At 65.4% G+C, this 55,680-nt stretch carries 57 protein-coding genes (2 of these 57 only partly in view); 30 read left to right on the plus strand and 27 right to left on the minus strand.

Annotation, left to right across the window (positions count from 1 at the left end):
- The 6 genes from narJ to AB0N05_RS12200 all read left to right on the plus strand — a co-directional run.
- Window positions 1-198, plus strand: the 3' end of a protein-coding gene (gene narJ / locus AB0N05_RS12175; RefSeq protein WP_364691398.1) for a nitrate reductase molybdenum cofactor assembly chaperone. It extends 405 nt beyond the left edge of the window; the window shows 198 of its 603 coding nt (coding positions 406-603); its start codon lies off the left edge, out of view; its stop codon occupies window positions 196-198.
- On the plus strand, window positions 198-923 hold the full coding sequence (gene narI / locus AB0N05_RS12180) for a respiratory nitrate reductase subunit gamma (protein WP_364691401.1): 726 nt from the start codon (window positions 198-200) through the stop codon (window positions 921-923). The genes narJ and narI overlap by 1 nt, the downstream gene beginning before the upstream one ends.
- A 21-nt stretch (window positions 924-944) precedes the next feature.
- A complete protein-coding gene (locus tag AB0N05_RS12185; RefSeq protein ID WP_364691404.1) occupies window positions 945-1,880 on the plus strand; it encodes a tellurite resistance/C4-dicarboxylate transporter family protein in 936 nt (311 codons plus the stop codon).
- Between the two features lie 27 nt (window positions 1,881-1,907).
- On the plus strand, window positions 1,908-2,675 hold the full coding sequence (gene ppgK / locus AB0N05_RS12190) for a polyphosphate--glucose phosphotransferase (protein ID WP_364691407.1): 768 nt from the start codon (window positions 1,908-1,910) through the stop codon (window positions 2,673-2,675).
- 104 nt (window positions 2,676-2,779) lie between these two features.
- Window positions 2,780-4,207, plus strand: a complete 1,428-nt coding sequence (locus AB0N05_RS12195) for a sugar porter family MFS transporter (RefSeq protein ID WP_364691410.1) — start codon at window positions 2,780-2,782, stop codon at window positions 4,205-4,207.
- 21 nt (window positions 4,208-4,228) lie between these two features.
- Complete coding sequence (locus AB0N05_RS12200) at window positions 4,229-5,389, plus strand: AI-2E family transporter (protein ID WP_364691413.1); 1,161 nt, start codon at window positions 4,229-4,231, stop codon at window positions 5,387-5,389.
- On the opposite strand, the gene AB0N05_RS12205 is transcribed toward AB0N05_RS12200, so the two are convergent.
- Window positions 5,356-6,246 (minus strand): STAS domain-containing protein, encoded by an 891-nt coding sequence (locus AB0N05_RS12205; RefSeq protein ID WP_364691415.1) that lies wholly within the window; start codon window positions 6,244-6,246, stop codon window positions 5,356-5,358. The genes AB0N05_RS12200 and AB0N05_RS12205 overlap by 34 nt on opposite strands.
- Before the next feature lie 164 nt (window positions 6,247-6,410).
- Between AB0N05_RS12205 and AB0N05_RS12210 the strand changes: the two genes are divergently transcribed.
- Both AB0N05_RS12210 and AB0N05_RS12215 read left to right on the plus strand, forming a co-directional pair.
- The gene (locus tag AB0N05_RS12210; protein ID WP_364692320.1) at window positions 6,411-7,073 is read left to right on the plus strand and encodes a PAS and ANTAR domain-containing protein; all 663 of its coding nucleotides are present in this window, start codon (window positions 6,411-6,413) and stop codon (window positions 7,071-7,073) included.
- A gap of 452 nt (window positions 7,074-7,525) precedes the next feature.
- Window positions 7,526-10,945: a DNA-directed RNA polymerase subunit beta gene (locus AB0N05_RS12215; protein WP_364692323.1), complete on the plus strand. Its 3,420-nt coding sequence runs from the start codon at window positions 7,526-7,528 to the stop codon at window positions 10,943-10,945.
- Window positions 10,946-11,056: 111 nt separating this feature from the next.
- Here the strand turns inward: AB0N05_RS12215 and AB0N05_RS12220 are convergent, their stop codons facing one another.
- The 4 genes from AB0N05_RS12220 to AB0N05_RS12235 form a co-directional block, all read right to left on the minus strand.
- Window positions 11,057-11,545, minus strand: coding sequence for a gluconokinase (locus AB0N05_RS12220; protein ID WP_364691417.1), 489 nt, complete (start codon window positions 11,543-11,545; stop codon window positions 11,057-11,059).
- A 67-nt stretch (window positions 11,546-11,612) separates the two neighbouring features.
- Window positions 11,613-12,371 (minus strand): hypothetical protein, encoded by a 759-nt coding sequence (locus AB0N05_RS12225; RefSeq protein WP_364691420.1) that lies wholly within the window; start codon window positions 12,369-12,371, stop codon window positions 11,613-11,615.
- A complete protein-coding gene (locus tag AB0N05_RS12230) occupies window positions 12,364-13,284 on the minus strand; it encodes a hypothetical protein (protein ID WP_364691423.1) in 921 nt (306 codons plus the stop codon). The genes AB0N05_RS12225 and AB0N05_RS12230 overlap by 8 nt, the downstream gene beginning before the upstream one ends.
- A 4-nt stretch (window positions 13,285-13,288) precedes the next feature.
- Window positions 13,289-13,711, minus strand: a complete 423-nt coding sequence (locus AB0N05_RS12235; protein WP_364691426.1) for a hypothetical protein — start codon at window positions 13,709-13,711, stop codon at window positions 13,289-13,291.
- 206 nt (window positions 13,712-13,917) lie between these two features.
- On the opposite strand from AB0N05_RS12235, the gene AB0N05_RS12240 reads away from it, so the two are divergent.
- Window positions 13,918-15,510, plus strand: a complete 1,593-nt coding sequence (locus AB0N05_RS12240; protein WP_364691429.1) for an FMN-binding glutamate synthase family protein — start codon at window positions 13,918-13,920, stop codon at window positions 15,508-15,510.
- Between the two features lie 75 nt (window positions 15,511-15,585).
- On the plus strand, window positions 15,586-16,425 hold the full coding sequence (locus AB0N05_RS12245) for a patatin-like phospholipase family protein (protein ID WP_364691432.1): 840 nt from the start codon (window positions 15,586-15,588) through the stop codon (window positions 16,423-16,425).
- 3 nt (window positions 16,426-16,428) lie between these two features.
- Here the strand turns inward: AB0N05_RS12245 and AB0N05_RS12250 are convergent, their stop codons facing one another.
- From AB0N05_RS12250 to AB0N05_RS12270, 5 genes are all read right to left on the minus strand, one after another.
- Entirely contained in the window at window positions 16,429-16,893 is a 465-nt protein-coding gene (locus AB0N05_RS12250) for a cupin domain-containing protein (protein ID WP_364691435.1), read from the minus strand.
- Between the two features lie 128 nt (window positions 16,894-17,021).
- On the minus strand, window positions 17,022-17,294 hold the full coding sequence (locus AB0N05_RS12255) for a hypothetical protein (RefSeq protein ID WP_364691437.1): 273 nt from the start codon (window positions 17,292-17,294) through the stop codon (window positions 17,022-17,024).
- 188 nt (window positions 17,295-17,482) lie between these two features.
- Window positions 17,483-18,184, minus strand: coding sequence for a hypothetical protein (locus tag AB0N05_RS12260; protein WP_364691440.1), 702 nt, complete (start codon window positions 18,182-18,184; stop codon window positions 17,483-17,485).
- Window positions 18,185-18,213: 29 nt separating this feature from the next.
- Complete coding sequence (tnpB, locus tag AB0N05_RS12265; RefSeq protein ID WP_364691443.1) at window positions 18,214-19,635, minus strand: IS607 family element RNA-guided endonuclease TnpB; 1,422 nt, start codon at window positions 19,633-19,635, stop codon at window positions 18,214-18,216.
- 218 nt (window positions 19,636-19,853) lie between these two features.
- The gene (locus AB0N05_RS12270) at window positions 19,854-20,306 is read right to left on the minus strand and encodes a flavodoxin domain-containing protein (protein ID WP_364691446.1); all 453 of its coding nucleotides are present in this window, start codon (window positions 20,304-20,306) and stop codon (window positions 19,854-19,856) included.
- A 306-nt stretch (window positions 20,307-20,612) separates the two neighbouring features.
- Here AB0N05_RS12270 and AB0N05_RS12275 point away from each other — a divergent pair, with 306 nt between their 5' ends.
- The 5 genes from AB0N05_RS12275 to AB0N05_RS12295 all read left to right on the plus strand — a co-directional run bounded on the left by AB0N05_RS12275 (window position 20,613) and on the right by AB0N05_RS12295 (window position 24,288).
- Entirely contained in the window at window positions 20,613-21,056 is a 444-nt protein-coding gene (locus AB0N05_RS12275; RefSeq protein ID WP_364691449.1) for a hypothetical protein, read from the plus strand.
- A gap of 45 nt (window positions 21,057-21,101) precedes the next feature.
- Complete coding sequence (locus tag AB0N05_RS12280; RefSeq protein WP_364691452.1) at window positions 21,102-21,536, plus strand: MarR family transcriptional regulator; 435 nt, start codon at window positions 21,102-21,104, stop codon at window positions 21,534-21,536.
- The gene (locus AB0N05_RS12285; protein ID WP_364691455.1) at window positions 21,533-21,955 is read left to right on the plus strand and encodes a hypothetical protein; all 423 of its coding nucleotides are present in this window, start codon (window positions 21,533-21,535) and stop codon (window positions 21,953-21,955) included. Before AB0N05_RS12280 ends, AB0N05_RS12285 begins: the two co-directional genes overlap by 4 nt.
- 176 nt (window positions 21,956-22,131) lie before the next feature.
- The gene (locus tag AB0N05_RS12290) at window positions 22,132-23,874 is read left to right on the plus strand and encodes a DUF6461 domain-containing protein (RefSeq protein ID WP_364691458.1); all 1,743 of its coding nucleotides are present in this window, start codon (window positions 22,132-22,134) and stop codon (window positions 23,872-23,874) included.
- Window positions 23,875-23,952: 78 nt separating this feature from the next.
- On the plus strand, window positions 23,953-24,288 hold the full coding sequence (locus AB0N05_RS12295; RefSeq protein ID WP_364691461.1) for a YrdB family protein: 336 nt from the start codon (window positions 23,953-23,955) through the stop codon (window positions 24,286-24,288).
- A 108-nt stretch (window positions 24,289-24,396) separates the two neighbouring features.
- Here AB0N05_RS12295 and AB0N05_RS12300 read toward each other — a convergent pair whose 3' ends face one another.
- Complete coding sequence (locus AB0N05_RS12300) at window positions 24,397-24,615, minus strand: hypothetical protein (RefSeq protein WP_364691464.1); 219 nt, start codon at window positions 24,613-24,615, stop codon at window positions 24,397-24,399.
- A 219-nt stretch (window positions 24,616-24,834) separates the two neighbouring features.
- Here AB0N05_RS12300 and AB0N05_RS12305 point away from each other — a divergent pair, with 219 nt between their 5' ends.
- Entirely contained in the window at window positions 24,835-25,665 is an 831-nt protein-coding gene (locus AB0N05_RS12305; RefSeq protein WP_364691467.1) for an aldo/keto reductase, read from the plus strand.
- A 40-nt stretch (window positions 25,666-25,705) separates the two neighbouring features.
- Here the strand turns inward: AB0N05_RS12305 and AB0N05_RS12310 are convergent, their stop codons facing one another.
- Window positions 25,706-26,347 (minus strand): MspA family porin, encoded by a 642-nt coding sequence (locus AB0N05_RS12310; RefSeq protein WP_364691470.1) that lies wholly within the window; start codon window positions 26,345-26,347, stop codon window positions 25,706-25,708.
- Between the two features lie 268 nt (window positions 26,348-26,615).
- Between AB0N05_RS12310 and AB0N05_RS12315 the strand changes: the two genes are divergently transcribed.
- The 3 genes from AB0N05_RS12315 (at window position 26,616) to AB0N05_RS12325 (ending at window position 29,605) form a co-directional block, all read left to right on the plus strand.
- Window positions 26,616-27,407, plus strand: coding sequence for a DUF3658 domain-containing protein (locus AB0N05_RS12315; RefSeq protein WP_364691473.1), 792 nt, complete (start codon window positions 26,616-26,618; stop codon window positions 27,405-27,407).
- A gap of 235 nt (window positions 27,408-27,642) precedes the next feature.
- The gene (locus AB0N05_RS12320; protein WP_364691476.1) at window positions 27,643-29,274 is read left to right on the plus strand and encodes an ABC-F family ATP-binding cassette domain-containing protein; all 1,632 of its coding nucleotides are present in this window, start codon (window positions 27,643-27,645) and stop codon (window positions 29,272-29,274) included.
- 82 nt (window positions 29,275-29,356) lie between these two features.
- Window positions 29,357-29,605: a helix-turn-helix domain-containing protein gene (locus tag AB0N05_RS12325; RefSeq protein ID WP_364691479.1), complete on the plus strand. Its 249-nt coding sequence runs from the start codon at window positions 29,357-29,359 to the stop codon at window positions 29,603-29,605.
- Between the two features lie 137 nt (window positions 29,606-29,742).
- Here the strand turns inward: AB0N05_RS12325 and AB0N05_RS12330 are convergent, their stop codons facing one another.
- From AB0N05_RS12330 to AB0N05_RS12345, 4 genes are all read right to left on the minus strand, one after another.
- Window positions 29,743-30,702: a hypothetical protein gene (locus AB0N05_RS12330; protein ID WP_364691482.1), complete on the minus strand. Its 960-nt coding sequence runs from the start codon at window positions 30,700-30,702 to the stop codon at window positions 29,743-29,745.
- An 11-nt stretch (window positions 30,703-30,713) separates the two neighbouring features.
- Complete coding sequence (locus AB0N05_RS12335; protein ID WP_364691485.1) at window positions 30,714-31,175, minus strand: hypothetical protein; 462 nt, start codon at window positions 31,173-31,175, stop codon at window positions 30,714-30,716.
- Between the two features lie 191 nt (window positions 31,176-31,366).
- Window positions 31,367-31,783 (minus strand): acyl-CoA thioesterase, encoded by a 417-nt coding sequence (locus AB0N05_RS12340; protein WP_364691488.1) that lies wholly within the window; start codon window positions 31,781-31,783, stop codon window positions 31,367-31,369.
- A gap of 154 nt (window positions 31,784-31,937) precedes the next feature.
- Entirely contained in the window at window positions 31,938-32,360 is a 423-nt protein-coding gene (locus AB0N05_RS12345; RefSeq protein WP_364692326.1) for a cupin domain-containing protein, read from the minus strand.
- Window positions 32,361-32,506: 146 nt separating this feature from the next.
- On the opposite strand from AB0N05_RS12345, the gene AB0N05_RS12350 reads away from it, so the two are divergent.
- Window positions 32,507-33,013: a MarR family transcriptional regulator gene (locus tag AB0N05_RS12350; protein ID WP_364691491.1), complete on the plus strand. Its 507-nt coding sequence runs from the start codon at window positions 32,507-32,509 to the stop codon at window positions 33,011-33,013.
- 15 nt (window positions 33,014-33,028) lie between these two features.
- Here the strand turns inward: AB0N05_RS12350 and AB0N05_RS12355 are convergent, their stop codons facing one another.
- The gene (locus AB0N05_RS12355) at window positions 33,029-33,691 is read right to left on the minus strand and encodes a TetR/AcrR family transcriptional regulator C-terminal domain-containing protein (RefSeq protein WP_364691494.1); all 663 of its coding nucleotides are present in this window, start codon (window positions 33,689-33,691) and stop codon (window positions 33,029-33,031) included.
- 89 nt (window positions 33,692-33,780) lie between these two features.
- Between AB0N05_RS12355 and AB0N05_RS12360 the strand changes: the two genes are divergently transcribed.
- The 3 genes from AB0N05_RS12360 to AB0N05_RS12370 all read left to right on the plus strand — a co-directional run bounded on the left by AB0N05_RS12360 (window position 33,781) and on the right by AB0N05_RS12370 (window position 37,271).
- On the plus strand, window positions 33,781-35,274 hold the full coding sequence (locus AB0N05_RS12360; protein WP_364691497.1) for an FAD-dependent monooxygenase: 1,494 nt from the start codon (window positions 33,781-33,783) through the stop codon (window positions 35,272-35,274).
- A gap of 116 nt (window positions 35,275-35,390) precedes the next feature.
- Window positions 35,391-35,597: a cold-shock protein gene (locus AB0N05_RS12365; protein WP_364691500.1), complete on the plus strand. Its 207-nt coding sequence runs from the start codon at window positions 35,391-35,393 to the stop codon at window positions 35,595-35,597.
- A 153-nt stretch (window positions 35,598-35,750) separates the two neighbouring features.
- A complete protein-coding gene (locus AB0N05_RS12370) occupies window positions 35,751-37,271 on the plus strand; it encodes a phosphatase PAP2 family protein (protein WP_364691503.1) in 1,521 nt (506 codons plus the stop codon).
- Here the strand turns inward: AB0N05_RS12370 and AB0N05_RS12375 are convergent.
- From AB0N05_RS12375 to AB0N05_RS12405, 7 genes are all read right to left on the minus strand, one after another.
- Window positions 37,268-37,702 carry a pyridoxamine 5'-phosphate oxidase family protein gene (locus tag AB0N05_RS12375; RefSeq protein ID WP_364691505.1) on the minus strand — a complete coding sequence of 145 codons (435 nt, stop codon included), beginning with the start codon at window positions 37,700-37,702 and terminating at the stop codon, window positions 37,268-37,270. The two genes, AB0N05_RS12370 and AB0N05_RS12375, sit on opposite strands and share 4 nt — an antisense overlap.
- A gap of 106 nt (window positions 37,703-37,808) precedes the next feature.
- On the minus strand, window positions 37,809-39,197 hold the full coding sequence (locus tag AB0N05_RS12380; protein WP_364691508.1) for an amino acid permease: 1,389 nt from the start codon (window positions 39,195-39,197) through the stop codon (window positions 37,809-37,811).
- 118 nt (window positions 39,198-39,315) lie between these two features.
- Window positions 39,316-40,317, minus strand: coding sequence for a proline racemase family protein (locus AB0N05_RS12385; protein WP_364691510.1), 1,002 nt, complete (start codon window positions 40,315-40,317; stop codon window positions 39,316-39,318).
- The gene (locus tag AB0N05_RS12390; RefSeq protein ID WP_364691513.1) at window positions 40,317-41,951 is read right to left on the minus strand and encodes an FAD-dependent oxidoreductase; all 1,635 of its coding nucleotides are present in this window, start codon (window positions 41,949-41,951) and stop codon (window positions 40,317-40,319) included. Before AB0N05_RS12390 ends, AB0N05_RS12385 begins: the two co-directional genes overlap by 1 nt.
- The gene (locus tag AB0N05_RS12395; protein ID WP_364691516.1) at window positions 41,948-42,382 is read right to left on the minus strand and encodes a (2Fe-2S)-binding protein; all 435 of its coding nucleotides are present in this window, start codon (window positions 42,380-42,382) and stop codon (window positions 41,948-41,950) included. The genes AB0N05_RS12390 and AB0N05_RS12395 overlap by 4 nt, the downstream gene beginning before the upstream one ends.
- A 107-nt stretch (window positions 42,383-42,489) precedes the next feature.
- Complete coding sequence (locus tag AB0N05_RS12400) at window positions 42,490-43,950, minus strand: aldehyde dehydrogenase (NADP(+)) (protein WP_364691519.1); 1,461 nt, start codon at window positions 43,948-43,950, stop codon at window positions 42,490-42,492.
- Window positions 43,951-43,995: 45 nt separating this feature from the next.
- The gene (locus AB0N05_RS12405; protein ID WP_364691522.1) at window positions 43,996-44,907 is read right to left on the minus strand and encodes a dihydrodipicolinate synthase family protein; all 912 of its coding nucleotides are present in this window, start codon (window positions 44,905-44,907) and stop codon (window positions 43,996-43,998) included.
- A 130-nt stretch (window positions 44,908-45,037) separates the two neighbouring features.
- On the opposite strand from AB0N05_RS12405, the gene AB0N05_RS12410 reads away from it, so the two are divergent.
- Window positions 45,038-45,244 carry a hypothetical protein gene (locus AB0N05_RS12410; protein WP_364691525.1) on the plus strand — a complete coding sequence of 69 codons (207 nt, stop codon included), beginning with the start codon at window positions 45,038-45,040 and terminating at the stop codon, window positions 45,242-45,244.
- Window position 45,245: 1 nt separating this feature from the next.
- Complete coding sequence (locus AB0N05_RS12415; protein ID WP_364691527.1) at window positions 45,246-45,917, plus strand: GntR family transcriptional regulator; 672 nt, start codon at window positions 45,246-45,248, stop codon at window positions 45,915-45,917.
- Between the two features lie 16 nt (window positions 45,918-45,933).
- Here AB0N05_RS12415 and AB0N05_RS12420 read toward each other — a convergent pair whose 3' ends face one another.
- A complete protein-coding gene (locus tag AB0N05_RS12420; RefSeq protein ID WP_364691530.1) occupies window positions 45,934-46,500 on the minus strand; it encodes a helix-turn-helix domain-containing protein in 567 nt (188 codons plus the stop codon).
- A 248-nt stretch (window positions 46,501-46,748) separates the two neighbouring features.
- Window positions 46,749-49,565, minus strand: a complete 2,817-nt coding sequence (locus AB0N05_RS12425) for an aconitate hydratase (RefSeq protein WP_364691534.1) — start codon at window positions 49,563-49,565, stop codon at window positions 46,749-46,751.
- 246 nt (window positions 49,566-49,811) lie between these two features.
- Here AB0N05_RS12425 and AB0N05_RS12430 point away from each other — a divergent pair, with 246 nt between their 5' ends.
- Window positions 49,812-50,366, plus strand: coding sequence for a DUF6676 family protein (locus AB0N05_RS12430; protein WP_364691537.1), 555 nt, complete (start codon window positions 49,812-49,814; stop codon window positions 50,364-50,366).
- A gap of 56 nt (window positions 50,367-50,422) precedes the next feature.
- Here AB0N05_RS12430 and AB0N05_RS12435 read toward each other — a convergent pair whose 3' ends face one another.
- Window positions 50,423-50,926, minus strand: coding sequence for a MarR family winged helix-turn-helix transcriptional regulator (locus tag AB0N05_RS12435; RefSeq protein ID WP_364691540.1), 504 nt, complete (start codon window positions 50,924-50,926; stop codon window positions 50,423-50,425).
- A 58-nt stretch (window positions 50,927-50,984) separates the two neighbouring features.
- Between AB0N05_RS12435 and AB0N05_RS12440 the strand changes: the two genes are divergently transcribed.
- The 4 genes from AB0N05_RS12440 to AB0N05_RS12455 form a co-directional block, all read left to right on the plus strand.
- A complete protein-coding gene (locus AB0N05_RS12440; protein ID WP_364691543.1) occupies window positions 50,985-51,587 on the plus strand; it encodes a hypothetical protein in 603 nt (200 codons plus the stop codon).
- A 281-nt stretch (window positions 51,588-51,868) separates the two neighbouring features.
- Entirely contained in the window at window positions 51,869-53,230 is a 1,362-nt protein-coding gene (locus tag AB0N05_RS12445; RefSeq protein WP_364691546.1) for an NlpC/P60 family protein, read from the plus strand.
- Between the two features lie 50 nt (window positions 53,231-53,280).
- Complete coding sequence (locus AB0N05_RS12450) at window positions 53,281-54,510, plus strand: hypothetical protein (RefSeq protein WP_364691549.1); 1,230 nt, start codon at window positions 53,281-53,283, stop codon at window positions 54,508-54,510.
- A 251-nt stretch (window positions 54,511-54,761) separates the two neighbouring features.
- A protein-coding gene (locus tag AB0N05_RS12455; RefSeq protein WP_364691552.1) for a lipase family protein crosses the window boundary here: on the plus strand, window positions 54,762-55,680 show its 5' portion. 149 nt of this gene lie beyond the right edge of the window; 919 of the gene's 1,068 nt are visible here — the first part of the coding sequence; it begins with the start codon at window positions 54,762-54,764; its stop codon lies off the right edge, out of view.

Here is a 55,680-nt window from a genome sequence, read left to right on the forward strand (position 1 = left end):
CGCCTGGCGCTGAGTGATGTGGACACCCCGTACGCCCAGGTGGTGACGGCCCTGTGCGCCACTCTGCCAGGACCCTCCCCGCGCGATCGCGCCACCGCGCGTGCGCTTGCCCGGTCGGGTCCGCGCACCGAAGACGTCGGCCTGGTTCCCTACGGCCACCTCGACCTGCTGCCCCTGCTCACGTCCGGAGAACGCTGATGCACGTATTCCTGTGGGGCGCACTGCCATACATCACGCTGATCTCGCTGATCGGCGGCCTGTTCTGGCGGCATCGCTACGACAAGTTCGGCTGGACCACCCGCTCCTCGGAGTCCTACGAGTCGAGGTTGCTGAATATCGCCTCGCCGATGTTCCACTACGGCATCCTGTTCGTCTTCGTGGGCCATCTCATGGGCTTGTTCATTCCCGAATCCTGGACCGACGCACTGGGATTGAAGGAACACCAATACCACCTGCTGTCGCTGTTCGGCGGCACCATCGCCGGGGCCCTGGCGATCGTCGGCATCCTCATACTCATCTACCGCCGCCGCACCCGCGCGCCGATCATGCGGGCCACCACCCGCAATGACAAGGTCATGTACATCTTTCTGCTGTCGGCGATCGTCATGGGGTTGTGGGCAAAACTCACGAACTCCACGATCAGCCACGGTTACGACTACCGGACCACCATCGCCCCGTGGGCGCGCGGCATTTTCGTGCTCGATCCGCAGCCTTCGCTCATGGAGGGTGTGCCGCTCACCTTCCAGATCCACGCCGTCATCGGCATGCTGCTCATCGCGCTGGTCCCGTTCACCCGCCTTGTGCACATGTTCAGCGCGCCCGTTCAGTACCTCTTCCGCCCGTACATCGTCTATCGATTCCGCGATCCGAAGCAGTTGGGCGAACGCCGCCCGCGTCCCGGGTGGGAACCGGTCGATCTGTGAACAGCCGATAGGGGATACGTGATGACCGATCGATCATGGCGGGAATTGCCGCCTGCGGCAGGCGCTTTCGTCATGGCGACCGGCATTGTGTCGATCGGTCTGCATCTCGTGAGATGGGAGTTGCTCTCCAGGATCCTGCTGGTGATCGCGGCTGCGGTATGGGTAGTGCTGACAATCGATTTCACGGCTCGGATGCTGTTCGAACGGTCGCGCTGGTTGCAGGAGGCCGAGACCCCGCCCGCATTGACGGCCGTCGCGGCCACCACCGTGCTCGGCACCCGCCTGGCGTTGCTGGGGTGGCAGGACGTGGCGGACATCGCGCTGGTTCTGGCCGTCGTGGTGTGGCCGGGGTTGCTGTTCACGGTGGTCCGGCACTGGAATCGGCGGATGCCGGGCGCGGCCTTCCTGGTCTGTGTCGCGACGCAAGGCCTGGCGGTCCTGTCGGGGACACTGTCGGCGGCTCATTCGAGCAAGGCGCTGGCCATCGCCGCGCTGATCTGGTTCTGCCTGGGCGTGGTCCTGTACGTCGTGGCGTGCACCCACTTCGACTTCCGTCAGATCCGCACCGGAGCGGGCGATCAGTGGGTGGCCACCGGTGCGCTCGCCATTTCGGCCTTGGCCGCCTCGAAACTGCTTGCCACTCACCGGTTCACGGGATGGCTGGACACCGCCCTGCATGCCGCGGTGCTGACTCTTCTGGTGCTCAACTGGGTGATCTACATGGTCCTGCTGATCGCCGAAGTGGTCGAGCCCCGGCCCGGCTACAACATTCGCCGGTGGGCGACCGTCTTCCCGCTCGGCATGACGGCCGTCGCGACGCTGTCCACCGGCACCGTGGTGCATCTGGCACCGCTGTCCGTTGTCGGCCGAGTGCTCTTGGTTGTCGCGGTAGCGGTCTGGCTGCTTACCTGTATGGAATGGCTGGGCACGGTGCAACTCTATTCGAGAGCCCGGTAACTCTGTGATCGAGCCGCGAGGAGCGTCATGTCCCATAAAGCGCACAAGTCACACGCATTCGGCGTCGATATCGGCGGCAGTGGAATCAAGGGTGGCATCGTCCACCTGGAGACGGGTTTGCTGAAAGGCAAGCGGATCCGGCTACCCACGCCGCAGCCGTCGACACCGCAGGTCGTGGCCGAGACCGTCGCGAAGATCGTGGAGTCGGCGGGCTGGGACGGACCGGTCGGGATCACCCTGCCGAGCGTGATCACCGAGGGGACCGTGCGGACCGCGGCCAATATCGATCCGTCCTGGATCGGCGTGCACGCGGTCGACCTGTTTTCCGGTGTGCTCGACGGGCGTGAGGTGACGGTGCTCAATGACGCGGACGCGGCCGGTCTGGCCGAGGACAAGTTCGGCGCGGCCAAGGATCACGCGGGCGTGGTGCTGCTGCTGACCTTCGGCACCGGCATCGGGTCGGCGCTCATCTACCGCGGCACCCTCGTCCCGAATACCGAATTCGGGCATATGGAAGTCGGCGGAGTCGAAGCCGAACACCGCGCCGCATCGTCGGTGAAGGACCGCGACAACCTGACCTACGAACAGTGGGCCGTCGAAGTCAGCCGGGTGCTCGAACAGTTCGAAAAACTGCTGTGGCCGGAGGTGATCGTGGCCGGTGGCGGTGTCAGCCGGGAGGCCGAGCAGTGGGTGCCGCTGCTGACCAATGCCACGCCCGTCGTGGCCGCGACGCTGCACAACACCGCGGGGATCGTCGGTGCGGCGATGGCCGTCCGCGACCACCTGAAGCCGTAATCGGGACACACCTGCCGGGCGCGAATAGGTCTCCGAGCCATGGCGATGCGGCATGATCAGCTGGCAGGCACCTCGACGGCAACGGTCATCGGTAGGGAGTTTTCGTGAACGCAACCCCAGCATCGCGGACATCCGAAGCCGGACGGCCGCCGGGCGCGGACAACCTGGTGCACGTCATCTTCATTGCCGCCGCCGCGGCCATGGGCGGGTTCCTGTTCGGCTATGACAGCTCGGTCATCAATGGCGCCGTCGAGGCGATTCGCGACCGGTACGACATCGGGTCGGCGGCATTGGCGCAGGTGGTCGCCATCGCATTGATCGGGTGTGCCATCGGTGCGGCGATCGCCGGGCGCATTGCCGATCGAATCGGGCGCATCCATGTCATGCGGATCGCCGCCGGACTGTTCACCGTCAGCGCCCTGGGATCGGCCTTGCCGTTCGCGCTGTGGGATCTGGCCATGTGGCGCGTGCTGGGCGGTATCGGGATCGGCATGGCCTCGGTGATCGGGCCCGCCTATATCGCCGAGGTTTCCCCGCCCGCGTACCGGGGGCGTCTGGCTTCCTTCCAGCAGGCCGCCATCGTGACCGGTATCGCGACCTCGCAGTTGGTGAACTTCGGGATCCTGAAGTTCGCGGGCGGGGAGCAGCGCGGCAAGATCGCGGGGATCGAGGCCTGGCAGTGGATGCTCGGCGTGATGGTGGTGCCCGCCGCGCTGTATGGGCTGTTCTCGTTCGTGATTCCGGAGTCGCCGCGATTCCTGATTTCGGTGGGGAAGATCGACAAGGCGAAGCAGGTCCTGGCCGAGGTGGAGGGGGACAGCACGGATCTCGATGCCAGGGTGGGGGAGATCGAGGTGGCCATGCGGAGTGAGCATCGGTCCACATTCCGGGATTTGCTGGGGCGGTTCGGATTCCTGCCGGTGGTGTGGATCGGGATCGGGCTGTCGGTGTTTCAGCAGTTGGTGGGCATCAATGTGGTGTTCTACTACTCCTCGACGCTGTGGCAGTCGGTCGGGATCGACCCGTCGAGTTCGTTCTTCTATTCGTTCACCACCTCGATCATCAATATCGTGGGTACCGCCATCGCGATGGTGCTCGTGGACCGGATCGGGCGAAAACCGCTGGCGCTGATCGGTTCCGCGGGCATGGCGATAGCGCTGGCACTGGAGGCCTGGGCGTTCTCCGCCAAGACCGGGTCCGGGGACAGCGTGCAGCTGCCGACCACTCAGGGGACGGTCGCACTGATCTCGGCGCACGTCTTCGTATTGTTCTTCGCCCTGTCCTGGGGCGTGGTGGTGTGGGTGCTGCTGGGCGAGATGTTCCCCAATAGGCTGCGCGCCGCCGCGCTGGGCGTCGCGGCCTCGGCGCAGTGGATCGCCAACTGGGTCATCACCGCCAGCTTCCCGAGCCTGTCGGACTGGAACCTGTCCGGCACCTACGTCATCTACGCGACCTTCGCCGTGTTGTCGATTCCCTTTGTCCTCAAATGGGTTCCCGAGACGAAGGGAAAGTCGCTCGAGGAGATGGGCTGAACCTCATGCAAAACTGGGGTCGTGACCGAGCCATCGAATGAGACCGAGGCCGAACCGACGCGCGCCGCTCCGCCGGACCGGGAGACGGTCATCGGCCACGGAATGCTGTGGCTCGCAAAGTGGTCCGTGTGTGTAGTCGCCATCGCGGCGGGTGCGTGGGTGCTCGGGTTCGTGCTCGCCAAGCTGTGGGTGGCCGTGCTGCCGCTGGCGCTGGCCCTGGTCGTCGCCACCGTGCTGTGGCCGCCCACCAAGTGGCTCACCGACCGCGGCCTGCGGCCCGCGCTGGCGGCGTCGATCACCACCTTGGGCCTGGTCGGAATACTGGCCGGGGTCATCGCGCTCATCGTGCCCTCGGTGGTGGATCAAGCTCCGCAACTGGCCGATCGGTCGACCGAGGGCATCAATCGGGTGCGCGACTGGTTGCAGGGTCCGCCGCTGAATATCGGTGAGGAGCAACTGAGTTCCGCGGTCAATGCGATTGTCGACAAGGTGCAGTCCAGCGCCGAGCGGATCGCGACCGGCGTATTCACCGGTGTCAGTACGGCGACTTCGGCGATCGTCACCCTTTTCCTGGTGCTCATGCTGACGTTCTTCTTCGTCAAGGACGGCCCGAAGCTCTTGCCGTGGCTGCACTCGATTCTCGGCAGCCGCAGCGGCCGCCATGTCGAGGAGGTGCTGAGCCGGGTATGGGTCACCCTCGGCGGATTCATTCGAACCCAGGCGCTGGTGAGCCTCATCGACGCGGTGCTGATCGGCGGCGGCCTGGTGATCATGGGCATTCCGTTGGCGGCGGTGCTGACCGTCTTGACCTTCCTCGGCGGTTTCGTGCCGATCGTGGGTGCGTTCGTCGCCGGTGCGCTGGCCGTGCTGGTCGCGCTGGTGGCCAAGGGCCTGACGCAGGCGCTCATCGTGCTGGCCATCATCGTGGTGGTGCAGCAGCTGGAAGGCAATGTGCTGCAACCGGTTCTGCAGAGCCGCAGCATGCAACTGCACGCCGTGGTCGTCTTGCTCGCGATCACCGTCGGCGGTTCGCTCTACGGCATTGTCGGTGCGTTCCTCGCGGTGCCGGTCGCGGCGGTGGCCGCGGTGACCTTCCGCTACCTCGGCGAGCAGATCGACGCGCAGACCTCCCCGCCGAGTACGAGCGATCAGCCGGGGTCGGAGCCGCGGGTGACCTCGTAGCCGAGATGGCGTTCGGCCTCTTCGATACCGCCCTGCAGGTCGCCGACGGCATTCATCTTGGACAGGTCCAGGCCGATGGTGACCAGGGTCAGCGCGATTTCGGAGGACAGGCCGGTAATGATGACATTCGCGCCCATGAGCCCCGAAGCGTCGACGGTCTGTACCAGGTGATTGGCGACGGTGGAGTCGATGGTGGGCACACCGGTGATATCGATGACCACCACCTTGGCACGGTTATTGCGAATCGCGCCGAGGAGTTGTTCGGTGAGCTGGGTGGCCCGCTGACTGTCCAGCACGCCGATGATCGGCAGGATCAGCAGCTGCTCTCGCACCTGCAGCACAGGCGTCGACAGCTCCCGAATCGCTTCCTGCTGTTGACGAATGATGCGTTCGCGCTCTTGGACGAAGCTCACGCCGACGGTATTGGCAATGCGGTTCGCGGCCGGTTCGTACGCGTCGAGCACCCGGTTGAGCAGCTCGAAGTCATGCTGGTATTTCTCGAACAGCGAGCGCGCCAGCACATCTCGCAGCAGCAGCACGATGCCGAGCACCTCGTCGGTTTCCACGCCGCGGGGAATGATCCGCTCGGACAGGTCGCGAGCGTAGTTCTGCAGGGCTTCCACACTGCCGGTCTCGAGCACCTCGACGTAGTTGTCGTAGACCGCGGTGACTTCGGTGAACATCTCCTCGGGAGACATCGCCGTCAGCAATTGCGCTTCGGCAATGCGACGCGCCCATTCCTTGCGCAGTACCGTCCGATTCTGCCGGAGGTGCTCGACCAACTCCGGTAGCAAACCCGTGCTGCTCGAACCCGCTGATATCGGATCAGACTTCAGCTCGAACGAAACTTTCGACACCAGGACCCTCCCGGTCGCGCCATTGCCCCTCGAAGCGAAGCTTCACACTGAAGGGCGGGGGTAGCTTATCCGGCTTCGGGTTTCCGGGGAGCAAATCCGCAACGACGCGCTCGAAACGGGCGTCGGCGGCCCATAATCTGGCGGTGACCGAAAAGGCGGGCTCCGTGCCGGATCCGACGGACGCCATCGAGCTGGTGATCGGCTCCGGCCGGCCATTGGTGACCGGCAGCTTCCGTTTCTGGTTCGCCGATCAACGCTGGGAGTGGTCCGACGAGGTCGCGGCCATCCATGGATACGAGCCGGGCGAGGCCCACCCCACCACCGATCTGCTGCTCTCGCACAAACATCCGGAGGATCGCGACGAGGTGGCCGATTCGATCGCCGAGGCGATCGCCCACGCGCAGCCCTTCTCCAGCAGGCATCGGATCCTCGATTGCGAGGGGAACATCCACCATGTGATCGTGGTGGCCGATCACATGATCGACGAGCTGGGCGCGGTGGTCGGCACCACCGGGTACTTCGTCGACGTCACCATCGCGCTCGATCAGCAGCGGCGGGAAATCCTGGACGAGACCATCCCCGGGATCTATGAGGCGCGGGCGATGATCGAACAGGCCAAGGGCGCATTGATGCTCGCCTACCGGATCAACGCCGATCAAGCCTTCGGCGTGCTGAAATGGCGCTCCCAGGAATCCAATGTCAAAGTGCGCGAGCTGTCCCGGCAGCTGGTGTCGGAGCTGCCATCCCTGCCGAAGACGATGGGGCGTGCGCAGACTCAGTTCGATCATCTGCTGCTGACCGTCCATGAACGGATCGTGCCTTGCTGAGCGCGAACGGGCGAAGCAGATCCTCCAGCGTTGGCTGGACGCCCTCACCCGTTCACTCGTCGATGCCGGGCTCGCGCCGGAGCGGGCCGCGGCACGCGCGACCATGGTGTTCGGCCGTCGAAGGTGCGGTGATCCTGTGCCGCACTACGCGTTCCACGGAGCCGCTGGACATCGTGGCCGCGGAGCTCGAGCATCTGATGTCGAATACCGCCAATTGACTTGACGAATGGCATTCTGAGATGTCATTATTAAAAGGGGAAGGCACGAGAATTCAAGTGCCTCTTTCTTTCTGCCCTCGACATCTGTCGGTATCGGGTGTAATTTGAGACTTCGCGCTGTGGGGGCGCGTGCTGTCCAACTACTCACAATGTTGAATTACATCCGACGTTGAATTACACCCGACAGATAAGCAGATGCCGCGACGACCACGCGATACGTGTGGGCGGCGCGAGGTGCTGGAAGGACGCATCTTGGCAGTCTCGAGTCAGACCAAGCGGGTCTCGTTCGCCAAACTCCGTGAGCCCCTGGAGGTTCCGGGGTTATTGCAGGTCCAGACCGATTCGTTCGAGTGGTTGACCGGTGCGGGATTGGAGGAGATGCTCGCGGAGATCAGCCCGATCGAGGACTTCGCCGGAACCATGTCGCTGACCCTCTCCGAAGCCCGATTCGAGGAGGTCAAAGCCTCGGTCGAGGAATGCAAAGACAAGGATATGACCTACGCGGCGCCACTGTTCGTCACCGCGGAGTTCATGAACAACAACACCGGCGAGATCAAATCGCAGACGGTCTTCATGGGTGATTTCCCGATGATGACCGACAAGGGCACCTTCGTCGTCAATGGCACCGAGCGGGTCATCATCTCGCAGCTGGTGCGCTCGCCCGGCGTCTACTTCGGCGACAGCATCGACAAGACCACCGAGAAGACGCTGCACGATGTGCGGGTCATCCCGTCGCGCGGTGCGTGGCTGGAATTCGATATCGACAAGCGCGACACCATCGGCGTCCGCATCGACCGCAAACGCCGCCAACCGGTGACGGTCCTGCTCAAGGCGCTCGGCTGGACCAGTGAGCGGATCACCGAGCGATTCGGGTTCTCGGGGATCATGACCACCTCCCTGGAGAAGGACGGCACCCCCGGCCAGGACGAGGCGCTGCTCGATATCCACCGCAAGCTGCGGCCGGGCGAGCCGCCCACCAAGGAGTCCGCGCAGGCGCTGCTGGAGAACCTGTTCTTCAATGAGAAGCGCTACGACCTGGCGCGCGTCGGCCGGCACAAGGTGAACAAGAAGTTCGGTCTTCACACCGGGGAGGCCGTCGAAACCCGGGTGCTCACCGAGGAAGACATCGTCACCATCATCGATTACCTGCTGCGGCTGCACGCGGGTGAGGCGACCATGACCGCGCCCGGCGGCATCGAGGTGCCGGTCGAGGTCGATGACATCGATCATTTCGGTAATCGGCGGCTGCGCACCGTCGGTGAGCTGATCCAGAATCAGATGCGGCTGGGGCTTTCGCGCATGGAGCGGGTGGTTCGCGAGCGCATGACGACCCAGGACGTGGAGGCCATCACCCCGCAGTCGCTGATGAATATCCGTCCGGTGGTGGCGGGGATCCGGGAGTTCTTCGGCACCTCGCAGCTGTCGCAGTTCATGGATCAGCGCAATCCGCTGGCGAGCCTGACCCATAAGCGCCGCCTGTCCGCGCTCGGGCCGGGTGGATTGAGCCGCGAACGGGCCAGTCTGGAAGTGCGCGATGTGCACTACAGCCATTACGGCCGGATGTGCCCGATCGAGACGCCCGAAGGCCCGAGCATCGGGTTGATGGGCTATCTGTCGGTGTACGCGCGCGTCAATCCGTTCGGGTTCATCGAGACGCCGTACCGGAAAGTGGTGGACGGCATCGTGACCGACGAGGTCGAGTACCTCTCGGCCGACCAGGAAGACCTGCATGTGGTGGCGCAGGCCAATGAGCCGCTGGATGCGCAGGGGCGCTTCGTGAATGCGCGAACGGTGGTGCGGCGCAAGAATTCCGAGGTCGAGATGCTCGATTCCGCCGAGATCGAGTATATGGATGTGTCGCCGCGGCAGATGGTTTCGGTCGCGACCGCCATGATTCCCTTCCTCGAGCACGACGACGCCAACCGCGCCCTGATGGGCGCGAATATGCAGAAGCAGGCCGTGCCGCTGATCCGTTCCGAATCGCCGCTGGTCGGTACCGGTATGGAACTACGCGCCGCGGTCGATGCCGGTGATGTCGTGGTGAACGAGAAAGCCGGTGTGGTGGAAGAGGTTTCGGCCGATTTCATCACCGTCATGGCGGATGACGGGACGCGCAAGTCCTATCGGATGCGCAAGTTCGCTCGCTCGAATCAAGGCACCTGTATCAATCAGCGGCCGATCGTGGACGAGGGGCTGCGGGTGGAGGCCGGGCATGTGCTGGCCGACGGTCCCTGCACCGAGAACGGTGAGATGGCGCTGGGTAAGAATCTGCTGGTGGCGATCATGCCGTGGGAGGGGCATAACTACGAGGACGCGATCATCCTGTCCCAGCGGGTGGTTGAGGAGGACGTGCTCACCTCGATTCATATCGAGGAACACGAAATCGATGCCCGCGACACCAAATTGGGTGCGGAGGAGATCACGCGGGATCTGCCGAACATCTCCGAGGACATCCTGGCCGATCTCGACGATCGCGGGATCGTGCGGATCGGCGCGGAGGTGCGCGACGGCGACATTCTGGTCGGCAAGGTGACGCCCAAGGGCGAGACCGAGCTGACTCCGGAAGAACGGTTGCTGCGCGCGATCTTCGGTGAGAAGGCCCGTGAAGTGCGGGATACATCGCTGAAGATGAAGCACGGCGAGTCCGGCAAGGTCATCGGCGTGCGGGTGTTCTCGCGCGAGGACGATGACGATCTGTCCCCGGGCGTGAATGAGCTTGTGCGCGTGTATGTCGCGCAGAAGCGCAAGATCCAGGACGGCGACAAGCTGGCGGGCCGCCACGGCAATAAGGGTGTGATCGGGAAGATCCTCGCGAAGGAGGATATGCCGTTCCTGCCCGATGGCACTCCGGTGGACATCATCCTGAACACGCACGGCGTGCCTCGGCGTATGAATATCGGGCAGATCCTGGAGACGCATCTGGGCTGGGTCGGCAAGGCGGGCTGGAACATTCAACTCATCGACGGTGCCCGCCCGGACTGGGCGGAACGGCTGCCGGAGGAGCTGCTGTCGGCGGATCCAGGGACGAATCTCGCGACACCGGTCTTCGACGGTGCGCGTGAGGAGGAACTGACCGGATTGCTGGCGTCGACACTGCCCAATCGCGACGGTGAGGTCATGGTGGGGCCGGACGGCAAGGCCACGCTGTTCGACGGGCGTACCGGCGAACCCTTCCCGTACCCGATAGCGGTGGGCTACATGTACATCCTGAAGTTGCACCACCTGGTCGACGACAAGATCCACGCGCGCTCGACCGGCCCGTACTCGATGATCACCCAGCAGCCGCTGGGCGGTAAGGCGCAGTTCGGTGGTCAGCGCTTCGGTGAAATGGAGTGCTGGGCCATGCAGGCCTACGGTGCGGCGTACACCTTGCAGGAACTGCTCACCATCAAGTCCGATGACATCGTCGGCCGCGTGAAGGTCTACGAGGCGATCGTCAAGGGCGAGAACATTCCGGAGCCCGGTATCCCGGAGTCGTTCAAGGTGCTGCTCAAGGAGCTTCAGTCCCTGTGCCTCAATGTGGAGGTTCTCTCGGCCGGCTCCACCATCGAACTCCAGCACGGCGACGACGACGAACTCGATCGCGCCGCCGCCAATCTGGGAATCACGCTGTCCCGCAATGAATCCCCGTCGGTGAGTGATCTGCCGGGCTGATCACTGGTCCGGGGCCTGGCAGGCATCCTTGATGCCTGCCAGGTAAGGACACGAACCGACACTAACCGGTGAACTGTTCCAGCCCCACCGCGTGATTTGCCCAGCGAATGTCTAGCCGCCGAGCGCAGCGACGGCAGTATCGATGATCTCCTCCGGCGCCATGGTGATCGAGATGCGCACACCGTCCTCATCGGATTCGAGCGGCTCGAGATCGGCGAATTGCGAATCCAGCAGCGACACCGGCATGAAATGCCCCGACCGCTCCCGCATACGCTCGCCGATCAACTCCGGCGACCCATCCAAATGCAGGAACCACACCTTCCCACCCGACCGCAGCACATCCCGATAACGCCGCTTCAACGCCGAGGACGTCACCACTCCGCCGGTGTCCTGGTGCGCGGCAATCCATTCGGCGATATCGGCCAGCCACGGAGCGCGATCGGCATCGGTGAGCGGCGTACCCGCCGCCATCTTGTCGATATTCTCCTGCGGATGAAAGGCGTCGGCCTCGGCGTATTCAACCCCGAGCCGTTGCGCCAGAGCAGCACCCACGGTCGTCTTCCCCGACCCGGCCACACCCATCACAACGACCACAGTCATCGCTCGCACCTCTGCTCGTATCCACGCCGTCCCGCCGACGGCAGCCGAACCAGCATGCCATCCGAGGTCAGATGGGCGGCATCAGGTCGCTCTCGCTGACGGTGTACGCCAGCGGGGGGTAGACGAAGTCCGTTTCGTTGTTCTCACGCCGCCGAAGTTGGTAGAACTCGCGCCGCTGATCGTCATCGGCCGACACCAGGCGCGCACCGTGCGGGAGGTATGCGTGTCCGTCGTGAAATCGGACGAAGGTCTTCGACGTCCGGAAGGTCACGCCCAGCCACTGGTTCTCCACGGCCCGGGCGGGCTGGTCCAGAACGATCTTGTGCTTCAGCCGCCGATTCGAGGCGACGGAGAACGCGACGAAACTGTGGTGGGCCAGGGGAATCTCGAACATCTCGCCCGACTCCTTCGATTCGACGATCAGCTTCCTCGGCGGAACCGCTTCGGGGTGCCGGTAGCAGGAGAAGACGGCGATGTACGACTCGTCGGCCAGATCGAGGGCCTGGTCCGAATGGCTGCCCATGGTGGCGTAGGCGTTCGTGTAGGTCTCGATGAGAGCGTTGTTGAAGCCGATCGACAGCCCTGCTCGCGCCTGGATCCGCCGTGCGAGGCGCTCGTGCACCGGCCGAAAGTGTTGTGCCGGACTGCCATATCGAGTGGTGGTACGGACAAGAGGCACGCCGCCCGCCTCGTCGGTCTTGGTGAGCGTGGCACCGCGCCGCCCTTTTCCCACGTCTTCCCACAGGACCGACGAGGAGAGGTCCGCGAACAGCTCCCCCTCGAAAGTCAGGGCGTACGAAACGATCTCGTCCGAAATCCTAGACACGGGGTGCAAGGTAGTCTCCCGCGTTCATGCTGAAGGGAAATCGGTCGCCGTAGTCGATGAAGGACGAGGTCCTGTTCTCCTCGGCGTAGAGCCTGCGCAGCTCGTCCACGCCCTCCGATGTGGGCGGCTCCAGCTTCACCAGGTCTCCGGCCCGCGCGAGGAACGTCTGACCGTTCTTGTGCACGGCTTCGGTATTCGAGCAGCGCACCACGTATCCCAGGCGGGTCGGCAGCAACTCGGCGTCCAACATCGAGGGCCGGATCTCGTGGGTGTACAGGCGGTTGCTGGACAGCGGCATGAAGAAGACAGACCCGGGATAGAGGGTCAGGTCGAACTGCAAGGGAACTCCCTCGCGTTCGTCAGCCGAATCTTTAAGGCGGAAGCGAAGTTTGGTCAGCCCGCTGGCACCCTTCACGCCGTAATCGAAGGCGTCCTCGGCCAGTGGCCGCAGCTTCTCGAGCCCGTCATAGAACGTGCAGAAGGCCATGATGCCATTGACCGGCATGTCCTTGGTCTTGTCGGCATGTGCCGAGATCTTGGCCTTGGCCTGCTTCCGCTCGGTCGTAGCAGCGGTGTTGTGGTAGATCTGGGCGAGCACGTGATTGAGCCGTGCCTGGTCCCGAAAGATGGTGTCGGCCTCCCGGTTCAACGCCTCGACAATGCTCGTATCGGTCGGACCGAAGTTCTCCGTCGGCCCCGAGAGATTCGTAGAGCAGCGCAGCAGCCGAAACCGCAGTTCATCACCGATCCGCGTGACAGGCGTCAAATAGATTCCGCTCCGATGGGCCGTCCCAGGCTTGGTGGACTCGGTCAGCGACTGAAACGCGTGCTCCGCGCGAATCCGTCCGAAGTGACCGGCGTCGAGATCGAAGAAGCGGCGGTAGTACACGCCGACGCTGTGCGGAGCACTCATCCGATCACACCGGGGCGATGGTGGCGACAATCGTGTGGATGGTGCCATCCGGGATATCGAAGGTCTCGGTGATGTCCACCGTCATCAGGCGAATACCGGCGACTCCGGAATCGAGCAGGTAACGCGCGGTTACTACATCCCCGGTCTCGGTCATCTGGATATCGCGGATTCCCTGAATTACCTGGTACTGCACGCCGTGCTCGAGATCTCGGCTCAGTTGCGGTCCCGAGTATCCGGTCTGCAATCCCGCCTCCACGCGGGTTGCGTCGGGTGCGAATCGCACCGCGCTCGCATCGTGCGACACCAGTGCGTCGATGTAGGCGCGCGCTACTGCCGCGCGATCGGAATCGGCCGAATGCGTCGCTGCCCCAGCGATTCCCGGCGCACCGCCGAGGGAGGCCGCCATCGCGGCCGAGAGAATTGCCACTCGTTTAAAGCTCACGGGCACATACTCTCCCACCGGCGGTCAACTCGCTGAGGATCCGCGCATCCCCGCACCCGCCGGAACCGGTTGTGGGCCGAAACGCGACTCGGCATCGGGAACCCGGTTCAGTGCCGCGAGTCGGGGCCAACCGGGGCCTAGTGTCAGGGGACAGTTCATGCGCGCTGCCGCAGAGGCCCCGGGAGGGTTGTATGTTGCGTTTCTTCGTGGTGGGTTTCGTCGGGTTCGCGGTGCTCGCGGTGGGAGTGGTCGCCTCGATCGGATCGTGGGCTTGGTGGATCATGTGGGTTCTGCTGGCGGGGTTGCTGCTGGTCGGGGTCTACGATCTGGTGCAGCGGAAGCATTCGGTGCTGCGCAACTATCCGATTCTCGGGCATATGCGGTTTCTGCTGGAGAGCTTGCGTCCGGAATTGCAGCAGTACTTCATCGAGCGCAATTTCGATGGGCGGCCGTACGACCGGGATGTCCGCACGATCATCTACGAGCGTGCGAAGGGCATTCACGGGGAGCTGTCGTTCGGCACCGAACGCGATGTCGAGAGCGTCGGCTACGAGTATCTGGTCCACTCCACGGTGCCCGCGCCCGAACCCGAGGAACCGCCGCGGGTGCTCGTCGGCGGCCCGGAGTGCACGAAACCGTATTCGATGTCGCTGCTGAATGTGTCGGCCATGAGCTTCGGTGCGCTGTCGGCCAATGCGATTCGCGCGCTCAATAAGGGGGCGGCCATGGGCGGCTTCGCACACGACACTGGGGAGGGCGGGCTCACGCCCTACCATCTCGAAGGCGGGGGAGACCTGGTGTGGGAGATCGGATCCGGGTATTTCGGCACCCGCACGCCGGAAGGGCGATTCGATCCCGACCAGTTCGCGGACAAGGCCGCGCACCCGCATGTGAAGGCCGTATCCCTCAAGCTCAGCCAGGGCGCGAAGCCCGGCATCGGGGGAGTGCTGCCCGCACCCAAGGTGAGCGCGGAGATCGCACGGTATCGGGAAGTGCCCGTGCACGAGAAATGTGTGAGCCCGGCCGCGCATTCGGTGTTCAGCACGCCGCGTGAGCTGGTCCAGTTCATCGCGCGGATGCGGGAGCTGTCCGGAGGCAAGCCCGCCGGGTTCAAATTGTGCGTCGGCTCGCGGGTCGAGGTGCTCGCGATCTGCAAGGCCATGCTCTCGGAGGGGATCGCACCCGATTTCATCATTGTCGACGGCGCCGAGGGCGGAACCGCCGCCGCCCCACTGGAATACGAGGATCACGTGGGCCTGCCGCTGACCGACGGGCTCATGATCATGCATAACGCCCTGGTGGCGACCGGACTGCGCGAACGGATCAAGATCGGGGCGAGCGCGAAGGTGGCGGCGGGCAATGACATTGTCAAGCGGCTCGTGCAGGGCGCCGACTACACCAATGCCGCCCGGGCGATGATGATGGCCGTCGGCTGTATCCAAGCCCAGCGGTGCCACACCAATAAATGCCCGGTCGGCGTCGCGACACAGGATCCGAGGCGGGCGCGTGCCCTGGATATCGCCGACAAGAGCGTTCGCGCGCAACGCTATCAGGAGGCGACGGTCCGCCAAGCCGTCCAATTGATGGCCTCGCTCGGCGTCACCGATCCCCGCGATCTCACTCCGGACATGCTGCGCAAGAAGGTCACACCGACCACCCAGCGCTCGTATGCCGAACTGTACGAATGGCTTTCGCCGGGAGAGCTGCTGGCGGACCCGCCGCAAGGCTGGGCCGCCGACTGGGCGGCCGCCTCGGCGGACAGCTTCCGGCCGACGAAGTCGTGAGGGCGTTCGCCTACGGTGAATCCGGAATGCGCCGGGTAGTACGACCAGTTGGTGTGGTGCGAGAAAGGAGTACGTATGAGCGTGAGACGAGCATTGGTGTTGGGCGGCGGCGGGGTTGCCGGAATCGCCTGGGAGAACGGTGTTATCGCAGGGCTGGCCGATGCGGGCGTCGACGTGACCGGAGCCGATCTGCTGGTCGGGACATCGGCGGGCTCGAATGTCGCCGTGCAGATTGCGGCCGGGCTGACACCCGAGGAATTGTTCCGTCGCCAGACAGAATCCGAGTTGCAGAGCCACGAACTGGTGCCGGACGGTGACCCGCTCGCGGCCCTGCACGAGACGCTCACCGCGATGAACGAGGAGACCGAGGGCGATCCGGCCGAGCTGCGGCGTCGCCTGGGAGCGCTGGCGCTCGCCACCCCGACCGTCTCCGAGCCCGAACGCCGCGCGGTCATCGAAAGCCGTCTGCCCGTGCGGGAGTGGCCGGATCGCCGCGTGCTCATCCCCGTCGTCGAGGCCGTGACCGGAGAGCCTCGCGTCTTCGACCGCGATTCCGGAGTGCCGGTGGTGACCGCGGTGGCGGCCAGTTCGGCGGTGCCCGGGGTCTGGCCGCCCGTGACCATCGACGGCATCCGCTATGTCGACGGTGGCGTCCGCTCCGGCTGCAATGCCGACTACGCGCGCGGCTACGACCGTGTCCTGATCCTCGCGCCCATGCCCGACCCGGAGCTCGAACGCCAGGTCGCCGACTTGACCGGCGCCGGTTCCCGCGTCGAGATCATCGTGCTCGACGAGACATCCTGGGCCGCCGCGGGCGACAACCCCCTCGATCCCGCCACCCGGGTGCCGGTCGCGCAGGCCGGACGCACCCAGGGCAAGGCCGAATCCGCCCGGATCGCCGCCCTCTGGCTGTAATCCCTACCGCCAGTCGGGTTCTCCATCGAAATGCACATCGAACTTGTCGTGCAATTCGTCCATACTGCTCCAGTCGGCCTCACCGCGCGCGATGCGGCCGAGCTGGCGGAAATACTCGAACCGCGCGATCCCCGGAGTCAGCACCGCGAAGAACTCCGCGGGACCGTCCACGGTCGCCCCGAAGGCGTGCACGACCCCCGGCGGCACAACGACCAGCCCACCCTTCTCGACCCGGTTGAGCGCCCCGTCCACCAGGAACTCCATGGTCCCGTCGAGGATGTAGAAGATCTCCGTCGACCGCGTGTGATGATGCGGCCGAGTCCCATCCGCCCCCGCCTGCAACAACAGCCGATTGGCGCCCAACAGCCCGTCGGTCCGCTCACTGTCCTCCAACAGCCAGAACGCCCCACCCCCGGGCAGCCCCACCGACTCGACGTCCCCTTCTCGAACAATCAAAGCCTTTGCCATACAACTCATCTCACTTCGCTGTGTGGAAACCGATTGCCGATGCCGCCGATGATCGGGCACCGGCAATCAGCGCAACCCACACCTGCGCCGAAATTGTTCTGGCAGGCGCGATGAATCGGGTGCGCAGGCTACTTGCGCCGGATTCCCGAGGACCACCGGCCAAGCACTGCCCGCACGCCGCTCGGCGACTGTGGGTCGACCCGCTCGCTATCCGGAATGATGTTCTTCGGATCCGAATCCCATTGCCTGAGAATCCGATCGAGCTCCTCGAATCGCGGATCCCCCGGCTGGACGTCCTCATGGCCGGACCCGACGATATCGCCGGGACCGTACACCGGCTTCGGAATTCGGATCGCTCCATCCGCGGTGCGCCGCGCATACGGATATGGCCGGTGATTCATTCCCAACTCCTGTCATAGCGGTCGACGGCATAGCCCTCGACAACACCATGGCACCCGGCTACCGCGCTCCGATTGTTCGCGGATAGTCGTCGGTCCTGGAGGTCGCCGCCAGCCTGGAAGGCGTTGCGGGACAACCGTGATTCCGTGCGCCGGCACGTCCGGTCCGTGAACTCCTCGGTTCCGCCTGTCTACTCACCCTCGCCGTCGAGGATTCCGGCGGCGAGGGCGAGCGCGTGCGCGCGGCCCGGGCAGGCGTGCGGTCCGTAGCCGAAACCCAGCCCGGGGTGGCGGAGGTCGAGTTCGACGAGGGTGCCGTCGACAATGCGGCGGGTTGCGCGCAGGGGTGGGTTCTCAGCCATGGTTCTGGTCAGGCGTTCGTCGGTCGTGCCATCGAACTTCGCCGCATTGGTGAGCAAAGCCGTTGTTGCCGCACAGGCTTGGACGAGGAGGCAGATTCGGGCGGCCATGGCTTCGTCGGGAACGCCACCGAGAGCGTCGACCAACTCCGCGACCGCGGCGTCCGCATGCGGGTTGTCCGGCTCGAACGGCTGATAGTGCGCCGCGACGAGCTGAACGGCATCCGTCGAGATCTTCTCCAGCCCAAGGGCTTCCGCAAGTGCTAGAACGTGCGGCAATGGACCCTCGACGGTCTGCGCCCGTTCTCGCAGCTCGGCGGGAGATACGCCGTCCAACTCGGCGATCACCAGTGCGCGTCGGCGGGCGTGAGGATCGCCATCACAGAATCGCGGCACATGCGCACGCAGCCAAGCGATCCCCACCGGCGATTCGACAGCGGGCACCGGCGGCACAGCGGCATACAGCAGTGCGTCCCGCACCCGATCAGGTTCGCCGATGAGCGGCAATTCCTGACCCGTGACAGCCCCATCCATCCCGCGACCGTATCGCGTGACAGTTCCGTTCAGGAAATGTGTCGTCCTGTGTCCTGACCTGTCGGATTGCTCCGGCCGGGTTGGCCTGCTCCCGAAGGTGCGGGTCTTCCTGTGGCAGTACCACTGCGGGCCGGGGCCCGTCTGACACGGTTTCCAGCAGGCACGTTTACCGTCGCGACGCAACTCGCCGAGGACGCCCGCGGACCCACCGCGGAAACAGCCAACGCGGCCAGATTACGGGCCGCATTGAGATCACGATCCAGCACGAGACCACACACCTCGCACCGAAAGACACGCTCACGCAGGCCCAGCTTGGCTTTCACCGAACGACACCGTGAGCACGTCTTCGAACTAGGACAAAACCGATCGGCCACCACCAGACGAACCCCGTACCAGGTGCTCTTGTAGGTCAGTTGGCGACGGAACTCACCGAACCCGCCATCATGGATCGACTTCGCCAGACACCGATTACGCACCATCCCGGCCACGTTCAGATCCTCGATCACGATCGTCCCGAATTCACGCACGAGATGCGAGGTCAGCTTGTGCAGGCCGTCGCGGCGTTGATTCGCCACTCGCGCTTCGGCCTTCGCCAGTTCGGCGCGGGCACGCTGCCAGCGGTTCGACGGCCTCGCGCCCCGCGCCGGACCCCGGCGGCGAGCCAGTTTTCGGGCCGCTTTGCGGCGGCGTTTCTGCGCCTGGCGGTAATGCTTGGCCGCCGGGATCATCTCCCCGGTGGAGAGCACCGCCAGATTCTTCACCCCGAGATCCACCCCGACCACCGCATCCGGGAAGTGGGGTGCATGAATCCGCCGTTGCACGGTCACGACGAACGACACGAACCAGCGGCCGCCGGTGCACGAGACGGTGGCCGACCCGATCGAGGCGGTCCCGTTGCGCACCCGGCGCGCCAGCTTGCGCGTGGATTCCGCCGTGCGGATGGCCCCGATCCGGGGCAGTTTGATGTGCCGGGAATCGGTGTTCACCAACCCGATCGCGCCGGTCGTGAACGTGACGCTCTGCTTGCCGTGCTTGTGCTTGAAGGTGGGAAACCCCACTTTCGGGCCTTTGCGGGTGCCTTTCTTGGAGGTCCGGAAGTTGGTCAATCCGGTTGCCAGGTGGGCGAATCCGGAGCTGTAGGCCTCTTTCGAGTTCTCCGCCCACCACGGGGCGAGGGTGTCCTTGACCGAGTTGAACCAGCGACGCAAGTCATAGCCGGACCACCCCACCAGTGGGGTGAGGTGTTCCTCGGTGAGGCCGTAGCTGGCTTCGGCGTGCCGCTGGGACAGGTTGGCGCGGATCCGCGCCAACCCGGTGTTGTAGGCGAATCGTTGTGCACCGCAATGAGAGCGGAGCATCGCCTGCTGTGCGGCAGTGGGTTCGAGGGCAATCCGGTAAGCCTGCGTCACGCGCGTGGTCCCGCCGCAATCCCTCCCACCGTCATCGCTCATGTGTTCGAGCGTAGCCATCATTGATGCGACACAACAGCTCCTACGGCCGACACGCGGGTCCGGCTCGGCAACACGGAATGGAACGGAATGACACCAACTGACACGAACCGGTGAACTGTTCCAACCCCCGTCCGCCCGAACAATTCAGATATCGGCGACAACCATGCACGCGCTGAGAAGTCACCTGGGACTTTGCCTCAGCCATTGCATGCTCGTGGTTAAGCAGAGGTGAGTGCGGGGATGAGAAGTGTGGTGGCCCACTCTGCGGCCATGTCTTTCGCGCGGATTTCGGTTTGGGCGTCGTGCCGCGCGTGTTCGCCGACTTGGATTGCCCCGCAAGCGCTCAGCTTCTCGGCCGCGATCTCACCGCCTCGATTGAAGGTGTCCCCATAGACGCTGTCGCCCAGTCCGAAGACCGCGAACCGAAGGCCGGTCAGGTCCGGGCGGGCGGCGTCGAGTGCGTCGAAGAAGGGTTCGGCCCCGGTGGGGAGGTCGCCGTCCCCGTAGGTGGAGCAGACGATGATGTGGAAGTCGTGCACGTCGAGGTCCTCGATGGCGAATTCACTCATGTCGTAGATCGACACATCATGCGCCGCAAGCGCATCGGCGATATTGTCCGCCACGATCTCGCCGGTACCCATCTCCGATCCGAACAGAATGACGACGCGCACAGGTCCAGGGTTCCTTCCGGTAAGCTTCAAAGTTAGTGAGGCTAGCCTAACTAAACCTGGGTGTCACCGCTACTCCTTCGCGCCCGAACATCAGCCTGCCGCGATCGTCATCACACGCCTGGCAACCTCTCAGCGAATATGATCTGGGCTCGGCGGATCGAAATGGAGAACGCGATGGACCAGCGCAGTTCCGCTCTACAGTCGGTGACCGGACGCCTGCGATTGCTGCTCCGTGCGCTTCGGCGAACATCGTGGGCCGTGCCGATTGCGATGGGGCTCGTCAGTGCGGTCTACACGATCAGCACAATGTCCATCATTGGGTTCAGCCCGCTGTGGGCGGCCATCAACTTCATCGTCGGAGTCGGGGTCGGTGTATTGATCCGCCGCGCCGATACCTCCCGTCGATTCGGTGCCCGCGAGCTCCAACTCGAGTTCTATAACGCCCAGGACAACCGGCTCCTCCCGGACCGGATCTATCCGCCGTGGTGGGAGGAGCACATCAGTGACGAGCGCCGACGGCTGTGGGACCAACAGCGACGCGAATGGATTGTGATTGCCTTCGGTGCCTGTTCGATGCTGCTGTTCCTCGTGCAAGCCCTGGTACCGGCTGTCCGGATCCTTACGTCTCCCACGCTGATCTTCTTCGTGCTGCTCTCTGTGTGCGCCATCGCCTGGTACCGCCTCATGGCTCCGGCGCTGCACGCCGACCTCGATGAACTGTCTCGCCAGGCCGAATCCCGAGCCATCTGACGCGCCCCTTGTCCTCAATAGTCCGATATCGTAATATACGAAATCGTGGTAACAGAATCTGTAGAACCTGTGCAGTCGGCGCTACTGGCACTGCAACGCGCGACCCACGCCACCCTGCAATTGATCGCGGCCGAGCTGGTCGACCTTGATCTGACGGCCTCAGAGGTCAATGTCATGGCCAACCTCGCGGATGGGCAGGGGCGCACGGTTTCTCAGGTCGGCAGGGCTGTCGGCGCTCGCCCGACCACGCTGACCAGCGTGCTGGACCGGCTCGAACGCCGCGGTTACATCAGTAGGGGCATGCGCGCGGGTGACCGGCGATCGGTGCTCATCGAGTTGACCGATTCCGGGCGGGGCACTGCCGCCGTGATCGAGAAGGCCTTTGCCGATCTCGAGCGCCGCGCGCTGGAGGGCCTGCCCCCCAATGCAATTGCTGGTTTCTACACCGTCCTGAGCGCACTGACCAAGGAGGGGGAATGACACACCCCGATGAGGAATCCACGCCATTCGCCGAACTGATGACGCAGGTGATGGCCGACGCCGAGCGTTTCGGACATCGCCAGCACATCCACCTGACCTGGCTCGCCGTCCGCCGCTATGGCACCGACGCGGCCATCGGCCTGGTCAGCGCGGGCATTCAGCGCACCGCTCGCTACGCGGGCGCGCCGAAAAAGTACAACGCCACCGTCAGCCGGGCCTGGGTCGAGCTCGTGGGACATCACGCCAATGCTTCCAGCACAACGGATTTCGGCACCTTCGCCGACCGGAATCCCGCCCTCCTGGACAAGAGGCTCCTTACTCGCTTCTACCGGTCGTCAACCCTGGCCGGTGTCGGGGCCAGAACCGGCTGGATCGAGCCCGACCTCGCGCCGTTTCCCTGGCGTCACGCTGAGCCCTGATCGACGGTCAATTCTGTTGAGGGTCACAGCAAACGGATATTGTGCTCCGCCGTGGCGATCACCTCGTCGAGGTCTGCGTGCAGGGCCTGTTTGTCCATGCTGAGGGTGAAGCCGGCCGCTCATTCGGTCGCCGGTGATCGGGGTTCTTGTCGGTGGGGGCTGCGAGTATGTCGCCCATGCTGAAGTTGGAGTTATTGGCCGCGGATTCGCTCGCCGAACTGACCGAAAAGATCAGTGCGGCAATGCCGCTGGTGATATCGCGAATTCCTGCGGGGACCGCCGCCGAGCTGGTTCGGGCCCGGGAGTCGGACGACGTCCTGCACCGGTCGGGGACGATCATCGCGTCGGAGGACGACTCGCGTGTGGCCAAGGGACTGCGTTCGATGCGGCAGATGCTGGTCGAACGCCTGTACGGGGCGCTGGAACTGACTGTGAGCGAACTCGACGTGACCGCTCCGGCGGAGATCCTCGCGGCAGTGACGCCGATCGGAACCGCGTTCGGCATGATGACTTCGAGGGATGACAGCGAGGCAGGCCGTGGCTTGATCTTCCTGGAAGCCGGTCATCCAGGTTCGACGGATGTGCTCCTGGATTGCGTCGACTACCTCATGCAGCGCCCCGAGATCACCGACCTGCTGGCCGTCGACGCGAATGTAACCGGGGAGCAAGAGATCGCCGCCATCCACGGGGCGGCCTACCTGGGGCTGGCGGTAACGGTGTCTGCCGCACTTTTCCGGGGGCTACCGGAATCTCGGACCATCCCGGCGATCATCGGCGCCGGACTGGGCGCGGCGGCACATGCCTTGTCTCATGCCCCCATGCCCGGCGCGTATGACAACGCGCTGCTGGAGAAGCGCCGCGCCGAATACCTATATGCGAGTTATTCCATCAATGTCACGGTCCGAGAGCATCTGTTCACGCTGTCCGAAGGGGACGTCCCCGCCGATGCGGGTGCCGCCGCGTTCTCCGGCAACGGGCTCGTGGTCCCGGTGCGGGGTGGCGCGATGGTGCGCACGGGCGCTACGGATCGAGCTGTGAAGGTGGTCGTGGATGTGCTCGCCGACGCGCCTCAGGATGTGACGCTGGACGAGTGGGAGGAGGTCGTCGAGGTCAGCTGGACTGCGGTCGAGGGGTCCGCGAATATTCTAGGGCAGGAGCGCTTTTGGCCCCGATCGTCCTTCACGACACCGCCTTGGCCGGGGGACTACCGGCTGCGCGTACACGCCAGAGGCCGCGACGGCGACGATACGGAGGCATATCGGCTCGCGATCTGGGCGGCCCCGCACGCGCCGGATATCGTGCACAAGGCCACCGACCGGCTCGGACATCGGCTGCGCGGCGAATCCGAGCCGCCCATCCTCATCGCGCCGTACGCCGACCATCGCTGGGTCGAGAGCAGCGGCGTGGAGATGGCCGCCACCTTCACCCTCATCACGGGCTCGACCACGGCGGAAGTCCTGCGAGCCTTCGGCGCAGATCCCAGCGCACCGGTGTCGATCAACGTTCTCGCAAACAGCGGTCGGTACGAGCAGTGGGTCGCGGTCCTCGCCCTCGACTCGATGGTGCTGGCCATCGAGGACAATGGCTCCCAAGGTTCCCTCGAACCGGTGCTCCGTGCCCTGTCCCGCAATGGCAAGGCCGCCAGCGTCTTCTGGAACATTAATGGCCACGATCGCCTCGGCTTCGCCGAAAATGGCCGCGTAATAGCCTCTTTCGACCCGGTCTCCGATGAAGTTCCCGCCGATCCCGAACTGGCCGACATACTCGACGGCCTGGACTTCACCGACTTCCGGCACATGAACGCCAAGGGTATGACCGCAATAGCCCGCTACATGGGCCGCACCATTACCGAATCCGACCTGTCTGAAGCTTTCGACCCGGGCATCGGCTACCGAACCTCGGACATCGACACGCACTGACGAGAGCAGTGCTCTTGACTTGCATAGAGTTCACGTGAACACTGAGCCGAAACAAGAGCGCTGATCTCGGAGTAGCAAATGATCGCCACCATCTGGCACGGAGCCAACCTCACCCTCGCCTTCCTCATGGAGCTCGTCGCCTTCACCGCGCTGGCGCTCTGGGCCGCACGCTATGGGCAGGGGCTACCCACAAAGGTCCTACTCGGTGTGGTCGCGGCGGGTGCGGCCATGGCGTTATGGGGACTGTTCGCCGCCCCGCAGGCGACGTTCTCCGTGCCGGTGCTGGCGGTGCTCACCAAGATCGCGGTCTTCGGCACGGCGACGCTGGCGCTACGGGAGCTCGGACATCCCAGGGCCGCGCTGGCATACCCGGTGGTCGTGATCGTCAACCTGGCACTGATCAATTTCGCGTAGCACGTTCGGGCATCCGGCCTGCGGCCCCAATAAGCGCCGAGTTCTGTTGAGCGGTTTGACGATTCGCGTCGTACTGGTTGCGGTACCTGAACTGTGATCCGGTTACAGCTAGCGGACGGGCGTCGGGGTTCCGGTCCGCAGCGTCGGGAACCGCTGCTGGAGCTTGTCGATATGGCTACGTACAGTGGCCAGTTCTGTCTCCAGCGAACGCAGTTCGGCCGCAGCGGTCATCGATACGGAATCGCGGCGGCGCGAAAGGGATTGGGCATGCTGGCATAGGTCGCCGAGGAAGTTTCGGGCCTGGGCGAGCGCGGGGTCGTCGTGCATAGGCTTCTCACATCGATAGGGGCCGCGCGGATCTGCTGCGGCGGCACCGGCTGGAGGAAGTATGTCACGGGGTGTCAACCCCTCGTTTCCCTACAGTTCAGCAAGTTCCCGGCCGGGATCTGCTGTAGGCCACCGGGGGAGGCCCTGGTGGACACGCGCGGCACTGCACGGCATCCTCGGGAGTGCTCGTTGCCGCGGAATGGAAGGATCCTGAACGTCATGACTGCTGAGGAACTCACGCCGGATGGACGCGCTCGGGTACTGGCCGACGGCGGCATATTGCCGTTGCTGGGGTTGGGCGTGTGGCAGGTTCCCGACGGGCGGGAATGCGTCGATGCGGTCCGCTGGGCCCTGGACGCGGGCTACCGTCACATCGATACGGCCCAGGCATACGGCAATGAGGCCAGCGTGGGGAAGGCGTTGCGCGACAGCGGGATCGATCGGGACGAGGTCTTCATCACGACGAAATTCTTTCCCCGTGAAGACGATCCGGTACGCGCGATTGAGCTGAGCCTGCGCCGACTCGGCGTCGACCAGGTCGACCTGTATCTCGTGCACTGGCCGCAAAACGGCCCGACCTGGGCCTGGCCGGGCATGGAACGCGCAGCCGCGCAGGGCTATGCGCGCTCGATCGGAGTCTCGAACTTCAGCGAATCCGACCTGGAGAGCGTGGCAGCCAGCGCTGAGCGGATGCCCTCGGTGAATCAGGTCAGCTACAGCCCCTTCGCATTCCGGCAGGGTCTCCAGAAGGCATGCCAACGCCACGACATCGTGCTCGAGGCATACAGCCCCCTGGGCACCGGCCGACTGCTCCAGGACGAAACCGTCATCGATATCGTCGCCGGAGCAGCCCGCACCCCCGCACAGGTATTGCTGCGCTGGGCCGTCCAACGCGGCATCCCGGTCATCCCCAAATCAGTCCACCAGGACCGCATCGAGCAAAATCTCCAAATCTTCGACTTCGAGCTGTCGGCGACAGATCTCGCTCGGCTGGACGCCCTCGACCGCACCGCCCACACCACCCGGGCCCTCGAACACCCTTGGTGGTGAACCGGGTTCGCAACACGTAGCGCTCGGCGGTGGTGATGGCCTAGAGCCAGATCGGGTCTCCGTATACCGAGACGCGGTGGTCGGAGGCGTCGGTGGAGAGCGTGGCGGTGGCGTAGGAGCGGATTGTCACCGGACCGCCGCAGGCGTCGACGCGGATCTCTACTTCCTCGGCGGTGACCGAACCGCGTTGGCCGATCAGGGGTTTGGTGCCGAACTCGAGGGTGGTGATCGTGCCGGGCTTGAGCGTGGTGGCGATGTTCGGGTTCACGTACGCTTGGCCGCCGACGGTGACGCCGGAAACCGTGCCGACGGTCACGCTGGCGTTGGGGCCGATCGAGGCACCCAGGCCCAGGGACACGCCATTGGACACGTCGACGGCGCAGCCGATCTGATAGCCGAGGGCGATCATGCCGCCGGTGAGTGGGGCCGAGCCCGCGCCGGTGACTTCGGCAATCGCCTTGACGCTGACGAAACCCTCGCGGCTGACCGGCGAGCTGGCCAAGTTCGGCCAGCGATCGAGGTTCTCGTTCGATTTGGTGAGCGTCAACGTCCAGCCGTCGTCGGTGACAGTCTGCCGAGTCCGGTCGGCGACCGGATCGGCGGCGGCCGCACCGGCGGCCCAGACGCCGGTCAGTAGGGCAGTGGCCAGTGTGCCCGCACAGGCGGCAGCCGTTCGTCGCATTGCTATCAATACCTTCCCGCAAGTTCTGGTTAACTTTCAGACAACTGGACGTTAGGTTTTCATGCAGATATGTCCAGTTGAAGGAACTTGAGAGGGCCGTCACGGCCAACCGAGGCCCTGGGTATGCGTCACATTTCATCCTGTGTGCAATGGGAGATGTTGCGACACAAGGGTATTGGTGAATCGTTTTATGGCGTGGCAACTCCGGCTCCGCCGCTGGTTGTTCAAACCGTTACGAGCCGCGAGATCCCCGTCACTGCCTCGCGTGATGGACACGATCGTTCATCCCAGCAGGAACGGGTCTGGCTACACTCCAGCAATGGCTCCTGTACATGCGATGCCGACCTACCCGGCAGGCGGAACACTCACCGCTGTCTTCATGGATCGCGGTGTCGAGCCCGTGCCGGTGGCGCTTCTGATGAACGATCTCAGTTGTGGACCCCTCGAACCCGACGATCTGGGGGTTCGGCACAACTGGCTGCGTCAGATCGTCGGCGATGAGGTCATTGGCCTCGATGCGCCGCGGGAGGACGTGGTCGACGGCCGGTTCTGGTGGCGTGTGCCCGCCGATGCCGACGACCTGATCGTGTGGTTTAGCCGGGCTGATGCGACGGATCTGGCCTTCGTGATGGCAGTCTCGGATCGATTGGGCGAGCGGCCTTTTCGAGTCATCGAGGTCACCGACGGGCGGCCGGTGAGCGCGCTGAGTCCGGAGGAAATGGCGCGGCTGCTCGGCACCGAGCGCACGATCACCGCCGTCGAACACGTCGAAATGCGCACCCGCTGGCAGCAATTGAAGCGAGAGAACGCCGCGTTCCGTGTTCTCACCCCCGACGGATCGACCCTGGCCTCGGCGCCTGCCGACCAGTTCGACGCCCTGCTGCTGGCCAACGTGGGCGCTGAAGGGAGTTGGGCTGCGCGTGTTGTCGCCCATGCCATGGCCGAGGCTGGAACCGGTGACGCCGTGCTGTTTTGGCGACTGGCGGTGCTGGTCGAGCAGGGCCGACTGGTCGCCGATGGCGATCCGCGACTCGGTCCCACGCACATCGCACTGCGGTGACGGCTATGCACGCCGTGAGCTTGCGACCGGGTGGTGGTCGACGATGCGGACGCGCTGGAGGACCTTGAGCCGACGAAAACTGGAGATGAAGTGGATTCCGGGCGATCTTGATCGGTGAAGGTGCCCCTGACCTTGGTCTCCGGCCACTGAGATAAAATCGGTGGTTCTTGTGTGTCCGACGGACCCACAATCGATCGTTATCGGCCCGCACCCACCCCTGTACGAGGAGACGCTTGTGATCACCGCGACCGACCTGGAGGTCCGGGCCGGAGTCCGCACCCTACTGACTGCGCCGGGTTCGGCGTTGCGGGTGCAGGCCGGTGATCGGATCGGGCTTGTCGGCAGGAACGGTGCCGGGAAGACCACGACATTGCGCATTCTTGCCGGTGAGGGCGAACCTTACGCCGGGAAGGTGATCCGGTCCGGGGATTTGGGGTATTTGCCGCAGGATCCCAAGGAAGGCAATCTCGACGTGCTCGGGCGCGATCGGGTGTTGTCGGCGCGCGGGCTGGATACATTGCTGCGGGATATGGAGAAGCAGCAGGCGCTCATGGCGGAAGTCGCCGATGAGGCCGCCCGGGATAAGGCGATCCGCAAGTACGGGCAGCTCGAGGATCGGTTCTCGGCGCTGGGCGGGTATGTGGCCGAAAGCGAGGCCGCGCGCATCTGCAATAGCCTGGGGTTGCCGGATCGGGTGCTGGGGCAGGCGCTGCGCACGCTGTCGGGTGGTCAACGTCGCCGAATCGAGTTGGCGCGCATCCTGTTCGCGGCCTCCGACGGTAGCGGCGGCAAGTCCGACACAGTACTGCTGCTCGACGAGCCCACCAACCACCTCGACGCCGACTCGATCACCTGGTTGCGCGGATTCCTCCAGAGCCACGACGGCGGCCTCATCGTGATCTCCCACGATGTGGATCTGCTCGCCGACGTGGTGAACAAGGTGTGGTTCCTCGATGCCGTGCGCGGTGAGGCCGACCTCTACAACATGACCTGGCATAAATACCTCGACGCCCGCGCCACCGACGAGCAGCGTCGCCGCCGCGAACGCGCCAATGCCGAGAAGAAGGCCGGAGCGCTCAAGGTGCAGGCCGCCAAGATGGGCGCCAAGGCCACCAAAGCCGTTGCGGCACAGAACATGCTCAAGCGTGCCGAGCGAATGCTGGCCGAGGTGGACGACATTCGCGTGTCGGACCGGGTGGCGCGGATCCGGTTCCCCGAACCCGCCGCCTGCGGCAGGACGCCGCTCATGGCCAAGAACCTCACCAAGATGTACGGCTCGCTGGAGATCTTCGCCGGTGTGGACCTGGCGATCGACAAGGGCAGTCGCGTCGTGGTGCTCGGCCTCAATGGCGCGGGCAAGACGACACTGCTGCGCCTGCTGGCCGGAGTCGAGCAGCTCACCGCCGGTGGCATCGAACCCGGATACGGTTTGAAAGTCGGCTATTTCGCGCAGGAACACGACACCCTCGACGACGCCGCGACCGTGTGGGAGAACATCCGCCACGCCGCGCCCGACGCGGGCGAACAGGAGCTGCGCAGCCTGCTCGGCGCGTTCATGTTCTCCGGCCCGCAGCTGGAACAGCCCGCCGGCACCCTCTCCGGTGGTGAGAAGACCCGTCTCGCACTGGCCGGTCTGGTCTCCTCCGCCGCGAATGTCCTTCTGCTGGATGAGCCCACGAACAACCTCGACCCGGTCTCGCGTGAGCAGGTCCTGGACGCCCTGCGCAGTTACGCCGGTGCGGTCGTGCTGGTCACCCACGATCCGGGCGCCGCGGAGGCCCTGAATCCGGAGCGCGTGATCATGCTTCCGGACGGCACCGAGGACCATTGGTCGCAGGATTATCTGGAACTGATTCAGCTCGCGTGAGTCAGATCACAATGATTCATTGATCACAGCCCTCCGAGTCTCTAACCTGGAATGAGGCGCCCACGGCGACTCGGAGGAAGCCATGAGTGAACGGCCCGCACAGGGTAAAGCCGTATTGGGTAAAGGCACGCGTGTCACGGGAAAGTCGCGGGACCGCTTGCAATCCCAGCTCAAGAAGCAGTACGAGGCCGGATCCAGTATCCGGTCACTAGCCCGGGAGACCGGGCGATCGTATGGCTTCATCCACAACGTGCTGGTGGAGTCGCATGTGCAACTCCGCAGCCGTGGCGGTGCGAATCGCCGCAAGTCGGTCAAAGCAGGCAGTAAGTAGCTATGCCCAACGCCCCGGGCGCTCAGGGTCTTTGCCCCGAGGCTCGGGGGCAGGGGCGAGCGCGCGTGCGGTCGTGGCGGTGAAAGCCGTTCGACCCCTTGCGTGTTCGCGCGGCCTCGTGCGAGGTGGCGGGACCGTCAGGACGTGACGGTCCCGTCGCCGAGCACGAGCAGGTTGGCCAGGCTCTCGAAGATCGGCATCCCGGTTTTGATCTCCAGGTAGGCGAACTGCCCCTGTGGGTTCACCTCCAGGAAGTAGAACTCGCCGTCCAGGCCGACCCGCAGATCGAGCACGCCGAACGCCAGCCCGAGCGCGCCCATGAGCGTGGTCATGGACTTGCTCACCGAGGCGGGCAACCGGTCGGGGGTGAAGGCCACGGCGGTGTCCAGCCGCGAATCCACCCGCCCCACACCGGATTGCGAATCGATCCGCACCGCCCACTCGATGCCGTCCACCCACACGATCCGCAGATCGCATTCGGCCTGAATGTAATCCTGGAAGATGGTGGGGGAGTTGCGAATGGTGGGCAGCCGGTCCAGATCGGCCGGTGTCACGATGCGCGTTTCGGTGAAGGCGCCCCGCACGGTGCCGGTGCGCTTGAAAACCACGGGGCCGGGCCGGGATTCGATGAAGGCCCGCGCCTCATGGGCATCATTGGTGACGAGCGTCTCCGGGACCGCGAAGCCCGCACGGTAGGCCGTCTCCAACTGCACGATCTTGCGATTCGCCGTGCGATCCGCGCCCGGATCATTCACCCACAGTGCGGGAATCGACCACAGCAGACCCTGGAGGAACCCGTCGCATTCGGCTTGGCGGTAGCTGTCGTCCTCGGTGCGGGCGCTGCCCGGCACCCCGCAGGGATGCGGTCGCCGCCACCACACCGAGGTGGCACCGTCGAGACCCAGGACATGGGAGAGGGAGCGGTAGGTGCCGTCGCTGCCCAGGCGGAAAGTGCCGTTCTCGCGCGGGAAGTCGCGCATGTCGAGGCGAATGGCATTGAGGCCGTGATGTTTCCGCAGCGTGGAGGCGAGCGCGTCGCCGTGAAGATCGTCGGCTTCGGTGACTATGAGCACCGAGCCCGTGGTGCGGGGGGCCATGCGCGGGCCCGTCAGTCCAGGCTGTCGCAGGCGATGCCGTCGTCACTGCCGTGCAGCGACCGGGTTTGGCAGCAGGTCATGGTGGCGCCGCCGATACCCGGATGTGGCGTGAGTTCCAGTCCGCGAGCCCAGGTTTCGGTGAGCCGATGCAGTTCCTCGTCACCGCGGGCGGGGCTTTGCTCTTGCGTGAGGGACAGTGGGCGTTCGGTGAGCTCGATCCGGCGTCGCTGGGTGAAATCGGCGGTCGTGCCATTGCGCACGCGCACCAGGACGGGTCGCCCGTCACAGATTCGCTGCGCCGCCGCAACTTCCCAATCGGTCAGATCGAGTACATCGGCACGGCAGAAGGTCCAGGTGCCATCGCTGACCCGCACACTGATATGTCTCTCGGTGGCTGCGACGAGATAGCCGGGTAGCGGTGGCGCGGTGGTGGCAATACCGGTGGATCCGGGTCGGTGCAGGGCGCCAGTCATGCGGAACTCCGATCTGCTCGGGATTTGCTGCGCGGCCGAGCGTGATCTGAATCATATCCCGCGACGTGCCTTATTCGGTTCGCAACGAAAGATTTCAGCAACCCCGGCAAACTTTGCCGACGCATCGGAAACCGCTACGGCCGAAAGTTTTTCGCAGCCAAACCGGAGGGTCGGCTACCTGGCACCGATGATCAGAGACCGAGCGTCTCCGGGAACTCCGAGACCTCGCGCAGCGCGGCTGCGGGATCGGCAACAAGTTTGCGGGCCTTCAGATCCATAATTCCGCCGACCACGTCGATCTGCGCCGATACGGTCCCGTCCAGCTTGCTGATCAGCTGGTGCATCTTGAAGATCTTGCCGCCCGCCCACTCGAACTCGCAGCTCACCGTGACCTCGTCGCCACCATGCAGTTCACGGAAGTACTTGATGTTGTTCTCCAGCACGATCGGCCCGATGCCGGAACCGATCATCTTCTCCTCCTGGATGCCCGCCGCGCGCAGCAGCTCCCACCGCGCGTGCTCCGCGTACTGGAGGTAGACGGCCTGATTGAGATGGCCGTTGATATCGAGCTCATAGCCGCGGACGGTGACGGGAACAGAGAAAGCCATGAAACCATCAACCCATCCCGAAGTGGCGGACATTCCCCGAATTCAGTGGTCTGCAGCACAGTGGCGGCGACTGCCGGGCTACCTGCGGCGCGGACCGTCGAGGGCGTATTGCCGCAGGTTGGCGCATCCGTACCGGACGGCTGTGCGTACCGCCTCAACGACGATTGGCATTGCGCTCGGCCCACCACTGCGGGGCGTCCATGAAGTGGTTGTCGAACTCCTCCTGGGCCGCGGCAAGCTCCTCGAAGCTCGATTCGCCCTTGGAGATGCGATCCAGCAACCGGAAGTACTCGAAGCGCTCCACGCCCGGCATGAGTGCGATCAGAATGCGCGCCGAGCTGTCCGGCGTCGCGCCGAAGGCGTGCGGCATCAACTTGGGCACCACGATGGCCCCGCCCGCGCCGACGGTGACGATCTTGTCCCCGGCCAGCAGTTGCAGCTCGCCATCGGCCACGTAGAACAGCTCATCGGATTTGGTGTGGAAGTGCGGGGCGGCCCCATCCGCGCCCTGCTTCATGGTGACCTCCAGCGTGCTGACCGATCCGCCCGTCTCATTGGCGTCGACGAGCAGGCGCATGGTGACGGCGTCGGTGCCGAAGGTCTCGGCATCCTGCGGCTGGCGGATGGCGACCGGGCGAGAGGAGGTGTTCATGACGAGCTCCGAACTGTTCGGTGATTGATAATTCGCTACCGAACTATATCCCATCGAATAGAATCCTGTCCATGGGTGAGATGACACCGGACGCAGTGGATGCGATTGCCGCACAGTGGCAACGGGAACGACCGGACCTGGATATGGAGGCCATGGCCGTGATCGGCCGCCTCGGCCGCCTCTGGGTCGTGGCGGGCAAGCGGATCGAAGCCGTCTTCGCCGCACACGGCCTGCAACGTGGGGAGTTCGATGTGCTTGCCTCGCTGCGGCGTTCGGGCGAACCCTACGAACTCAATCCCTCGGTCATGGCCGACACGATGATGCTGTCCCGCGCGGGCATGACCGGCCGCCTGGACCGCCTCGAATCCGCCGGTCTGGTCCGCCGCATTGCCGACGCGAATGACCGCCGCGCCGTCAAAGTGGGCCTCACCGACCGGGGCCTGCAACTCATCGACGTGGTCATCACCGAACACATCGAGAACGAAAACCGCATTCTCGCAGTGCTTTCCGAGACCGATCGCCGAGAACTCGACCGCCTGACCCGCCTCCTGCTGACCGATCTCGAACGCGAGAGCTGATCCCCGAGGGCCTGCTCAGGGCAGTTCTGCTGCTGACGACCGCGATTGCTGGGCGCGCATCCCGTCGATGATGAGGGCGATCCCATTGTCGAAGCCCGCGTCGGAGTCGACGTCGAAGAGGTGGGGGATGGATTGGGCTGCTAGCGGGTAGCGGCTCGAATCGATCAGGGCGGCAAGCTTTTCGGGGGTGTAGGGATTGTCGTCGCCATACGCCTCGCCGGTGCGGGACTGCTCTTCGATGACGTAGCCGACCGTGAACGAGTAGAGCGTCGAGAAGGCTTGGGCGGCGGCGGGTATGGGGAAACCGGCGTCCTGCAGCGTGGTGAGGGTCAGCTCGAGGAGGCGGCCCAGGGACGGGTGGGTGGAGTTGGTGCCCGCCAGCATCTTCGCGCCGTCACGATGGGCGAGCATAGCCGCGCGCTGACGGTGGCACAGGGCGGTGAGCCATTCGGACCAGTCGACCCCGCGGCGGGGGGCCTCGATGGTTTCGATGGTTTCGGACATGACGATGTCGGCCATGGCGTCGAGCAGTTGCTGCTTGTTCTTGACGTGCCAATAGAGGGTGGGCGCTTGCACGCCCAGGTCCTTGGCGAGTGCGCGCATGGTGAGGCCGTCGAGCCCGTTCTCATCGAGTAGTCGCAGACCCGCGCGGGCGATCGCCTCGGAATTGAGCTTCATCTGTCCTCCATGGTCGATCAACATATTGACACTCTAACGGCGTTAGATTAGCGTCTAACAGTGTTAGAGAACATGAAGGGATGCGGATCATGTCGAAGAACCCCGTAGTCATTGCCGGTGCAGGGCCCACCGGGTTGATGCTGGCGTGCGAATTGCGACTCGCGGGCGTGCCGGTCACCCTGCTGGAGGCGCTGAGCGAGCGGACCGGGCAGTCCCGCGCGGGCGGCATCCACGCCCGCACCATGGAGGTGCTCGATCAGCGCGGCATTCTCGAGGGCTTCCTGGAGCAGGGCAAGCAGCTGGCAGGAGGGCACTTCTCCGCAATGTGGCTGGACTTCAGCGGCTTCGAGACCCGCTACCCGTATCTGCTGCAACTATTGCAGGCCAGAATCGAGACGCTGCTGGAGAAGCGCGCCGCGGAACTCGGTGTCGAGGTCGAATGGGCCTCCGAGGTGACCGGATTCGAGCAGGACGCCGACGGCATCGATATCACCGTGCGCGGCCCCGAGGGTGAGCGCGTGCTGCGGGCCGACTATCTGGTCGGATGCGATGGCGGCCGCAGCACCATTCGCAAGGCGGCCGGAATCGGCTTCTCCGGCACCGATGCCAGCCTGGTCGCCTATCTGTGTGATGCCGAACTGGATGCCCCGCCCAGCGATCGAATCTTCCAGCAGCGCACCGAATCCGGCGACTTCACCGTGCTCGGCTTCGAACCCGGCTGGTACCGCCTCATGGTCACTCGATTCGATACCGATATCGACCGAGACGACACCATCGACTTCGAGGAATTCCGTAGCATTTTCACCTCGATCGCCGGTACCGACTACGGAATGCGCAGCCCCCGTTGGATTTCCCGCTTCACCGATGCCGCCCGTCAAGCCGACAACTACCGCGCGGGCCGCGTCCTGCTGGCGGGCGATTCGGCCCACATCCACTTCCCGGCCGGTGGTCAGGGCCTGAATATGGGCGTCCAGGATGCGGTGAATCTGGGCTGGAAGCTCGCCGCGGTGGTCAAGGGCGAAGCCCCGGACAACCTGCTCGACTCCTACGAGGCCGAACGCCATCCGGTCACGGCCCGAGTCCTGCAGAACACCCGCGCCCAATCCGCCCTGAACCGCCCGGGCCCGCAGGTCGATGCCCTGCGTGAGATCTTCGGGGACCTGATCGCGCAGGAGTCCGTCAATTCCTACCTCGGCACCATGATCAATGGCCTCGACATTCGCTACCCGATGACCGGCGATCATCCGCTGCTCGGCCTCCGCATGCCCGATCTCGACCTGGACACCGCCGACGGTTCGATCCGCACGTACTCGCTGCTGCATTGCGGTCGTGCGGTCTTGCTCGACCTGACCGGCGACCCTACGCTCGCCGACGACCTCACCGGCTGGCAAGACCGAGTGGATCTGGTGACCGCGACCGCCGAGAAGCGCTGGACAATCCCGGTACTGGGCGAAATCAGCGCCCCCGCCGCGGTCCTGATCCGTCCCGATGGCTACGTGGCGTGGGTGTCGACCGGGGAGGCCGAGAATGACCGTGCCGCCCTCACCAGCGCCCTGCACACCTGGTTCGGTCCAGCGCGCTGACCCGTGGTTGCGGGAGAATCGCGACGCACGGCCGGGGGAAATGCACGGGATTCCGGTGTCGGCGGGGGAGGATCGGGGATATTTGTCCAGCGGTTCACGACAGCGGGAGTGAAAGTATGGCGCAACAGGGCACTGTGAAGTGGTTCAATGCGGACAAGGGGTTTGGGTTCATTGCTCCTGATGACGGGGGTGCGGACGTATTTGTCCACTTCAGCGCCATCACTGCCGATGGGTATCGGAGCCTGAACGATGAGCAGCGGGTGGAGTTCGACGTGACGCAGGGGCCCAAGGGGCCGCAAGCGGAGAACGTTCGCCCCATCTGATTTCTCGGGACGGTGCGCCGACGGGATATCCGTCGGCGCACCGTCTCGGAATCGGGCAGGTACGAGGCACCCGCCACGGAAATCGGTAATGTCGGGCGGGTGAGTGATCGCGTTCGGCGGAAGTTTCGCAGGGTGGGTCGGTTCGATCGGGCGGTGGGCGGAGTTGTCGCCGGGCTGCCGGAATCGGTGGCCGACCGGGGCCTGTTGCGGTTGACCGGGAGTGCCGATCACAGCGCGCTGTGGCTGGGCATGGCGGCACTGCTGGCCACGCGGAAGGGAACACCGCGGCGAGCGGCCCTGCGCGGTGTGGTCGCGGTCGCGGGTGCGAGTTTCGCGGTCAATGTCGGAATGAAACCGGCCATTGCGCGGCGGCGACCGGCGGCCGAGCTATTGCCGGTGCATCGGCGACTGATCACCAGACCCACGTCGTCCTCGTTTCCTTCCGGACATGCGGCGTCCGCGGCGGCTTTCGTCACCGCCGTGGCGCTCGAAAGTCCGCGCACCGCAATGGTTATCGCTCCCGTTGCCGCCACCGTCGCGTACTCGCGGGTGCATACCGGCGTGCATTGGACCTCCGATGTGCTCATCGGGGCGGCCGTCGGTTCCGGTGTAGCCATGGCGACGCGGCGCTGGTGGCCGGTGCGGGAATCGGATGAGGCGCAGGCTCGTCCGGTGCCGAAAGCGCCCGCGCTGGTGGAGGGCAAAGGGCTTGTGGTGGTGGTGAATCCGGTCTCCGGTGATCCCAACTACGACCCCACGGCCGATGTTCGGACGGCACTGCCCGCCGCCACGGTGGTGCGCACTCGAGCCGATATCGACGTTGCCGAACAGCTCGAGCAGGTTCTCGCGCAGCGCGCCGAACCGGCGGCGGCGCTCGGAGTCGCCGGTGGTGATGGCACTGTGGCGGCCGTGGCCGCGGTGGCATTGCGCCACGACCTACCGCTGGTGGTGATTCCGACCGGCACACTCAATCACTTCGCGCGCGATCTCGGGGTCTACGACCTGCAAGAGGTCGTCGATGCCAGCGGTGCGGGCGAGGCGGTCGCGGTGGATATCGCCCACGTTGAGTTCGATGACGGAACAGGTTCGCGCACCAGGCATTTGATCAATACCGCCAGCCTCGGCACCTACCCGGATCTGGTGCGATTACGCGAGAAATGGCAATCGCGCTGGGGCAAATGGCCCGCCTTCGCGGCCGCGCTGGTGGTGACCCTGCGTCGGGCGGAACCCATCGAGATCAATCTGGACGGCCAGTGGCGGCGGGTGTGGTTCCTGTTCGTCGGCAATGGGCCCTACCATCCGCACGGTGCCGTCCCGGCCTTCCGCGACCGCCTCGACTCCGGGCTTCTCGATGTCCGCTGGCTCCGCGCCGACCTGCGCTGGTCCCGAACCCGTGCCGTGGTGGCACTGCTGTTGGCCGCCATCGGGCACAGCAAGGTCTATGGCGAACGCCAATTACCGGAACTGCTCGTGCAATTGCCGAACCCGGAGGCACTCGCCACCGACGGCGAGGTGGTCGGCACGGCGACTCACCTGCGCTTCGCGGTGGCGGGGCGGCTCGCGGTCTACCGCCGCAATGAATCCAATCCCCGCTGGGTCGACCGGATTCGCCCCCACCACCGCCGCACCGCCTGGCTGGGCGAGGTCTCTCGTGGGCGCTGGCCAAAGCCCTAGGACCCGGGCCTCTGGTCCTTCGAGTAGTCCGTGCTGAGCCAGTGCTCCGGGCGCATGCGGATGAGGCGCGAGGCGGGTGAGATGTTTTGCTCGGCATAGGCCGGGCCGTCGATCTCGCCCAGGTATCGGACCGCGATGGCGCGGGCCATGTCGATCGTGACGGGCTCGATACCGGTGACGGAGCCTTCCGCCGTGACGTACTTGTACGGCAGTTCTTCCTGCTGAGCGGTGAGGGAGAACCGGCCCGCGGCACGGATCAGCTTTTCCTTCACAGAGCCCGCACTGGTCCAGATGAGCACCTCGCCACCCGGTTCGTAGACGTACCAGATCGGCACCGAAAGCGGTGCCCGATCCGGCCTCTCGATGGCGATCACGCCAACGTGGAGACCGGCCAGAAACTTCTCGCGTTCGTCGCTCGTCATTTTCGCCATCTATCGGCCAACCACCTGGAGCACCGACATATTTCTGGAATGCTCCGGAGACAGCCAGGAACCGGCCCGCAGGTCGGAACCTGCGGGCCGGTGAGGGTGGCTCGGATCAGCTTTCGGTCTCGTTGAGCTTCGAGTTGCGGTAGCCGAAGCCCCAATACACGGCCAGGCCCAGCAGCAGCCAGACGATGAACCGCACCCAGGTGATCATGTCGAGGTGGCTGATCAGCCAGATCGAGAAGCCGATGCCGATCAGCGGCACGACCGGCACCCACGGGGTGCGGAAGGCCCGCTCGGCGTCCGGCCGGGTCCGGCGCAGCTGCATGACACCCAGCGCGACCACGATGAACGCCATCAGGATTCCGACATTGGTGAGTTCGGCCGCCTCGCGGATGGGCAGGAATCCGGCGATCACCGCGGAGACGACGCCGACCGGCCAGATCACCCGGGTCGGCACCTTGCGGCGCTCGCTGTTCTTGCCGAAGTAGGAGGGCAGCAGCCCATCCCGGCTCATGGCGAAGCCGACGCGGGTGACGGCCAGCATGTTCGCGAACGCGGAGGTGGTGACGCCGACCACCGCGCCGACTGCGATCACCAGGCCGAGAATGCCCATGCCGATCGTGTCGAAGGCGCTGGAGAATGGCGAGGCCACATTGATATCGGTGTAATTGACCATGCCGACGATGACGAGGCAGACCAGCAGATACACCACCGAGGCGATACCCAGGCTGATCAGGATCGCCTTCGGCATCAGCCTCTTGCCGTCCTTGGATTCCTCCGCCGCCGCGCTCATGGCGTCATAGCCGTACACCGCGAAGAAGGCCAGCGCCGCACCGGATACCGCGCTGCCGACGCCGAACGGGAAGAACGGCGTGTAATTGCCCGCCTTGATATGGAAAGCGCCCGCGATGACCACGATCGCGACGATCACCATCTTCAAGGCGACGAGACCTGTTTGCACACGGGCGGATTCACGAGTGCCGCGCGAGAGCAGGAAGGCCAGCAGCAGACACAGCAGCACCGCGAACAGATCGATCTTGCGGCCGTCACCGCTGCCCGGTGCGCCGAGCGCCCAGGTCGGCAGATCGAATCCGATGTAGTGGGTGATGTAGTTCAGATACCCGGATACCGCGATCGCGACCACCGACACGATGGCCGTGTACTCGAGCAGCAGATCCCACCCGATCATGAAGCCGATGATCTCGCCCAGCGCGACATACGAATACGTATAAGCCGACCCGGCTTTCGGGACCATGCCCGCGAATTCGGCGTAGCACAGGCCCGCCGCGCCGGAAGCGATGATCGCGATCGCGAACGAGACCAGCACGGCCGGGCCCGACACCTCATTGGCCACGACACCCGCGAGCGAGAACACGCCCGCGCCGACCAAACCACCCAGGCTCAGTGCGACCAGCTGCCACAGCCCCATGCTCTTCTTGAAATCGCCGGTGTCCTCGGCGGTCACGGGTAGTCGGCGCATCACCCCGGATCTGGTCATGGGGGGACGCGGGCGGCGGGTTACGACAGACATTGTCGTGCCTTTCAGGTGGTGACTGGTGAAACAGGGGTGGTGGTCGAGGAAGCAGGCGACATCGCCTGCGCTGGAGGGGAATCGGTTAGAAGACGAATCCCTCGGGGAAGGGGTCGGAGGGATCGAGCAGATAGTTCGCCGTCCCGGTCAGCCAGGCCCGCCCGGTGATCGCCGGCACGATCGCGGGACGGCCACCGACAGTGGTGGTTTCGACCGCGCGGGCATGGAAGGTGGTGCCGATGAACGAGTCATTGCGCAGCACTTGATCATCCGAGAGCAGGCCGCGGGCGTGCTGGCGGGCCAGCAGCGCGGAAGTGCCGGTGCCGCAGGGGGAACGATCGAACCAGCCCGGATGGATGGCCATCGCATGGCGGGTGTGCGCGGGCTCGGAGGCGGGATCTAGGAACAGCACGTGCTTGCATCCGGCAATGTGTTCGTCCTCCGGATGCACCGGCCGCCGAGACTCGTTGATTTCCCGCATGATTCGCAGACCGGCGTCGAGAATGGAATCCTTGTGCGCGCGATCGAACGGCAGCCCGAGTTTGGCGAGATCGACAATGGCGTAGAAGTTCCCGCCATAGGCCATGTCGTAGCGAACCGTTCCTAGGCCCGGCACCTCGACCTCATTGTCCAGGCTGTCGCAATAGGCGGGCACATTGCGCAGAGTGACCGAATCCGCGTGACCTGCAGTGACATTCACGGTGGCAACCACGCGTCCGGCAGGAGTATCCAACCGAATCTCGGTTACCGGCTCGGTGACCGGAACCATTCCGGCCTCGACCAGCGCCGTCGCCACCCCGATGGTCCCGTGCCCGCACATCGGCAGCAGGCCACTGACCTCGATGAACAGCACACCGAAATGCCCATCCTCGGTGGTGGCCGGTTGGAGGATCGCCCCGCTCATCGACGCATGCCCGCGCGGCTCATTGACCAGCAGCTTGCGCAGCCCGTCCCGGTGTTCGATGAAGTAGGTGCGGCGGGCCGCCATGGTCTCGCCCGGAATCGTGCCGACCCCGCCGGTGACCACCCGGGTCGGCATGCCCTCGGTGTGGGTGTCGATCGCGGAAATGATCATGCTGCTGTGCATCAGGACTGTCCTTCGGTGTCGAGATCGGCAAGTTCACGCAGGCGAATCGGAGCAGCGAGGGGCCGCCAAGCCGCAGTGGCGGCGGCCAAACCCGGGGTAGCAGTTGCTGAACCGGAGGCGGCTGCCGAACCCGCGGTGGTGGCTGCGGAACCGGAGGCGGCGGCTGCTGAACCCGGGGTGGTGGCTGAGCCCGAGATGGTGGCTGAGCCCGAGATGGTGGGTGCTGAACCCGGGGTGGTGGCGGCTGAGCCTGGAGTGGCGCAAGCCCTTCCCGCGTCGGCGGCATTGTCGGCGGGCTGTGTGATGTCGGGGCCGTCCGGGCATACGCGATCCCGGAGGGCCTCGATATTCGCCGCGCAGATGCGGCCCTGGCACGGGCCGAGCCCGGCGCGGGTCGCCAATTTGGCTGGGCGGTAGCCGTCACCGGTGGCGCGGGTCCATGCGGCGGTGAGATCGGCGCGGGTGGTGCCCTCGCAGCGGCAGAGGACGGTTTCCGGTCGTGACCAGGTCAGGACGCCGGGGCGGATCGGGTGTGCGGCCGCTAGCCGTGTCACGAACTGCTCGGCCGTGCGGTGCCTGGCCCGCAATCGCCGATCCGAGGTGGGATCCGCACCGGCTGCGGCCATTCCCGCGACAGTGCCCTCGAGGGCCGCGACGTGGGAACCGCCGATGCCGGTGATTTCTCCTGCTGCCCAGACGGTTTCGACGGTGGTTCGCTGGGTGCGGTCGACTTGTACGAAGCCGTCGGGGGTGAGCAGGGCTCCGGTGGCGACCGCGAGCTCATGTTGCGGGGTGAACCCGTGGGAGACCGCGACCGCGTCCACCGGCATCGTCACATGAGTGCCGGGGATCGGCATCCAATTCTCGTCGAGCCTGGCTACGGTGGCCTCTTCCACTCGACCGTCACCGGCCACCGCCACGACCGCACTCGAAGCGCGCAGCGGAATCCGATGCCGCACACCGGAACCGATGTACTCGATCAGCTCGGCGGCCTTGCCGATACTGTGCCGCAACTCCCATGGCCGGGCCGCCCACTGTCGCAGGATCCGGCCACCCGGATTGGCCTCCAGCACGGCGTGAACCCGAGCGCCGCCTGCCGCGAGGGACTGCGCGACCGGCAGCAGGAACGGCCCGGTGCCGGAGACCAGCACCGACCGTCCGACCAGCACCCGCTGCGTCTTGGCGAGAGTCTGTGCGGCACCGGCGGTATAGACGCCGGGCAGATCCCAGCCGGGGAACGGGCATACCCGGTCGTATGCGCCCGTCGCCAGCACCAGCGCGTCACCCTGGACCACGCGGTGCGTTCGCTGCTCGCCCTCGATCCCGAGCAGCAATCGCACCGCGGGGCAACCACCGTCGAGGTGCCGCTCGATCTGATAGACCGACGCCCAGGGCAGGTATTCACAACGCGGATGCGACATCAACAGTCGCGCACGGTCTTCGGATTCGGCATAACCATGCCCGATACTCAGCGGCCGAAGCACCCCGTAAGCGGCCGGAATGCGCCGGTTGTACTGCCCGCCGAGCGCCTCGTTCGAATCGATCAAGGTCACCGTCGCCCCATGCCGCAGCGCGGATTCCGCCGCAGCCGTACCCGCCGGGCCGCCGCCGATCACGACCACATGGCGGCTCATCCCCGCACCTCGCTCGTGCGCTCCGAGGGGGAAACAGCCTCGTGTGCCGAAGGGGCGTCAGTGGTGCGTTGCCGCATGGTCTCGGCCTGGTGCTCCGACGCGACAAGGGCCGCGCGCCGGTCCGCACTGGCGGCCACGCGACTCTGCGTGGTGACGGTGTCGCCGTCTCGTGCCGGACGGCGACACAGCCGGATGTCCGGCACGCCGTTCACCGTGGCGACGCAGTCGAAGCAGATGCCGATGCCACAGAACACGCCGCGCGCCGTGCCATTCGGCGCGGTCCGCCAGTGCGGGCGATCATTCGCGAGGAGTACGGAGGCCAGGGTTTGCCCGTGCACGCCCTGAACCTCGGTCCCGTCGATAACGACGCTCAGCGGCCGATCCGATCGGCCCACCGGATCCGAATCCGGTGGAATCACAGTGGAACTCAATGGAAAACCTTCTCTGTGCTCGGTTCATGGGAATCCGATTCCGGCCCCCTCACGGCCGGTCGCATGCCAGCTCGCAACTCACCCCGGCGTGCCAGGGGAGTCGAGAGTCATTGCGTGTGAGCCCCATTCACTGAACGCGGGACGGAGAGGGGGTTCTCGGTGCGCAACTCCGGCGGCAGCAGCTCCTCGGGGACGGACTGGAATGCCACCGGCCGCAGGAAACGGGTAATGGCCGCCGTGCCCACGGAAGTCGTCGCCGATGCGGTCGTCGCCGGATAGGGGCCGCCATGCTGCTGGGCGTAGGTGACGGAAACCCCTGTCGGCCAGGAGTTCCAGAGCACCCGCCCAGCCGCGCTCGCCGCCGCGAGGAGCAGCGCGCGGGCCGTGTCATCGGCGCGGCCGCCGAAGATCGACACGGTCAGCTGACCGGGTACCGAGCGCGCCAGCTCGAGCAGCTCGGCGGTATCCCGATAGATCACCAACAGCGTTGCGGGCCCGAACATCTCGTGCAGCAGACCGTCGCGATCGTCGATGACCGCGCGCGCCGTGGTGCCCAGCAGTAGCGTCTCCGCCGGTCTGCCGCCCGCCAGCACCCTGACCTCCGGATGCGCACGCACCTGCTCGACCGCCCGGGCGAACCCGGCCGCGATGACCTCATTGAGCATCTCCCCGGCCGGCACCGGGGGAGTCTCGAGCAGTTCGGTCAGCACCGGCGACCCCTCGGGCACCGCCACCAGTCCGGGCTTGGTGCACAGCTGTCCCGCACTCGAGCCGACCGCAGTGAGCAGCCCCGACGCGATTTCCGTTGCCCGAGACCAAGCCACCTCGGGCGTCACGAAAACCGGGTTGATCGAACCCAATTCCCCATAGAAGGGGATCGGCACGGGACGCTGGGACGCCAGGTCGAACAGTGCCCGGCCACCCGCGGTGGAACCGGTGAATGTCACGGCGGCCACGGCCGGGTGCGTGAGCGCCCGCACCCCGGCCTCGCGCCCGAAGATCAGCCCGAAAGTCCCTCGGGGAGCCTCGGATTCGGTGACCACCTCGTCGATGAGGCTGCCCACCAGCCGCGAGAGCGCCGGATGTCCCGGATTTGCCTTCACGATGACCGGGCATCCGGCAGCCAGTGCGGAGGCGGTGTCACCGCCCGCGACCGAGAACGCGAACGGGAAGTTGCTCGCCGCGAAATTGAGCACCGGCCCGAGCGGAATGCTCATGCGCCGCAGGTCGGGTCGCGGGGCACCCATCGGCCAGTCCGCGTCCGCGCTGTCGATCCGCACGTCGAGGAAATCGCCGTCGCGAACTTGCTGCGCGAACAGGCGCAGCTGAAAGCTGGTGCGCCGCAATTCACCGGCCAGTCGCGGCTCGGGCAGATGCGTCTCCTCGATGGCCAGGGGGATCAGCTCGCCCGCGCGGGCGTCGAGCCGATCCGCGATGCCGTCGAGCACCCGCGCCCGATCGGCCAAAGCCATTGCCGCCCAGGGGCCCGACGCCCGCGCGGCGGCCTCGACTGTGGCATCGACGAGGGCGGCCGTCGTGTTGGCGACCGGTTCGACCATGCTGGTCATCACGTTCTCACTTCCCGTATTCACTGGTACCCGTGGGGATTTCGCTTACCGGTAGCCCTTGGCGAGTACCGCGCGGGTATCGGCGGTGATCTTGTCGACCAGCGCGGGGGCGAGCGGCACCCGCGGCGGACGGCAGGGGCCGCCCGGGCGTCCGGCCAGATCCATGGACAGCTTGATGGCGTGTACGAATTCGGTCTTGGAATCCCAGCGCAGCAGCTTGTGTAGCTCGCGATACAGCGGTAGCGCCTTGTCCAGGTCCCGGCTCACGGCGGCGTTGTATAGCTCGAGGGTCACCTGCGGGATCGCGTTCGGGTACCCGGCCACCCAGCCGACCGCGCCCGCGATGCCGAGTTCGAGCACCACGTCGTCGGAGCCGATGAGCACGTCGAGTTGCGGTGCGAGCTCCTTGATCTCGTAGAAGCGGCGCACATCGCCGGTGAACTCCTTGACGCCGACAATGAGGCCCTCGGCGTGCAGTTCGGCCAGGATGTCCGGGGTCAGGTCGATGCGGGTGTCGATCGGGTTGTTGTAGGCCACGATCGGCAGCCCCACCTCGGCAACCGTGCGGTAGTGGTCGAGGATCGAATCCCGGCCGCCGCGATAGGTATTGGGCGGCAGCAGCATGACCGCGTGCGCACCGGCCTCGGCGGCCTGCTCGGCCCACTTGCGGGCCTGCAGCGCGCCATAGGCGGCAATGCCCGGCATGATCGTGAATCCTTCGGGGGCCGCCGCGACGGCCGTGGTCACCACGCGGGCCCGTTCCTCGTCGCTGAGAGTCTGGTATTCGCCGAGCGATCCGTTCGGGCTCACGCCGTGACAGCCCTGCGCCGCCAGCCACGCCACGTGCGCGGCGTAGGCGTCGTAGTCGACCGAGAGGTCCTCGGTGAACGGCAAGGTCGTCGCGACCAGCACTCCGTGCCACGGCTTATGCATTGCCGGGGTGATCGTTTCGGCCATGTGAGCCTCCATCTACTCGAGATTCCGGGGAGAGCGCCCGGCCGCCTCTGCCTCACAGTGCTGTGTGACATTGCACTGACGGTAACCGTTGTGGCCGGGGTCACGCAACCACTTGTCCTGTTTCGGCCCGATGAAGGGCTCGCTGGCCCCGCTGATCGCGATCAGCCTCCTGAACGGATTCCACAGCTCGGCGCCGATCTCGCTGTATCTGGTTGCGGCAGTGGTGATCTCGATGATCGCGGTCGGCCTTGCGAAGGAGACCGCCGGAAAGTCGCTGCATACCGTCGACGCGGAAGCCGGTGCGTCGACTTCATCGATGACACGTGACATGGCATAGAATGACGGTCGTGAGTATCGACCATTTCACCCAGATGGAGAAGGTCAGCCTCCGCGACAAGGTCTCGCGGGCGCTGCGTGCGGCCATCATCGCCGGTGAAATGGAGCCGGGCGTGGTGTATTCCGCCCCCACCCTGGGCGCACGATTCGGCGTCTCCGCCACCCCCGTCCGCGAAGCGATGCAGGACCTGGCCCGCGAGAATCTCATCTCGATCGTGCCCAACAAGGGATTTCGCGTCACCGAGGTCGCCGAAAAAGACCTCGACGACATCACCCAGATCCGGATGCTCCTCGAACCGCCGATCGTCCGCGACGTCACGCCGCTGATCCCCGCCGAGGATCTACCCCGACTGCGCGAACTCGCCGCCAAGATCGTCGAGGGAGCCGAGAAGGGTGATCTTGTCGAATACACCGCCGCGGACCAGATCTTCCACCTGACCCTGCTGGGCTACGCCGACAACCCCCGCCTGAACGATCTGGTCTCCGACCTCCGAGACCACACCCGCCTCTTCGGCCTCGCCTCACTGGCCGAGAAGGGCGAGTTGGTCGAGGTGGCCCGCGAACACTTCACCATCGTCGACATCATCGAATCCCGGGATCAGGAAGCGATCGAACGCTTCATGCGCGACCACATCCGGCAAGCCCGCGGCCGCTGGGCCAAGCCCCAAGACTGACCGGGGCCACTGCGGGCTACTGCTTGCGGCGGACCGAGGCTTCGACCAAATCCAGTACGGCTTCGAGGTTGTCGTTGGCGTGGCCCGAGGCGATGCGGGCGATGAGGCCGTCGAGGACGAGGTCGAGGTAGCCGAGGAGGACCTCGGTGGGGACGTCGTCGCGCAGGGCTCCGGCGGCCTTGCGGCGTTCGAGGCGGGCCACGGTCGCGGCGGTGAGTTCGGTGGAGCGCTCTTCCCAGTTGGCGCGGAATTCGGGGTCGTTGCGTAAGCGGCGGGCGATCTCGAGGCGCGTGCCCAGCCAGTCGAATTCCTCTGGGTGCGCGAGCATGTCGCGCATGACCTGGATCAGACCCTGGGTGGCGGCGACCTCGGCCATGCGGCCGGCGTCCTCCTGGGCGAGGGCGAGGAAGAGGGCGTCCTTGTCCCGGAAGTGGTGGAAGATCGCGCCCCGGGACAGGCCGGTCGCTTCTTCCAGACGACGCACGGTGGCGCCCTCGTAGCCGAATTCGGCGAAGCAGCTGCGTGCTCCGTCGAGGATCTGGCTGCGGCGCGCGGCGAGGTGGTCGTCACTGACCTTGGGCACTGGGCTCCTCCGAAACGGGTTGTGCGGAATCTCCGCACCGATCACGCGGACCGGTGCGGAGATCCCGCACTAGCGACGAGCAGAGCGACCCCGGAAGGGGATCGCGTGGCAGGCAATGACGCTCTCGATGAGAACCATTGCCCGCCACCACGACTCGGTTGCGAAACAGCCCTTCACAACCGGGTGGTGCAGCAGCTCAGCTGCACTGTGTTGATCATCCCCGCCGAAGCGGGGAATGGGGAGATGAATCAGCCCCGGATCATGTTGCGCAGCACGAACTGCAGGATGCCACCGTTGCGGTAGTAGTCGGCCTCACCGGGCGTATCGATGCGGACGACCGCGTCGAAGACGACCTTCTCGCCGTTTTCCTTGGTGGCGGTCACCTTCATGGTCTTCGGAGTCACACCCTCGTTCAGCTTGGTGATTCCCTCGATGTCGAAGGTTTCGGTGCCGTCCAGCTTCAGCGACGCGGCGGACTCGCCGGCCGGGAACTGCAGCGGGACAACGCCCATGCCGATCAGGTTCGAGCGGTGGATGCGCTCGAAGGACTCGGTGATGACGGCCTTGACGCCCAGCAGGCTGGTGCCCTTGGCGGCCCAGTCACGCGAGGAACCCGAGCCGTACTCCTTGCCGCCCAGCACGACCAGCGGAATGCCCGCGGCCTGGTAGTTCTGCGAGGCGTCGTAGATGAAGGCCTGCGGGCCGCCGTCCTGGGTGAAGTCGCGGGTGTAACCGCCCGACACGTCGTCCAGGAGCTGGTTGCGCAGACGGATGTTCGCGAACGTGCCGCGAATCATGACCTCGTGGTTACCGCGACGCGAGCCCAGGGAGTTGTAGTCCTTGCGCTCCACACCGTGCGAGTCGAGGTACTGCGCGGCCGGGGTGCCCGGCTTGATCGGACCGGCCGGGGAGATGTGGTCGGTGGTGACCGAATCGCCCAGCAGCGCGAGCACGCGCGCGCCCTTGATGTCGCTGACCGGGGTCGGCTCCATCTTCATGCCGTCGAAGTACGGCGCCTTGCGGACGTAGGTCGAGTTCTCGTCCCACGCGAAGGTGTCGCCCTCGGGGGTGTTCAGGCCGCGCCAGCGCTCATCGCCCTGGAAGACGGTGGCGTAGGACTTGGTGAACATGTCCCGGCTGATCGCCGACTTGATGGTGTCGTCGATCTCCTGCGGGGACGGCCAAATGTCCTTCAGGAAGACATCATTGCCATCGGTGTCGGTGCCCAGGGCATCGACCTCGAAGTCGAAGTCCATGGTGCCCGCGAGCGCGTACGCGATGACCAGCGGCGGCGAGGCCAGGTAGTTCATCTTGACGTCGGGGGAGATGCGGCCTTCGAAGTTGCGGTTACCCGAGAGCACCGCGGTGACCGACAGATCGTTGTCGTTGATCGCGGCCGAGATCTGCTCGGGCAACGGGCCGGTGTTACCGATGCACGTGGTGCAGCCGTAACCGCCGACGAAGAAGCCCAGCTTCTCCAGGTACGGCCACAGGCCGGCCTTCTCGTAGTAGTCGGAGACGACCTGCGAGCCCGGGGCCATATTGGTCTTGACCCACGGCTTGGACGCGAGGCCCTTCTCGACCGCATTGCGGGCGAGCAGCGCCGCGCCGATCATGACCGACGGGTTGGAGGTGTTGGTGCAGGAGGTGATGCCCGCGACCACGACGGCGCCGTGATCCAGGACGAATTCGCCACGCTCCGGATCGGAGACCACGACCGGCTTGGACGGACGGCCGACGTTGCCGTTCGCGGCGGACGGGATCAGGACCGAGTCATCGTCGGCGAAGGACAGCACGGCGGGATCGGAAGCCGGGAAGGACTCCTCGATGGCCTCGTCCAGGTGCGTGTGCGGGGTGACGGCGGCCGGGCCGCTCTCCGCGTCGTTGGTGTAGTTGTGGATGTCCTTGCGGAACGCAGTCTTGGACTCCGACAACAGGATCCGGTCCTGCGGACGCTTCGGGCCGGCGATGGACGGCACCACGGTGCTCAGGTCCAGCTCCAGGTACTCCGAGTACGCGGGCTCCTTGTCGGCGTCGTGCCACAGGCCCTGTTCCTTGGCGTACGCCTCGACGAGCGCGAGCTGCTCATCGCTGCGGCCGGTGAGGCGCAGGTAGTTGATGGTCTCCTCGTCGATCGGGAAGATCGCCGCGGTGGAACCGAATTCGGGGCTCATGTTGCCCAGGGTCGCGCGGTTCGCGAGCGGAACCTCGGCGACGCCCTTGCCGTAGAACTCGACGAACTTGCCGACCACACCGTGCTTGCGCAGCATGTCGGTGACGGTGAGCACCACGTCGGTGGCGGTGACGCCCGGCTTGATCTCACCGGTCAGCTTGAAGCCGACGACGCGCGGGATCAGCATGGAGACCGGCTGGCCCAGCATGGCGGCCTCGGCCTCGATGCCACCCACACCCCAGCCCAGCACGCCCAGGCCATTGACCATGGTGGTGTGCGAGTCGGTGCCGACGCAGGTGTCGGGGTAGGCCTGGCCATTGCGGACCATGACCGTGGGGGCCAGGTATTCGATGTTCACCTGGTGCACGATGCCGACGCCCGGCGGGACGACCTTGAAGTCGTCGAAGGCGCCCTGGCCCCAGCGCAGGAACTGGTAGCGCTCGCCATTGCGCTGGTACTCGAGATCAACGTTGCGCTCGAGGGCATCGGCGCGGCCGAAGACGTCGAGGATGACCGAGTGGTCGATGACCATATCGGCGGGGGACAGCGGGTTGACCTTGGACGGGTCGCCGCCGAGGGTGGTGACGGCCTCACGCATGGTGGCGAGGTCGACGATGCAGGGGACGCCGGTGAAGTCCTGCATGATCACGCGGGCCGGGGTGAACTGGATCTCGGTGTCCGGCTCGGCGGACGGATCCCAGTTCGCGATCGCGCGCACGTGATCCGCGGTGATGTTGGCGCCGTCCTCGGTACGGAGGAGGTTCTCCGCGAGGACCTTGAGGGCGTAGGGCAGCTTCTCGGTGCCGGGGACGCTCGAGAGGCGGAAGATCTCGTAGGAGTTGCTTCCGACCTCGAGGGTGCCTTTGGCGCCGAAGGAATCGATACTCGTCACGTTCGCTCCACTCGTCTGTGAATGGTTGGCCACCGGCGGGGCTGTGCCGATGGCTCGTCGAGGAGCAGGCTCCTCGTCCGGTTCTCGACCTTAACAGTACGCTTGTCCTGTGAGCATGCGGGGGAGGGTCCCGCACCGGTCGGCACTGCCTTCGGTCCTGTTTTCGAGTGCCTTCTGCGCCGTGATCCAAACCATTCAGCGTGGCGTGGTGAGGTGATATGACAAGCGGTCCCGTACTCTGCGTTCGTGACCGTCTCGCGCACCTCGGTTTTCACGCCAATGAAGGCGGAACTACCGCCGAACACCGACCTGAAGGCCATCATCGCTGATCTGGCCGACAACCATGTCGCCGCCCCCAAGGGGCGCAAGCAGGACGGCCTGGCCGAAATCGCCGCCGAAGCGCGCGATCATGGCATCCCGCTGAACATCGTTGTGGTGCAGGGCAATCCGGGCATCGAGGCGACCCTGCGCGATCTGGCGACCGAGGTCGGCAAGCAGGAACACGGCACCGTCGTGGTTTTCGGCGACGACTGGGTCGGCACATGCAGTGACTCGTTCACCCGCGCCCGCCTGGAATGGGCCGAGGACAAGTCCAAGTACCGCGGGTCCGATCACACCGAGGAGGCGGCCCGCACCTTCGTCGACCGCCTCGAGCAGCCCGAGGGGATCTCCTGGACGGTGATCACCCTGGTTGTGCTGGTCGGTCTGATTGCTGTGATCGGCGGGCTCTACGTCGCCAAGACGCGGCGTTCCGAGGAAGAGCCGGTCGCCGTCGAGCGTCCGCGCACCCCGGTTTCCTGATCCGCTCGAGGCGCTTTTCCTGATCCTGTCGGGGCACTCTGCCTCGGGCAATTCGGTCACTCCGTGATCATTACCTGTGTAATCGCCGTGTCGCCCGCGGCGAAGGTCAGTCCCGCTCCGCCGATGATCTTCATCAGTACCTCGCGTAGCTGTGCCACCTCGGCCGCCCCGACAATCGCGTCGAGGCGGGCGTCGAAGCGCGCCACGATATCGAGTCCGGCGTGCACCAGCGACCATCCGTGTTCGGTCAGCCGGGCCAGACGCGCCCGCTTGTCCGACGGGTCGGGGAGTATCTCCACGTAGCCGCGAGCTTCGAGGTGCCGGACGAGTTCGCCCATGGCCTGTTTGGTCATGCCGGTCCGCTGGGCGAGATCGACGAGCCGCGTGCCGTCGGGGTCGATGACCTGGAATATGGGTGCGTGTGCGGCGCGTACGTCGGTGAATCCGGCGGCGATCAAACCCGCATCCAATTCGGCCGCAAGGGTTCTCGCGGCGGCGCTGAGCAGATTGCCGAGCGGCGCGGGTCGGTCGGATAGAGGATTAGTAAGGCTCTTGACCAATTCCGGTTCCCTTCGTACGGTTGGTAAGGCACCTTACTACTTTGTGAAGAGGGCGGAAATGACCAGGACTCTTGCGGTGGGATTCTCGATAGCGGCGCTGCTGGTCGAACTCGGGTGGCTGGTATTCGCGCACGGTTCCGTCGGGGCGATCATTGCCGTGGTGCTGGCGAGTGTCGCGGCGCTGGCTGTGACCGCGGCCCGCGTGGTGGCAATCAATACCGTGGTTCGAATCCTGGTGGGGGCCTTGTTCGCCGGATCGGTGGCCGATCGATTCGGGCTGCTCGGAGCGCCGGGTGTGCCCGGGGTTTCCTGGGGCGACTACGCGGCGTTCATCGACTACACGCGTTCGCTGCTGCCATCCGCGCTTGAATGGGCCGCTCCGAGTTTGGGGGCCGTTGCGACGCTGGCGGAAAGCGTCCTTGCCGTGGGACTGATCCTCGGTATAGCGACGAGGGCGGCCACCACCGCTGCGGCGGCGCTATTGCTCTCCTTCGCGGCGGTCATGTGGACCTCGGTGGGGTTCGGCGAGGTGTGTTCCTATGGCGTTCTGGTCGTTGCCGGGGGCAGTGCGATCCTCGCTACCTGCGCTACCGCGCTCCGGCTCGATCGGGTGTTCCGCCGTTCATCGTCCGAACCGACCGCAGTCGATGCGGTCTCCTGACCAGTCTCATTCGCTGATTCTTCGCTGACGGCCGGAAGGTTTTCCGGTCGGCCGACTGCCGCGGCTGTGGGAAATCGCTACGGAAACAGGCAAATCGCCAGCAACGTCTGAATTGGACGCGGGTCACCCGGGCGTGGCTGCACCGCCCGATCCCGGAAGTGTCGTACGGTTTCGCGATGGCACGCTTGGGGAAGAAGTGCCGGTTGGGACTTCAGGGAGGTGCGATGCGTGAGCCGGTGAGGCGGCGGGGACGCCCGGTTCGAGTCGCTATGGAGTTGCTGGTGGCAGTGCTGGTGTTCGCGGTGGGGATTGCCACCGGGCATGCCGCGCCGCCGCCACCACCCAATCCCAGCGATAGTGAAATCGCCGAGGCGGGTGGCCAGGTCGATGCCGGGGTCGGGGAAGTGGGCGCGCTGATCAATCAGGTGGCCGCGGTCGAACAGCAGTTGCAGCAGCTCGACGATGCCGTCGCGGCGCGCCGCGAAGCGGTGAACAAGGCGCTGGTCGACCTTCAGATCGCGCGCGATGCCGCCGACGCCGCGGCTCGCCAGGTGACCCAGTGCCAGGTCGATCTGACCGGTGCGGGCGTGAAAGTCGATGGCGCGCACCACGATTTCGACAAGTACGTCGCACAGGTCTACATGCGCCCCGGCTCCAATTCGCTGGTCAACTATATGGCCGCCCCCACCCCCGAGATCGCTCTCAATCGCGCGCAGATCCTGACCATCGCCTCACTGAATCAACAGCAGGTGGTGGAGGGCCTGCGCCGCGCCCAGGTCGATCAGGCCAATAAGACCTCCGCCGCCAAGCAGGCCCAGCAGGCCGCCGACGCCGCTGCCGCCGACGCCGAGGTCAAGAAGACGGAAGCCCAGAACGCGGTAGCCGCCGCCCAGACCGCCCTCGACCAGGAAGCGGCCCACCGCAACGGCCTTGTTCAGCAACGTGATTCCGCCCAGCAGCGCCTGGATGCCGCCCGCGCCAATGTCGCCGGTCTCCAAGGCCAGCGCGACGCCTACCTGACCTGGGACGAACAACGCCGCGCCGAACAAGCCGCAGCCCGCGCGACGGCCCGCGACGCCTCCGGCCGAGTAGCCGCCGACCGCGCCTCCAACGACCGCGCCTCCGACGCCGCCCAAGGCCACCGCCCCCACACCCAACTCGACAATTCCCCGCCCCCACCACGTTCCGGCCAGCAACAGAGCCGAGCCACCGGCAGCCGCTCCGAACTCATCGAAATAGTCGTAGACCGAGCCATGGCCCAACTCGGCGAGGACTACGCCTGGGGCGGCGGCGACGAAGACGGCGCGACCCTGGGCATCCGGGACGGCGGCGTAGCCGACCGCCACGGCGACTTCGGCAAAACCGGCTTCGACTGCTCCGGCCTCATGATCTACGCCTTCGCCGGAATCGGCGTCTCCCTCCCGCACTACAGCGGCTACCAATACACCATGGGCACCCGAGTCCCCGTCTCCGAACGCGAACGAGGCGACATGCTCTTCTGGGGCGCAGGCGGCAGCGAACACGTAGCCCTCTACACCGGCAGCGGCAAAATGGTCGAGGCCCCCCAATCCGGCGACGTAGTCCGAGTCTCCCCGGTCCGAGAAGACGGCATCATGCCCTACGCAGTCCGAATAATCTCCTGACGCAACCTCGCGTGCGGCGGTTGTCGGGACCGCCTAGTAGGTTTTGGCGCATGAGTTTTCTGGGTGGGGTGTTCGGTTCCAAGCGCAAACAGTTCGGGCAGAAGGCATTCGAGATGATGCGGGCCAATCCGGCTGTGGCTTCGGCGGAGTATGACGGCGATGCCTTCGAGATCAGTTATCTGTCCCATGACGGGACTCGGGGGCGGATGAATCTGACTACGGTGTTTCGGCGTTGTGAGAATGCTTCGCCTGCCGAGGCTCAGGAGATGCTGCACAATTTCGTCAGCCACGGGCCGGGGCTCGGTGGTCCTGAAGTGCCGCAGGGGTGGGAGGCGGTTGCGCCGCATGTTCGGCCGCTCATTCGGCAGGCCGGGGAGCTTGCGACGCGGATGGAAGGTCAGCTTGTCTCGGGGCATGTGCTGTGGCGGCCGGTGCTGCCTTGCTTGATGGAGACCCTGGTCATCGACCAGCCGACCTCGATGCCGCGGGTGCATCCGAGTCAGCTCGCCGAATGGGGAGTGGATGCCGCCACCGTATTCGCCACTGCCCGTGCGAATCTCACCGGCTTGGCGCTGGATACCGTTGCGAATTACGACCCGGCCGCCAACGGCGGCATGCTGCATATTCCGGATACCAGCGGTGATCTGTACGCGGGATCGCTACCCCTGGTGGATGGCTGGCTCGCCGGGATCGGCGCGAAAGCCGGTGCGCGCCCGATCGTTTTCATCGCCCAGAACACCGGCGTCCTCGTCGGCGTCGAGTACTCCGACCGCCACGTCCTGCACCTGGTGAACACGGCGCGCGAGCTCTTCGACAATGCGGTCCGGGAAGTCTCACCCGTCCCGTACACCCTCGACGAAGCGGGCCGCCTGATCCCATACCGGGTGCCGCCGAACCATCTCGCCGCGCACGAAATCGGTTCCGCCGAATGCACTCTCACCGCGCGCGTGTACGGACACCAATACGACCACCTACGCGCCGACCTCGACGCGGGAATCATCGAGGACTACGCCGCCAAGGTAATGCATGTGCGCGCACAAGACGGCACCGAACTGACGTTCACCACCTGGACCGACACCGTCCCGAGCCTGCTACCCCGAACCGACAACGTCGTCCTGGTCGACCCCGCGACAAGCGACAGCCTGTCCGTCACCTGGGAAACCCTCGAGTCCGCCGTCCCCCTACCCGCGGCCGAAGGCATCTACCCCCCGCGCTACCACGCACACTTCCACCCAGCCCCAGACATCATGGCTCACCTCCGCGCGGCAGGCGTCGCCTGACCCAATATTCATCGAGAGGGACATGAGGCAGGGCGATTCGGACAAAACACCGGCTCAGTGCCCTCTCGGCGAAAGGGCGTGGCGCTCTGCGGCGGGCGTTCGTGGGAGACTGCGAGGACTGATTGTCAGCACGCTCGGGCGGTTTCGCTTGGAGGGATGCCATGCGGGCAAGGTTGGTCTTTCCGATACTCGTGGCCGTGATTGTTTCGGCCTGTGGCAGTTCCAGTGATACGGCCTCGCCTGCAGCGGAGGTGGCTGGGCGGCTTATTGCGCAGCGGGCGCTGGGGAATGTCGATGCTGCCATTACGTCGGTGATGGGGTCGGCCACCTACATTCGATACCGGTCGACGGCTCCGAACGGACAGCCGGTCGAGGTGTCCGGGGCGGTATTCGTGCCGACCGGCCAGGCTCCGGCCGGTGGTTGGCCGGTGATTGCCTTGGCACACGGGACTTCCGGCGTCGTCAGTGCCTGTGCTCCCACGAATTCCCCGGAACTGTTCGGATCCGCTCCGGTGGTCGCACAACTGCTGGGCGGGCATCGCGCCGTGGTGATGACGAACTATCAGGGCCTCGACGGACCGGGCAATGCGCCTTACCTGGACACCCCGTCCTCGGGCTACGACGTCCTCGATTCGGTGCGTGCCGCCCAGGCCCTCGGCTTGCCGCTGGCTCCGGACACCGTGCTGCTCGGCATCTCGCAGGGCGGCCGGGCCGCGGAATCAGCCGCCGAAACCGCGAAATCGTATGCGCCGGAACTGAATATCCATGGCGTTGTGCTGCTCTCCCCGGCGTTGAGCATCCAATTCGTAGAGTCCGTCCGCGCAGGCCAGGCCAACGCCCCCGAGCAATACCTGATCTTGCCGTACCTGGTCGAAGCCGTGCGTTACGGCAACCCGGACTACACCTACGACCGGGTTATTCACGGTGATCTGCTGGCGGCCGCACCGCGCCTGGAATCCGAGTGCACGGGCGATCGAACCGCCGCCGACATCGCGCTCGGCCAAGCAGGCACCCCGGACGAGGTTCGCTTCGTCGATGATGCTGCCGCACAACCCTTCTCCGACTTCGAGTCCCGCACCAACCTCCCGAAATCAGCGACCAGCCTGCCCACCTACATCGTGCGCGGTGACGCCGACAAACTAGTGAACACCGCATGGTCAACCGCCGCGA

Source organism: Nocardia sp. NPDC051030 (assembly GCF_040683015.1).
In the GTDB taxonomy this organism is placed as follows: Bacteria; Actinomycetota; Actinomycetes; order Mycobacteriales; family Mycobacteriaceae; genus Nocardia.

What these genes read in the sequence shown, in the direction of transcription:
- AB0N05_RS12345 (WP_364692326.1), bottom strand. Translation starts at nt 32,360, where the DNA reads ATGCGCCTGCTCGTCGACGCCAATGAGACGGGCGGATCGGTCAGCACG.
- AB0N05_RS12350 (WP_364691491.1), top strand. Translation starts at nt 32,507, where the DNA reads ATGGGTGAGATGACACCGGACGCAGTGGATGCGATTGCCGCACAGTGG.
- AB0N05_RS12250 (WP_364691435.1), bottom strand. Translation starts at nt 16,893, where the DNA reads ATGGCAAAGGCTTTGATTGTTCGAGAAGGGGACGTCGAGTCGGTGGGG.
- AB0N05_RS12375 (WP_364691505.1), bottom strand. Translation starts at nt 37,702, where the DNA reads ATGGCGAAAATGACGAGCGACGAACGCGAGAAGTTTCTGGCCGGTCTC.
- AB0N05_RS12185 (WP_364691404.1), top strand. Translation starts at nt 945, where the DNA reads ATGACCGATCGATCATGGCGGGAATTGCCGCCTGCGGCAGGCGCTTTC.
- AB0N05_RS12365 (WP_364691500.1), top strand. Translation starts at nt 35,391, where the DNA reads ATGGCGCAACAGGGCACTGTGAAGTGGTTCAATGCGGACAAGGGGTTT.
- AB0N05_RS12275 (WP_364691449.1), top strand. Translation starts at nt 20,613, where the DNA reads ATGTCCATCATTGGGTTCAGCCCGCTGTGGGCGGCCATCAACTTCATC.
- AB0N05_RS12415 (WP_364691527.1), top strand. Translation starts at nt 45,246, where the DNA reads ATGACGGTCGTGAGTATCGACCATTTCACCCAGATGGAGAAGGTCAGC.
- AB0N05_RS12450 (WP_364691549.1), top strand. Translation starts at nt 53,281, where the DNA reads ATGAGTTTTCTGGGTGGGGTGTTCGGTTCCAAGCGCAAACAGTTCGGG.
- AB0N05_RS12255 (WP_364691437.1), bottom strand. Translation starts at nt 17,294, where the DNA reads ATGAATCACCGGCCATATCCGTATGCGCGGCGCACCGCGGATGGAGCG.
- AB0N05_RS12295 (WP_364691461.1), top strand. Translation starts at nt 23,953, where the DNA reads ATGATCGCCACCATCTGGCACGGAGCCAACCTCACCCTCGCCTTCCTC.
- AB0N05_RS12325 (WP_364691479.1), top strand. Translation starts at nt 29,357, where the DNA reads ATGAGTGAACGGCCCGCACAGGGTAAAGCCGTATTGGGTAAAGGCACG.
- AB0N05_RS12380 (WP_364691508.1), bottom strand. Translation starts at nt 39,197, where the DNA reads ATGACCAGATCCGGGGTGATGCGCCGACTACCCGTGACCGCCGAGGAC.
- AB0N05_RS12330 (WP_364691482.1), bottom strand. Translation starts at nt 30,702, where the DNA reads ATGGCCCCCCGCACCACGGGCTCGGTGCTCATAGTCACCGAAGCCGAC.
- AB0N05_RS12340 (WP_364691488.1), bottom strand. Translation starts at nt 31,783, where the DNA reads ATGGCTTTCTCTGTTCCCGTCACCGTCCGCGGCTATGAGCTCGATATC.
- AB0N05_RS12315 (WP_364691473.1), top strand. Translation starts at nt 26,616, where the DNA reads ATGGACACGATCGTTCATCCCAGCAGGAACGGGTCTGGCTACACTCCA.
- AB0N05_RS12260 (WP_364691440.1), bottom strand. Translation starts at nt 18,184, where the DNA reads ATGGATGGGGCTGTCACGGGTCAGGAATTGCCGCTCATCGGCGAACCT.
- AB0N05_RS12390 (WP_364691513.1), bottom strand. Translation starts at nt 41,951, where the DNA reads ATGAGCCGCCATGTGGTCGTGATCGGCGGCGGCCCGGCGGGTACGGCT.
- AB0N05_RS12245 (WP_364691432.1), top strand. Translation starts at nt 15,586, where the DNA reads ATGAGCGTGAGACGAGCATTGGTGTTGGGCGGCGGCGGGGTTGCCGGA.
- AB0N05_RS12355 (WP_364691494.1), bottom strand. Translation starts at nt 33,691, where the DNA reads ATGAAGCTCAATTCCGAGGCGATCGCCCGCGCGGGTCTGCGACTACTC.
- AB0N05_RS12405 (WP_364691522.1), bottom strand. Translation starts at nt 44,907, where the DNA reads ATGGCCGAAACGATCACCCCGGCAATGCATAAGCCGTGGCACGGAGTG.
- AB0N05_RS12440 (WP_364691543.1), top strand. Translation starts at nt 50,985, where the DNA reads ATGACCAGGACTCTTGCGGTGGGATTCTCGATAGCGGCGCTGCTGGTC.
- AB0N05_RS12300 (WP_364691464.1), bottom strand. Translation starts at nt 24,615, where the DNA reads ATGCACGACGACCCCGCGCTCGCCCAGGCCCGAAACTTCCTCGGCGAC.
- AB0N05_RS12220 (WP_364691417.1), bottom strand. Translation starts at nt 11,545, where the DNA reads ATGACTGTGGTCGTTGTGATGGGTGTGGCCGGGTCGGGGAAGACGACC.
- AB0N05_RS12400 (WP_364691519.1), bottom strand. Translation starts at nt 43,950, where the DNA reads ATGACCAGCATGGTCGAACCGGTCGCCAACACGACGGCCGCCCTCGTC.
- AB0N05_RS12410 (WP_364691525.1), top strand. Translation starts at nt 45,038, where the DNA reads ATGAAGGGCTCGCTGGCCCCGCTGATCGCGATCAGCCTCCTGAACGGA.
- tnpB (WP_364691443.1), bottom strand. Translation starts at nt 19,635, where the DNA reads ATGAGCGATGACGGTGGGAGGGATTGCGGCGGGACCACGCGCGTGACG.
- AB0N05_RS12285 (WP_364691455.1), top strand. Translation starts at nt 21,533, where the DNA reads ATGACACACCCCGATGAGGAATCCACGCCATTCGCCGAACTGATGACG.
- AB0N05_RS12290 (WP_364691458.1), top strand. Translation starts at nt 22,132, where the DNA reads ATGCTGAAGTTGGAGTTATTGGCCGCGGATTCGCTCGCCGAACTGACC.
- AB0N05_RS12230 (WP_364691423.1), bottom strand. Translation starts at nt 13,284, where the DNA reads ATGAGTGCTCCGCACAGCGTCGGCGTGTACTACCGCCGCTTCTTCGAT.
- AB0N05_RS12240 (WP_364691429.1), top strand. Translation starts at nt 13,918, where the DNA reads ATGTTGCGTTTCTTCGTGGTGGGTTTCGTCGGGTTCGCGGTGCTCGCG.
- AB0N05_RS12305 (WP_364691467.1), top strand. Translation starts at nt 24,835, where the DNA reads ATGACTGCTGAGGAACTCACGCCGGATGGACGCGCTCGGGTACTGGCC.
- AB0N05_RS12360 (WP_364691497.1), top strand. Translation starts at nt 33,781, where the DNA reads ATGTCGAAGAACCCCGTAGTCATTGCCGGTGCAGGGCCCACCGGGTTG.
- narI (WP_364691401.1), top strand. Translation starts at nt 198, where the DNA reads ATGCACGTATTCCTGTGGGGCGCACTGCCATACATCACGCTGATCTCG.
- ppgK (WP_364691407.1), top strand. Translation starts at nt 1,908, where the DNA reads ATGTCCCATAAAGCGCACAAGTCACACGCATTCGGCGTCGATATCGGC.
- AB0N05_RS12310 (WP_364691470.1), bottom strand. Translation starts at nt 26,347, where the DNA reads ATGCGACGAACGGCTGCCGCCTGTGCGGGCACACTGGCCACTGCCCTA.
- AB0N05_RS12335 (WP_364691485.1), bottom strand. Translation starts at nt 31,175, where the DNA reads ATGACTGGCGCCCTGCACCGACCCGGATCCACCGGTATTGCCACCACC.
- AB0N05_RS12385 (WP_364691510.1), bottom strand. Translation starts at nt 40,317, where the DNA reads ATGCACAGCAGCATGATCATTTCCGCGATCGACACCCACACCGAGGGC.